At 69.1% G+C, this 56,712-nt stretch carries 50 protein-coding genes (1 of these 50 only partly in view); 21 read left to right on the forward strand and 29 right to left on the reverse strand.

Annotated elements, in window-relative coordinates:
* Positions 1-271: 271 nt before the first annotated feature.
* The 3 genes from A33M_RS14945 to A33M_RS14955 all read right to left on the reverse strand — a co-directional run bounded on the left by A33M_RS14945 (position 272) and on the right by A33M_RS14955 (position 1,410).
* Entirely contained in the window at positions 272-511 is a 240-nt protein-coding gene (locus A33M_RS14945; protein ID WP_008388660.1) for a hypothetical protein, read from the reverse strand.
* A 125-nt stretch (positions 512-636) separates the two neighbouring features.
* Complete coding sequence (locus tag A33M_RS14950) at positions 637-822, reverse strand: hypothetical protein (protein ID WP_008388662.1); 186 nt, start codon at positions 820-822, stop codon at positions 637-639.
* Between the two features lie 162 nt (positions 823-984).
* Positions 985-1,410, reverse strand: a complete 426-nt coding sequence (locus A33M_RS14955) for a carboxymuconolactone decarboxylase family protein (protein WP_008388664.1) — start codon at positions 1,408-1,410, stop codon at positions 985-987.
* Between the two features lie 113 nt (positions 1,411-1,523).
* On the opposite strand from A33M_RS14955, the gene A33M_RS14960 reads away from it, so the two are divergent.
* Positions 1,524-2,438: a LysR family transcriptional regulator gene (locus A33M_RS14960; RefSeq protein WP_008388666.1), complete on the forward strand. Its 915-nt coding sequence runs from the start codon at positions 1,524-1,526 to the stop codon at positions 2,436-2,438.
* A gap of 113 nt (positions 2,439-2,551) precedes the next feature.
* On the opposite strand, the gene recJ is transcribed toward A33M_RS14960, so the two are convergent.
* The 5 genes from recJ to A33M_RS14985 all read right to left on the reverse strand — a co-directional run bounded on the left by recJ (position 2,552) and on the right by A33M_RS14985 (position 9,120).
* Complete coding sequence (recJ, locus tag A33M_RS14965; protein ID WP_085977082.1) at positions 2,552-4,357, reverse strand: single-stranded-DNA-specific exonuclease RecJ; 1,806 nt, start codon at positions 4,355-4,357, stop codon at positions 2,552-2,554.
* A gap of 445 nt (positions 4,358-4,802) precedes the next feature.
* On the reverse strand, positions 4,803-5,831 hold the full coding sequence (gene glpX, locus A33M_RS14970; RefSeq protein WP_008388671.1) for a class II fructose-bisphosphatase: 1,029 nt from the start codon (positions 5,829-5,831) through the stop codon (positions 4,803-4,805).
* Between the two features lie 48 nt (positions 5,832-5,879).
* Positions 5,880-7,205 carry a homoserine dehydrogenase gene (locus A33M_RS14975; protein WP_008388673.1) on the reverse strand — a complete coding sequence of 442 codons (1,326 nt, stop codon included), beginning with the start codon at positions 7,203-7,205 and terminating at the stop codon, positions 5,880-5,882.
* A gap of 270 nt (positions 7,206-7,475) precedes the next feature.
* Positions 7,476-8,693 (reverse strand): LL-diaminopimelate aminotransferase, encoded by a 1,218-nt coding sequence (locus tag A33M_RS14980; RefSeq protein ID WP_008388674.1) that lies wholly within the window; start codon positions 8,691-8,693, stop codon positions 7,476-7,478.
* A 121-nt stretch (positions 8,694-8,814) separates the two neighbouring features.
* A complete protein-coding gene (locus A33M_RS14985) occupies positions 8,815-9,120 on the reverse strand; it encodes a hypothetical protein (RefSeq protein WP_040620819.1) in 306 nt (101 codons plus the stop codon).
* 137 nt (positions 9,121-9,257) lie between these two features.
* Here A33M_RS14985 and phaC point away from each other — a divergent pair, with 137 nt between their 5' ends.
* A complete protein-coding gene (phaC, locus tag A33M_RS14995; RefSeq protein WP_008388676.1) occupies positions 9,258-11,909 on the forward strand; it encodes a class I poly(R)-hydroxyalkanoic acid synthase in 2,652 nt (883 codons plus the stop codon).
* Positions 11,910-12,157: 248 nt separating this feature from the next.
* A complete protein-coding gene (locus A33M_RS15000) occupies positions 12,158-12,880 on the forward strand; it encodes a CBS domain-containing protein (RefSeq protein WP_008388677.1) in 723 nt (240 codons plus the stop codon).
* 276 nt (positions 12,881-13,156) lie between these two features.
* On the opposite strand, the gene A33M_RS15005 is transcribed toward A33M_RS15000, so the two are convergent.
* The 5 genes from A33M_RS15005 to A33M_RS15025 form a co-directional block, all read right to left on the reverse strand.
* Entirely contained in the window at positions 13,157-14,194 is a 1,038-nt protein-coding gene (locus A33M_RS15005; RefSeq protein WP_008388678.1) for a histidine kinase dimerization/phosphoacceptor domain -containing protein, read from the reverse strand.
* 5 nt (positions 14,195-14,199) lie between these two features.
* On the reverse strand, positions 14,200-14,613 hold the full coding sequence (locus tag A33M_RS15010; RefSeq protein ID WP_008388679.1) for a response regulator: 414 nt from the start codon (positions 14,611-14,613) through the stop codon (positions 14,200-14,202).
* On the reverse strand, positions 14,597-16,135 hold the full coding sequence (locus A33M_RS15015) for a sensor histidine kinase (RefSeq protein ID WP_008388680.1): 1,539 nt from the start codon (positions 16,133-16,135) through the stop codon (positions 14,597-14,599). Before A33M_RS15015 ends, A33M_RS15010 begins: the two co-directional genes overlap by 17 nt.
* A gap of 220 nt (positions 16,136-16,355) precedes the next feature.
* Positions 16,356-16,895: a Uma2 family endonuclease gene (locus tag A33M_RS15020; RefSeq protein ID WP_008388681.1), complete on the reverse strand. Its 540-nt coding sequence runs from the start codon at positions 16,893-16,895 to the stop codon at positions 16,356-16,358.
* Between the two features lie 120 nt (positions 16,896-17,015).
* Positions 17,016-17,843 carry a lytic murein transglycosylase gene (locus A33M_RS15025; RefSeq protein ID WP_008388682.1) on the reverse strand — a complete coding sequence of 276 codons (828 nt, stop codon included), beginning with the start codon at positions 17,841-17,843 and terminating at the stop codon, positions 17,016-17,018.
* A gap of 243 nt (positions 17,844-18,086) precedes the next feature.
* Between A33M_RS15025 and A33M_RS15030 the strand changes: the two genes are divergently transcribed.
* From A33M_RS15030 to A33M_RS15040, 3 genes are all read left to right on the forward strand, one after another.
* On the forward strand, positions 18,087-18,830 hold the full coding sequence (locus A33M_RS15030; RefSeq protein WP_040620824.1) for a hypothetical protein: 744 nt from the start codon (positions 18,087-18,089) through the stop codon (positions 18,828-18,830).
* A 166-nt stretch (positions 18,831-18,996) separates the two neighbouring features.
* Entirely contained in the window at positions 18,997-21,186 is a 2,190-nt protein-coding gene (locus A33M_RS15035; protein ID WP_008388684.1) for a tetratricopeptide repeat protein, read from the forward strand.
* A 390-nt stretch (positions 21,187-21,576) separates the two neighbouring features.
* Entirely contained in the window at positions 21,577-23,667 is a 2,091-nt protein-coding gene (locus A33M_RS15040; protein ID WP_008388687.1) for an FAD-dependent oxidoreductase, read from the forward strand.
* Between the two features lie 16 nt (positions 23,668-23,683).
* Here the strand turns inward: A33M_RS15040 and A33M_RS15045 are convergent, their stop codons facing one another.
* From A33M_RS15045 to dnaG, 7 genes are all read right to left on the reverse strand, one after another.
* Complete coding sequence (locus A33M_RS15045; RefSeq protein ID WP_008388689.1) at positions 23,684-24,283, reverse strand: Uma2 family endonuclease; 600 nt, start codon at positions 24,281-24,283, stop codon at positions 23,684-23,686.
* A 253-nt stretch (positions 24,284-24,536) separates the two neighbouring features.
* Positions 24,537-24,731, reverse strand: coding sequence for an integrase (locus tag A33M_RS15050; RefSeq protein ID WP_443213275.1), 195 nt, complete (start codon positions 24,729-24,731; stop codon positions 24,537-24,539).
* A 5-nt stretch (positions 24,732-24,736) separates the two neighbouring features.
* Positions 24,737-24,961: a DUF1902 domain-containing protein gene (locus A33M_RS15055; protein WP_008388693.1), complete on the reverse strand. Its 225-nt coding sequence runs from the start codon at positions 24,959-24,961 to the stop codon at positions 24,737-24,739.
* Between the two features lie 142 nt (positions 24,962-25,103).
* Positions 25,104-25,370, reverse strand: coding sequence for a DUF2442 domain-containing protein (locus tag A33M_RS15060; protein ID WP_008388695.1), 267 nt, complete (start codon positions 25,368-25,370; stop codon positions 25,104-25,106).
* Positions 25,363-25,629, reverse strand: a complete 267-nt coding sequence (locus tag A33M_RS15065) for a DUF4160 domain-containing protein (RefSeq protein WP_008388697.1) — start codon at positions 25,627-25,629, stop codon at positions 25,363-25,365. Before A33M_RS15065 ends, A33M_RS15060 begins: the two co-directional genes overlap by 8 nt.
* A 127-nt stretch (positions 25,630-25,756) precedes the next feature.
* Positions 25,757-27,898, reverse strand: coding sequence for an RNA polymerase sigma factor RpoD (rpoD, locus tag A33M_RS15070; RefSeq protein ID WP_008388698.1), 2,142 nt, complete (start codon positions 27,896-27,898; stop codon positions 25,757-25,759).
* A gap of 374 nt (positions 27,899-28,272) precedes the next feature.
* On the reverse strand, positions 28,273-30,246 hold the full coding sequence (gene dnaG / locus A33M_RS15075) for a DNA primase (RefSeq protein ID WP_008388699.1): 1,974 nt from the start codon (positions 30,244-30,246) through the stop codon (positions 28,273-28,275).
* A 324-nt stretch (positions 30,247-30,570) separates the two neighbouring features.
* Here dnaG and A33M_RS24675 point away from each other — a divergent pair, with 324 nt between their 5' ends.
* Positions 30,571-31,143, forward strand: coding sequence for a BrnA antitoxin family protein (locus A33M_RS24675; RefSeq protein ID WP_083850486.1), 573 nt, complete (start codon positions 30,571-30,573; stop codon positions 31,141-31,143).
* Between the two features lie 157 nt (positions 31,144-31,300).
* On the opposite strand, the gene hemG is transcribed toward A33M_RS24675, so the two are convergent.
* Complete coding sequence (gene hemG, locus A33M_RS15085; protein ID WP_008388703.1) at positions 31,301-31,846, reverse strand: menaquinone-dependent protoporphyrinogen IX dehydrogenase; 546 nt, start codon at positions 31,844-31,846, stop codon at positions 31,301-31,303.
* A 133-nt stretch (positions 31,847-31,979) separates the two neighbouring features.
* Positions 31,980-32,432: a GatB/YqeY domain-containing protein gene (locus tag A33M_RS15090; protein ID WP_008388704.1), complete on the reverse strand. Its 453-nt coding sequence runs from the start codon at positions 32,430-32,432 to the stop codon at positions 31,980-31,982.
* Positions 32,433-32,588: 156 nt separating this feature from the next.
* On the opposite strand from A33M_RS15090, the gene carA reads away from it, so the two are divergent.
* The 5 genes from carA (at position 32,589) to A33M_RS15115 (ending at position 38,027) form a co-directional block, all read left to right on the forward strand.
* Positions 32,589-33,773 carry a glutamine-hydrolyzing carbamoyl-phosphate synthase small subunit gene (gene carA / locus A33M_RS15095; RefSeq protein ID WP_008388705.1) on the forward strand — a complete coding sequence of 395 codons (1,185 nt, stop codon included), beginning with the start codon at positions 32,589-32,591 and terminating at the stop codon, positions 33,771-33,773.
* A 131-nt stretch (positions 33,774-33,904) separates the two neighbouring features.
* Positions 33,905-34,513, forward strand: a complete 609-nt coding sequence (locus A33M_RS15100) for a cupin domain-containing protein (protein ID WP_008388707.1) — start codon at positions 33,905-33,907, stop codon at positions 34,511-34,513.
* Positions 34,514-34,726: 213 nt separating this feature from the next.
* Positions 34,727-35,740, forward strand: coding sequence for a glycosyltransferase family 2 protein (locus A33M_RS15105; protein ID WP_008388708.1), 1,014 nt, complete (start codon positions 34,727-34,729; stop codon positions 35,738-35,740).
* Positions 35,737-37,311: a glycosyltransferase family 39 protein gene (locus tag A33M_RS15110; protein ID WP_008388709.1), complete on the forward strand. Its 1,575-nt coding sequence runs from the start codon at positions 35,737-35,739 to the stop codon at positions 37,309-37,311. The genes A33M_RS15105 and A33M_RS15110 overlap by 4 nt, the downstream gene beginning before the upstream one ends.
* A complete protein-coding gene (locus tag A33M_RS15115) occupies positions 37,308-38,027 on the forward strand; it encodes a class I SAM-dependent methyltransferase (protein ID WP_008388710.1) in 720 nt (239 codons plus the stop codon). The genes A33M_RS15110 and A33M_RS15115 overlap by 4 nt, the downstream gene beginning before the upstream one ends.
* A gap of 346 nt (positions 38,028-38,373) precedes the next feature.
* On the opposite strand, the gene A33M_RS15120 is transcribed toward A33M_RS15115, so the two are convergent.
* Positions 38,374-38,913 carry a VOC family protein gene (locus tag A33M_RS15120; protein WP_040620832.1) on the reverse strand — a complete coding sequence of 180 codons (540 nt, stop codon included), beginning with the start codon at positions 38,911-38,913 and terminating at the stop codon, positions 38,374-38,376.
* Positions 38,914-39,109: 196 nt separating this feature from the next.
* Between A33M_RS15120 and A33M_RS15125 the strand changes: the two genes are divergently transcribed.
* Both A33M_RS15125 and A33M_RS15130 read left to right on the forward strand, forming a co-directional pair.
* Positions 39,110-40,129, forward strand: a complete 1,020-nt coding sequence (locus A33M_RS15125; protein ID WP_008388712.1) for a TRAP transporter substrate-binding protein — start codon at positions 39,110-39,112, stop codon at positions 40,127-40,129.
* A gap of 7 nt (positions 40,130-40,136) precedes the next feature.
* Positions 40,137-42,005, forward strand: a complete 1,869-nt coding sequence (locus A33M_RS15130; protein WP_008388713.1) for a TRAP transporter large permease — start codon at positions 40,137-40,139, stop codon at positions 42,003-42,005.
* A 298-nt stretch (positions 42,006-42,303) separates the two neighbouring features.
* Here the strand turns inward: A33M_RS15130 and A33M_RS15135 are convergent, their stop codons facing one another.
* The 3 genes from A33M_RS15135 to A33M_RS15145 are packed head-to-tail and all read right to left on the reverse strand — an operon-like array spanning position 42,304 to position 45,320.
* Positions 42,304-43,164, reverse strand: coding sequence for a class I fructose-bisphosphate aldolase (locus tag A33M_RS15135; protein ID WP_008388716.1), 861 nt, complete (start codon positions 43,162-43,164; stop codon positions 42,304-42,306).
* A 15-nt stretch (positions 43,165-43,179) separates the two neighbouring features.
* Positions 43,180-43,938 (reverse strand): DeoR/GlpR family DNA-binding transcription regulator, encoded by a 759-nt coding sequence (locus A33M_RS15140; RefSeq protein WP_008388718.1) that lies wholly within the window; start codon positions 43,936-43,938, stop codon positions 43,180-43,182.
* An 11-nt stretch (positions 43,939-43,949) separates the two neighbouring features.
* Positions 43,950-45,320, reverse strand: a complete 1,371-nt coding sequence (locus A33M_RS15145) for a four-carbon acid sugar kinase family protein (protein WP_040620834.1) — start codon at positions 45,318-45,320, stop codon at positions 43,950-43,952.
* Between the two features lie 239 nt (positions 45,321-45,559).
* Here A33M_RS15145 and pdxA point away from each other — a divergent pair, with 239 nt between their 5' ends.
* The 5 genes from pdxA to A33M_RS15170 all read left to right on the forward strand — a co-directional run bounded on the left by pdxA (position 45,560) and on the right by A33M_RS15170 (position 52,185).
* Positions 45,560-46,537: a 4-hydroxythreonine-4-phosphate dehydrogenase PdxA gene (gene pdxA, locus A33M_RS15150; RefSeq protein ID WP_040620869.1), complete on the forward strand. Its 978-nt coding sequence runs from the start codon at positions 45,560-45,562 to the stop codon at positions 46,535-46,537.
* Positions 46,538-46,648: 111 nt separating this feature from the next.
* The gene (locus A33M_RS15155) at positions 46,649-47,767 is read left to right on the forward strand and encodes a metallophosphoesterase family protein (protein WP_008388724.1); all 1,119 of its coding nucleotides are present in this window, start codon (positions 46,649-46,651) and stop codon (positions 47,765-47,767) included.
* A 24-nt stretch (positions 47,768-47,791) separates the two neighbouring features.
* A complete protein-coding gene (locus tag A33M_RS15160; protein ID WP_008388726.1) occupies positions 47,792-50,524 on the forward strand; it encodes an AAA family ATPase in 2,733 nt (910 codons plus the stop codon).
* Positions 50,525-50,656: 132 nt separating this feature from the next.
* Positions 50,657-51,529 (forward strand): lysophospholipid acyltransferase family protein, encoded by an 873-nt coding sequence (locus tag A33M_RS15165; RefSeq protein ID WP_008388728.1) that lies wholly within the window; start codon positions 50,657-50,659, stop codon positions 51,527-51,529.
* A complete protein-coding gene (locus tag A33M_RS15170) occupies positions 51,508-52,185 on the forward strand; it encodes a GNAT family N-acetyltransferase (protein ID WP_008388730.1) in 678 nt (225 codons plus the stop codon). The genes A33M_RS15165 and A33M_RS15170 overlap by 22 nt, the downstream gene beginning before the upstream one ends.
* Positions 52,186-52,258: 73 nt before the next feature.
* On the opposite strand, the gene A33M_RS15175 is transcribed toward A33M_RS15170, so the two are convergent.
* The gene (locus A33M_RS15175) at positions 52,259-53,041 is read right to left on the reverse strand and encodes an SDR family oxidoreductase (protein ID WP_008388733.1); all 783 of its coding nucleotides are present in this window, start codon (positions 53,039-53,041) and stop codon (positions 52,259-52,261) included.
* 409 nt (positions 53,042-53,450) lie between these two features.
* On the opposite strand from A33M_RS15175, the gene A33M_RS15180 reads away from it, so the two are divergent.
* Positions 53,451-54,098, forward strand: a complete 648-nt coding sequence (locus A33M_RS15180) for an outer membrane protein (RefSeq protein ID WP_008388735.1) — start codon at positions 53,451-53,453, stop codon at positions 54,096-54,098.
* A gap of 765 nt (positions 54,099-54,863) precedes the next feature.
* On the opposite strand, the gene A33M_RS15185 is transcribed toward A33M_RS15180, so the two are convergent.
* Positions 54,864-55,076, reverse strand: a complete 213-nt coding sequence (locus A33M_RS15185) for a cold-shock protein (protein ID WP_008388737.1) — start codon at positions 55,074-55,076, stop codon at positions 54,864-54,866.
* A 233-nt stretch (positions 55,077-55,309) separates the two neighbouring features.
* Positions 55,310-56,167: a 23S rRNA (adenine(2030)-N(6))-methyltransferase RlmJ gene (locus A33M_RS15190; RefSeq protein ID WP_008388739.1), complete on the reverse strand. Its 858-nt coding sequence runs from the start codon at positions 56,165-56,167 to the stop codon at positions 55,310-55,312.
* A gap of 383 nt (positions 56,168-56,550) precedes the next feature.
* Between A33M_RS15190 and A33M_RS15195 the strand changes: the two genes are divergently transcribed.
* Positions 56,551-56,712 carry the beginning of a ribonuclease T2 family protein gene (locus A33M_RS15195; protein WP_008388741.1) on the forward strand. The gene runs 873 nt beyond the window's last position, so the window shows 162 of its 1,035 coding nt (coding positions 1-162); it begins with the start codon at positions 56,551-56,553; the stop codon falls past the right edge of the window.

A 56,712-nucleotide genomic window follows, 5' to 3' on the forward strand; every position in this document is an offset into this window, starting at 1 on the left:
ACATCACCGAGGTCGACCGCGGCGCCACCGAGACCGGCTCCGCCTCCTCCCAGGTGCTGTCCTCCGCCCAGGCACTGTCGGGCGAGAGCAATCGTCTCAAGCTCGAGGTCGGCCGCTTCCTCGACACGATCAGAGCCGCCTGACCCTCTCCAGACCGGGACCGGCGCCGACAACCCAGTCCCCCTGCCCGGGCGCGCAAACGCCCGGGCTTTTTTTGGCCGTTTCGGCGCAATGGTGCGTGGTCGCGCGTCCCGCCTGACCGATGCGAGCCTCAGTCCGCGCTCGCGCGATCCTCGCTCAAGCGATCGCCCGCGTGGTCCTGAAGCTGCTCGCTCTGCACGTGGCGACCGTCGAGCCCACGGCTCTCGGGATGGCGGGCCTTGTCTCGGTTCGACAGCACCATCGATTCACCGACCTTGTCCTTGTCGAGGTCGGTGGTGGCGCCGGTGCCGCTGCCCTTGCCCTTGCCCTGTGCGCCGGGGCCGAAATGCTTCCTGTCCGCGTTCGCCATGATGGTCTCCTCGGCTGTCGTGATCGGTTCGCCGGCTCGGCCGGCCGGTGCGACCGCGTGGAATGCGCCGGCCCCGCCTGGCGGATGGTGTGCGGGTGCTCGCGGCCGGTGGACACGAAGCGCCCTCAGCGGTCCTGCTGATAACCCACATTGTGGGTGTTGACGCGCGTGTTGGCGGACTGGCCCTGCTGGTCCGGATCGTTCGGCCGGTTGCGGCCGTGGATCTTGTCGTCCACCGTCGGGGCGTTGTCGTCACCGGGGCCCTTGTGGCTGCGGTTCTCCGGCGGAACGGGCGGCGGCTTGTGCGTCATGATCACCTCCGTGCTGGTGCCGGTCCGAACGAGCCGCGGCGCCGGTGGCGCCGGGCGGATGCGGGCCGGCTTTCGGCTGTCGGGGCCAACGCCTGCCGCCGGCCTCGGTTCACCGATTCTCAGCGGAGGTGCGATGGCGCCGACCGGTGCCCGCTCGCGGTGTCATGCGGCCGGCGCCGCGGTCCGCGCAGCCTCCGCCGCATCGCGGGCGGAAAACACGGTGCAGGCCGCGGCAAGGCCGTTCAGCGCCGCCGGGAAGCCGGCATAGACGGCCATCTGCATGAGAATCTCGACGATCTCGGTGCGGCTCACGCCGACGTTCAGCGCGGCGTTCAGATGCACCTCGAGCTGCGGCCGCGCATTGCCGAGCGCAGCGAGCGCCGCCACGGTCGCGATCTCTCGCGCCCGTAGATCGAGGCCGGGACGGTCGTAGATGTCGCCGAACGGGAACTCGATCAGATAACGAGCGAAATCCGGCGCGATGTCGGCGAGGCTCTTCACCACCTGCGCGCCGACCTCGCCGTCGATGGCGGAGAGATTTTTCAGGCCGCGTTCGTAGCGGGTCTCGGGCTCGGTGCGAATGTCCATCGGATGTCTCCTTCGGTACGGGCTGCCGTGCGGTACGGGCAGGCCGGGATGTCTCGACCCCAGAGGTAGGACGCGCTAATGAATGAGCCAAATTCATATCTCGCACCTTCGTCATGCACCGGATCAATCTGCGCAGCGTCGACCTCAATCTCCTGGTGGTGCTCGACGCACTCCTGTCCCAGCGCAGCGTGACGCGCGCGGCGGCGCGGCTGCATCTCACCCAGCCGGCGGTGAGCCACGCTCTCGCCCGTCTGCGCGCGCTGTTCGACGATCCTCTACTGCTGCGCACGCCGGCCGGGCTGGTGCCGACCGCCACCGCCGACAAGATCGCGCCACGGCTTTCCTCGGTGCTCGCCGAGATCGGCGGCCTGCTGGCGCCCGACGAAACGTTCGATCCGGCGACCGCCAGACGCCACGTCACGGTCGGCATGTCGGATTACGCGGCTTTCGTGGTGCTGCCGGCGCTGGCGGCAAAACTGCGCGAGATCGCGCCCGGCATCGCGCTGGTGGTGAAGCACACGAGCCACGTGCGCGGGCTCGCCGACCTCGAGGCGGGCGAGGCGGAGCTGATCGTCGGCAGCTTTCCGAAGCCGCCGGCGCGCTTTTCCGCGCAACTCCTGTTCGAGGAAGGCTTTGCGTGCGCCGCCCGGAACGGGCATCCGGCATTCTCGAGAACGCTCGGACCGAAGGCCTATCTCGCCTGTGATCATCTGCACGTGTCGCTGTCGGGCGAGCCGTCCGGCGTGGTCGACGCGGTGCTGCGCAAGCGCAAGCATCGCCGCAATGTCGCGCTGACGGTCGGGCACTTTCTGGTGGCGCCGCAAATCCTCGCCGCGACCGATCTGGTGGCGACCGAGCCGACCCGCCTGCTGATCCCGCACGCCGCGCAGCTCGGGCTCGCGGTGCGGCCGCCGCCGTTTGCGATCCCGTCGTTTCCGGTGGTGCAGATGTGGCCGCGGCGGCTCGACGCCGATCCGGCGCTCGCCTTTCTGCGCGACACGGTGGCGGCGGTCGCAAAGCGGCTGTGATACGGTTTCCGAATGATTAGTTCGGACCATCGATGACGGCACGGCCTCCACCTCTCCCCGGCGGGGAGAGGGTAAGAGCCCGAGCCGATCAGCCGGAAACAGTATGAGCGCCTTCAGCGCAGCCCGGTCGGGTCGGGGCTCGCGAGATCGAGGATTCGCAGCTGCACCCGCTCGGCGCCCTGCCAGCGGTCGATCGCGAGGCACCCGGCGACGTGCACTTTTCGCCCACGGCTCTCGAGAATGGCCTTGCCGAGCGGCTGGCCGGCCGAGCGAAAGGCGATCGCATCGACGACCGCGCCGTCCGACGATTTCAGCCGCGCGCGCACGTGCGCCTGCCCCACCTCGTCGGCATAGGCGACGGTGTGCGACGGCAGCGCCAGCACCGGCTCCGGGTTGCCCGCGCCATACGGCCCGGCCTGCGCCAGCGTGTGGCACAGCGCAGGCGTCACCGCGCCGGCCGAGACGGCGGCGTCGATCTTCAGCGACTGGTCGCGCCGGGCGACCTCGACCGAGGGCGCCAGGGTCTCCTCGAGGAAGGCGCGAAACGCCGCGAGCGCACCCTTCTTCAGCGTGACGCCGGCCGCCATCGCGTGGCCACCGCCCTTGATCAGCAAACCCTCGTGCACGGCTCGAACCACCGCGCGGCCGAGATCGACGCCGGCGATCGAGCGGCCCGAGCCGGTGCCGGTGCCGCCGGGCTCGAGGGCGATCGCAAAGGCCGGGCGGCCGAACCGCTCCTTGAGGCGCGCCGCGACCAGCCCGACCACGCCGGGATGCCAGCCGGCGGCGGCGACCACCACCACCGCCCCCTTCTCCTCGAGGCCGAGCGCCGCCATCGCCTCCGCCTCGGCTTCCGCGACTGCCGCCTGCTCGATCGCCTGCCGCTCGCGGTTGAGCCGATCCAGCTCCTGCGCGATTTGCTGCGCCTCCGTCGGGTCGTCGAGCGTGAGCAGGCGCGCGCCGAGATCGGCCCGCCCGATCCGCCCGCCCGCATTTATGCGCGGGCCGAGGAGAAAACCCAGATGCCACGCCTCGGGTGGGCCGTTGAGCCGCGCCACGTCCGTCAGCGCGGTGAGGCCCGGCCGCTCGCGCCGGCGCATGCCGAGCAAGCCTTTGGCGACGAAGGCACGGTTGAGGCCGATCAGCGGCACCACGTCGGCAACGGTGCCGAGCGCGACCAGATCGACGTACGCCAGCAGATCCGGCGCGGGCCGCTCGGCGCTCCAAAACCCGCGGCGGCGCAGCTCGCGCACCAGCGCGACGGCGGTCATGAACACGAGCCCGACGCCGCACAGATGGCCGAGCTTCGACAGATCGTCCTGCCGGTTCGGGTTCACCAGCGCGACCGCCGAAGGAAGCGTCTCCTCGGCCTGGTGGTGATCGATCACCACGACGTCGACCCCGAGCTTTTGCGCCTCCGCGAGCGGCGCGAAACTGCCGGTGCCGCAATCGACCGTGACGATCAGCGTGTTTTTTCGCGCGGCGAGCGCGCGGATCGCCTCGACGTTCGGGCCGTAGCCTTCGAAAATGCGGTCGGGAATGTAGATTTCCGGGTCGAGCCCGGCGTGCCGCAGCACCAGCGTCATCAGCGCGCTGGCGGTCGCGCCGTCGACGTCGTAGTCGCCGAACACGGCGACCCTCTCGGCCTTCTGCACCGCATCGGCGAGCCGCGCCGCCGCCGCCGCCATGGCGGTCAGCACGTCGGGGTCCGGCATCAGCCGCTTGATGGTCGGGTCGAGATGCTCGGGCACCTGGTCGGGTTCGACGCCGCGCGCGGCCAGCACGCGGGCGAGCAGCTCGGGGGTCTCGTGGCGCTGCACGATGGCGAGCGCGCGCTGCGAGGCACGCTCGTCCAGCCGGTCGCGCCACACGCGGCCGGTGACCGATTTGTCGACGCCGAGGAAGGCGGAAGGGGTCATGCGAAGAACCGGCGCGGCGGCAGCGAGCCGCGAGGGCGGTGGCACCCACCGTCACCTCTCCCCGCTTGCGCTGTGGCAAGCACACGAGAGCAAGATGCCAAGTGTTTCAATACCAAGTGCTTCAGTAAGAGCGCGGGATCGCCGAGCCCTCCGCCGTCATCGCCGGGCCGGCCGCAGGCCGCGACCCGGCGATCCATCGAACCGAATACAAGAAAGTCTTTTGCTTTGGATGGATGCGCGGGTCGGAGCCCGCGCATGACGGATGCATGCGTTCGAGGAGATGTGTGCATCCGATCGCCCGCGCGCGGGGAGAGGTCGGAGCCAGCGCCGTCGGCGCGGGCTCCGGCCGAGGGGGCGTCGCCGATCGGACCGAAGCGCCGTTGCCCCTCATCCCGACCTTCTCCCCGCAAGCGGGGAGAAGGAGAACGAACGCCCTGCCCCGTCCTCACCCCATCTGGAACTTCTGGAAATGCCGGTGCTCGGCGCGGATCCAGCGCACCGTGCCGGTGGTCGAGCGCATCACCACCGTCTCGGTCTCGATGATGCCGGGGCGGAAGCGGACGCCGCGCAACAGCGAGCCCGACACCACGCCGGTCGCGGCAAACACGCAGTCGCCCTGCACGAGGTCCTCGAGCTGGTACTTCTTCTTCGGGTCCTTGATGCCCATGCGGCGGGCGCGCTCGCGCTTCTCCTCGGTGTCGAGGATCAGCCGGCCCTGGAACTGGCCGCCGATGCAGGACAGCGCCGAGGCCGCCAGCACGCCCTCCGGGGCGCCGCCGACACCGATATAGATGTCGACGCCGGTCGCCTCGGGATCGGCCGTGTGGATCACGCCGGCGACGTCGCCGTCGGTGATCAGCTGCACCGAGGCGCCGGTGCGCCGCACCGCGGCGATCAGGTCGGCGTGGCGCGGGCGATCGAGAATGAGCGCGGTGATCTCTTCCGGCTTCACGCCCTTGGCGAGCGCCAGCGAGCGGATGTTCTGCTCGGGCGGGGCATCGAGGTCGACCACGCCGCGGGAGTAGCCCGGGCCGATCGCGATCTTGTCCATGTAGACGTCGGGGGCGTTGAGCAGCGCGCCGCCCTCGGCCATCGCCATGGTGGCGATCGCGCCGGGCATCGCCTTGGCGCACAGCGTGGTGCCCTCCAGCGGGTCGACCGCGATGTCGACCTTCGGCCCCTTGCCGTTTCCGATATGTTCGCCAATGAAGAGCATCGGCGCCTCGTCGCGCTCGCCCTCGCCGATCACCACCGTGCCGGAGATCGGCAGACGGTTCAGCTCGCGCCGCATCGCATCGACCGCCGCCTGATCGGCGGCCTTCTCGTTGCCGCGACCCCGCCACTGGGCGGCCGCCACCGCGGCGCGCTCGGTGACGCGCACGATCTCGATCGAGAGCACGCGGTCGAGAGTCTCGCGTTGTCTGGTCGCGGTGGCCGCGGTTCGATCGCTCTTCGCGATCTCACTGATGCTCACGTTGCCGTTCCTTTCATTGCGACCGGGCTCCCCGCGGGATTTGCCCGGTCAGTTCTTCTCGATCCGGATCACCTGAGGGTTACCCGTGATCACGCCTCTGTTTTTGATTTCGCGCAACGCTTTGCGAACGGCATCCTCGGTCGTCGCATAGGTGATCAGGATGACCGGAGCGGGGGGTGGGGCCTGCGGGTCGTCGCCGCCGTGGGGGGCGCCGTTGCGCCGCCGCTGGACGATCGACTCGAGGGAGATCTTCTCCTCGGCGAGGTGCTTGGCGATGGTGGCGAAGGTGCCCGGCCGGTCGACCGCCGAGAGGCGGATGTAGTAGCCGCCCTCGTGGCGCTGCATCGGCGCGCGGCGGCTGCCGGCGAGCGTCGCGGTCGGGCGGCCGAGCGGCTTCACCCGCACGCCGCGGGCGACGTCGACCACGTCGGCGACCACCGCCGAGGCGGTCGCCGCCCCGCCCGCCCCCGGCCCGACCAGGGTGATCGGGGTGAATCCTTCCGGATCGACGGTGACGGCGTTGGTCACGCCCATCACCCGGGCGAGCGGCGAATCGAGATGCACCATGGTCGGATGCACGCGCTGCTCGATGCCCTGGTCGGTGCGCACCGCAACGCCCAAGAGCTTGATGCGGTAGCCGAGCTCGGCCGCCGCCTCGAGGTCCTCCGGCTCCAGCGACGAGATGCCCTCGACGAACACCGCGTCGCCGTCGACCTGCACGCCGAAGGCGAGGCTGGCGAGAATCGCGATCTTCTGGGCGGTGTCGTTGCCCTCGACGTCGAAGGTCGGGTCGGCCTCGGCATAACCGAGCCGCTGGGCCTCCTGCAGGGCGTCGGCGAAGGAGAGCTTGGCCTGCTCCATCCGGGTGAGGATGTAGTTGCAGGTGCCGTTGAGGATCCCGTACACGCGCTCGAAGGTGCTGCCGGCGAATCCTTCGCGCACCGTCTTGACGATCGGGATGGCGCCGCCGACGGCGGCCTCGAAATTGAGCGCCACGCCCTTGGTCTCGGCGAGCGCGGCGAGCGCCACGCCGTGCTTGGCGAGCAGGGCCTTGTTGGCCGTGACGACCGATTTACCGGCGCCGAGCGCCGCCTCGATCGACGACTTTGCCGGATCGCCCGAGCCGCCCATCAGCTCGACGAACACGTCGATCTCCGGGTCGGTCGCGAGCTTGGTCGGGCTGTCGACGAAGCGCACCGGCCCCAAGCCCAGCGCATCGAGCTCGCTCTTCGCCTTGGCGGTGACCGCGACGAGCTCGATCGGACGGCCGCAGCGGCCGATCGTCGCCTCGGGCTCCTGCTTCTGGAGGAGGCGCGCGGTGGCGCCGCCGACGGTGCCGAGACCAGCGAGACCTACTTTGAGCGGCGCGACCATGTTCGACGTTCCAGTGACGGTAAGGTGCAACGGGCGGAAACGGGACGGCCCCCGCGGACGGTGCGGCGGGCCGCACCGGTCGGGGCCTCGACAGTCCGGAGCGCATTCCCGAGCGGAAGACTGCCGGACGAATGCGACGAGCCCCGGGCACCCCCGCTCCTCCGACACGCGGACGGATCGAGGGCTTGCTCACCGAGGCTCACCGAGCGGCTCCTGATGGTGGTCCGAGACGGTTCTGTTCGAACGGTCTCGTGCGGCGGGGAGCCCCGGTCAGCGCGACTGCGCCAGGGGCACCACGTTGTGCAACTTTTCAGGCCCGCTTTCAAGAAAGCGACGGAGGTTGCGGGCAGCCTGGCGAATCCGCTGCTCGTTCTCCACCAGCGCGATGCGCACGAAGCCGTCGCCGTGCTCGCCGAAGCCGAGCCCCGGCGCGACCGCCACCTCGGCCTTCTCCACCAGCATGGTGGCGAACTCGATCGAGCCCAGCGTGTCGAACGGCTTCGGGATCGGGCACCAGGCGAACATCGACGCCTTGGGCGGCGGGACGTCCCAGCCGGCGCGGCCGAAGCTCTCCACCAGCACCTCGCGGCGGCGCTTGTAGGTCTCGCGCATCTCGTGGATGCAGTCCTCCGGCCCGTTGAGCGCGGCGGTGGCGGCGACCTGCACCGGCGTGAAGGCGCCGTAGTCGAGATAGGACTTCACCCGCGCGAGCGCGGCGATCAGGCGCTCGTTGCCGACCGCGAAGCCCATGCGCCAGCCCGGCATCGAGAAGGTCTTGGACATCGAGGTGAACTCGACCGCGACGTCCATCGCGCCCTGAACCTGGAGGATCGAGGGCGGCGGGTTGTCGTCGAAATAGACCTCGGCATAAGCGAGGTCGGACAGCACGATCAGGTCGTGCTTCTTCGCGAACGCCACCACGTCCTTGTAGAAGTCGAGGTCGGCGACCTCGGCGGTCGGGTTCGAGGGGTAGCAGACCACCAGCGCGATCGGCTTGGGGATCGAGTGCATCACCGCCCGCTCGAGCGCATGGAAGAGGTCCGGCCCCGGCGCGCACGGCACCGAGCGGATCACGCCGCCCGCCATCAGGAAGCCGAAGGCGTGGATCGGGTAGCTCGGGTTCGGCACCAGCACCACGTCGCCCGGCGCGGTGATCGCCTGCGCCATGTTGGCAAACCCCTCCTTCGAGCCGAGGGTCGCCACCACCTGGGTGTCGGGGTTCAGCTTCACCTGGAAGCGGCGCTCGTAATAGGCGGCCTGCGCGCGGCGGAGCCCGGCGATGCCCTTGGAGGCGGAATAGCGGTCGGTGCGGGGACGGCCGACCGTCTCCTTCAGCTTCTCGACCACGTGGGCGGGAGCCGGCAGGTCCGGATTGCCCATGCCGAGATCGATGATGTCGGCGCCGGCGTTGCGGGCCGCCGCCTTGGCGCGATTCACCTGCTCGAAAACATAGGGTGGGAGGCGCCGGATCCGGTGAAATTCTTCCATGATGTCAAAAGCTCCGCTGCGACGATCGATCTCGATCGGCTCGTCCGCGGCGTTGTATCACGAGGATGGCCGGATCGGGAAACTCGAGGAATGCGCCGGGACCAAGTGAGGTCGGCCGGCGCTAGTCTGCGGCCGCGCCGGCCCGCCGGGCCGTCTCGGCCTTGGCGGCCGCCATCTCGGCCGCGAGCTTCTTGCGCTCCTCGTCCGTCATGACGGCGTCGCGTGCCTGCGGGAGATCGTTGACCGCCGGATACGAGGCGGTCTCGGCCGGCCGGGCCGGAACCCCCTCCGGCAGGCCACCGACCTGCTGCGGCATCTCGGACAGCACGGAGGAGCACCCCGCGAGCGCCAGCCCCAGCACGCCCGCCGCCAGCGCAGCGAGCGCGACCCGATGTCCACGACGATATCCGGCCTGGGTTCTAGACATCGTCGAGGGTCACCAACATCTCGAGAGGGTCGACGCAACACACGCCTTGGCGGTAGGCTTGGCGGTCGGTCGCCCTACCGAGATAATATGACGAAACCAAGGAGCGACGCCCGATGGAAACGACCGAGGGAACGCCCATGACGTCCGAATCCGCTCCTGCGACCGCTGCCGAGAGGCGGCCCGACGAGATCCTGCCGGAGGAGATGTCGCCGGAGGAGACGCTATCCGACGAGACGCTGCCGGAGGAGACGCTGCCGGAGCACGCGTCGGCAGAGCCGTCGCCGGCAGACGAGACGCTGCCCGAGAACGAGTTCGTGGTCGCCCACGCCGCGGCGTCGGCCGACGAGCCCGGGTTTTCGGCCGACCACTCGCCCGAGCCGCTGCCCGAGCCCGAGCCGGCGACCGCCTGGGCCGGCAACGGCGCCACCCCGCCGCCCGGCGCGGAAGCCATGGCAGACGCGGAAGCCGCGGCGGATGCGGAAGCCGTGGCGGAGCCCGCGCCGCCGCCCGGCGAGCCGCGCCCGGAGCCCGCCGCGGCGGCCGACCAGGTCGCCGGCGAGGATGCCGCGCCGCCGGACACGATGGTGCGCGCCGAGCCGCCCCTCGACGCCCCCACCGGTGCGGCCGGACACGATGTGGCCGGACACGAAACGGCTTCCGGCGAAGCCGCCAAGGAAGCAGCCGGCGACGCCGGCCGCGAGACCGTGCTCGCCGAGCGCGTCGCCGCGCCGATCCCGCCGATCCCGCCGATGGCCCCCGCCGAGGCGGTGCCGGCCGCCACGCCGGCCGAGCAGGCCGCCGCCGAGCTGAAGGCCGCGCAGACCAAGGGCAAGCCCTCGAAGGCCGAAGCCCCGAAAGCCGAAGCTCCGAAGGCCGCGCCCGCCAAGGCAGAGCCCGCCAAGGCCGAAGCTCCGAAGCGTGAGCCGTCCGAAGCACCGGCCAAAAAGGCCGAAAAAGCCGGGGCGGCGAAACCCGCCGCCGCCGCCGGCGACGGCCAGGCCGAGACGCCGCACGTCGACATCGAGAAGCTCGCCACCAATGTCGCTCGCATGATGGAGCAAGGCGGGCGGGCGCTCGCCGCGTACCTGAAGCCGCGCGAGGAAGGAAAGATCCACGACGAGCCGCCGCAGCAGGTGGTCGACGTGGTGACCACCTTCGGCAAGGTGATGGACTATTGGCTGCGCGACACCCGTCGCACCATCGAGCTGCAGACCAATATCGGCCACGCTTATCTCGATCTGTGGTCCAACACGATGCGCCGGATGGCCGGCGAGCCCTCGCCGCCGCTGGTGACGCCCGACCCGCGCGACCGCCGCTTCTCCGACCCGGAATGGACGTCGAACCAGTATTTCGACTTCCTCAAGCAGGCGTATCTGCTCACCAGCAAGCTCGCCAATCACATGGTGGAGGACGCCGACGGGCTCGACCCGATCACCCGGCGCAAGGCGGATTTTTACGTCAAGCAGTTCATCAACGCGCTCGCCCCGTCGAACTTCGTTCTGACGAACCCGGAGCTGTTGCGCCTGACGCTGCAGTCGAACGCCGAGAACCTCGTGCGCGGCATGAAGATGCTGGCCGAGGACATCGAGGCGGGGCACGGCGAGCTGAAGATCCGCCAGTCCGACAACTCGCAGTTCGAGGTCGGCCGCAATCTGGCGATCACGCCGGGCAAGGTCGTCTATCAGAACGAGCTGATGCAGCTGATCCAGTACACGCCGACCACCGAGCGCGTGCTGAAGCTGCCGCTGCTGATCGTGCCGCCGTGGATCAACAAATATTACATCCTCGACCTCAACCCGCAGAAGTCGTTCATCAAGTACTGCGTCGACAACGGCGTCACGGTGTTCACGATCTCCTGGGTCAATCCGGACGAGCACCTCGCCAAGAAGGGGTTCGGCGACTACATGAAGCAGGGGCCGCTGGAGGCGCTGGAGATCGTCTCGAAGATCACCGGCGAGAAGAACGTCCACACGCTCGGCTACTGCGTCGGCGGCACCATGCTCGCGGTGACGATGGCCTATCTCTCGGCGCGGAGCACGGCCGAGCAGATCCGCTCGGCCACCATGTTCACCGCCCAGGTCGATTTCGAGCGCGGCGGGGACCTGAAGCTGTTCACCTCCGACGAGCACCAGATCGAGGCGATCGAGCGGCGGATGTCGGAGATCGGCTATCTCGAGGGCGAGAAGATGGCCATGATCTTCAACTTCCTGCGCTCGAACGATCTGGTGTGGCCCTACATCATCTCCAACTATCTGAAGGGCGAGCAGCCGTTCCCGTTCGACCTGCTCTACTGGAACTCCGATTCCACGCGGATGCCGGCGGCGAACCACTCCTACTATCTGCGCAACTGTTATCTCGACAACACCCTGAGCAAGGGGGAGATGGAGATCGAGGGCTACACGCTGCACCTCGAGGACATCGCGGTGCCGATCTACACGGTGGCGACCCGCGAGGACCACATCGCGCCGGCCGACTCCGTGCTGGTGGGGGCGCAGATGTTCGGTGGCCCGGTCGAGCTGGTGGTCGCCGGCTCCGGCCACATCGCCGGCATCATCAATCCGCCGGCCGGCAAGAAGTATCAGTACTGGACCGGCCCGCGCCCCGAGGGCGACAGCGCCGAAGCGTGGATCGCGAAAGCGACCGAGCATCCGGGCTCGTGGTGGCCGCACTGGCTCGAATGGCTGCGCGCCTTCGACCCGAGCGAGGTGCCGGCCCGCGTGCCGGGCAGCCACCCGGACTTCCCGGCGCTCGAGGACGCCCCCGGCGCCTACGTCAAGGTGCGCGCCTGACCCGCGTCGGCGCTCGCGCCGGCGCTTTCGTCGGCCGGCGACGACCGGCCTTCCGGCCCGGAGGCGGCATCCGCGGATGCCGCCTCGTGCGTTTGCCGATCACGTTTGCCGATCACGTTCCCGCCGGCGACCCTGCTTTTTGCGCCCGGTCAATGCACCTGCCCGCGCGGCGCGGAGGGTGAATTCGGCTCTCCCCGCCCCGGCCTCCGCCGGTCGCCACGCTCATCGGAGAGCCGGGAGTTACGAGCATGAAAGCCTCCGACATCATGACGACCGATGTCGTCACGGCGGCTCCCACGGATACCGTGCACGACGTCGCCAAGAAGCTTCTGGAGCACCGCATCGGCGGGCTGCCGGTGGTCGACGAGCGCTCGCACGTGGTCGGCATGATCGGCGAGAACGACCTTCTGCGCCGCGCCGAGACCGGCACCGACCACACCCGCTCCGGCTGGCTGCAGTTCCTGCTCGGGCACGAGGTGCTCGCCGCCGAGTTCGTCAAGGAGCACGGCCGCCGGGTGTCCGACGTGATGTCGGTGGAGGTCGCCACCGCGACCCCCGACACGCCGGTCGGCGAGATCGCCCGCCTGCTGGAGCGCCACCGCGTCACTCGCGTGCCGATCGTCGATGCCAGCTACCGGCTGGTCGGCATCGTCACCTGCGCCGACCTCGTGCGCATGCTGGCCGCCGAGACCGAGCCCGCGCCGGGCGAGCTCGCGCCGGACGAGCCCGCGGCGCGCGCCGGCAACGACGCCGAGCTGCGCAAGGCGATCCTGAAGCGGCTCGAGGCCGAGCCGTGGATCTCGATCGGCTCGGTCGACGTGACGGTGGTCGACGGCACCGCGGACGTCTGGGGCATGGTCGACTCGGTCTGCGAGAAGCGCGCCGCCCGCGTCGCCGTCGAGACGACGCCCGGCGTCAAGGCCGTGCACGACGACAGCCTGGCGATCCGTCCGGCGGTCATCGGCGCCTGATCGTCTCGGTCTCCGGCCGGGCGCGGCAACGTTCTCCTCCGTCACCCCGCCCGGCCGTCGGAGGGCGCAGAAGAAGCAACAAAAAGCCGGTCCCGGAGGCGTTTTTCCGGGACCGGCCGCATTCTTTCCGTGCTCTTCCGGGAGCCGCACAGGCCGCGTCCGTCGAAAAAAGCGAATGCCGACCTTTTTGCGAACGCCGGCAGACCGGCGCGGCCGTGCCGAGCGTCGCCCCGTCACGCCACCCGCTGTCGCCCCGCTGGCGTCACCCCACTGGCATCACGCCGCGAATTCGAGGCTCACGCGGCAGCCCTTGCCGCACCCGTAGGTCACCTCGGTGCCGAGATTGCGCGCCATCGCGCCGACGATGCGGGTGCCCATGCCGGTGCCCTGGGCCGGCCCCTCACCCATCCAGCCGATGCCGTCGTCGGCCACCTCGAGCCGCACCCGCCCGTCGCCCGCCGTATGGAAGCCGACCCGGATCTCGCCGGCCGCGGCGTTCGGATAGGCGTATTTGAAGGCGTTGGTGACGAGCTCGGTCACCACCACCCCGATCGACACCACCTTGTCGGTCGGCACCCGGAGCGGATCGGCCGACAGCTTGATGGTCGAGGCGAGGCCGGACGCCTTCATGGTCGCCTCGAGATCGGCGAGCAGGCTCGCGAGATATTCCGAGACCTCGACCGAGCGGACGTCGTCGGAGGTGTAGAGCCGGCGATGCACCCCGGCGATCGCCAGGATGCGCGCCTGGGTTTCGCGCAGCGCGTCCTGGGCGGCCGGATCGGCGATCGCCTTGAGCTGCATGTGGACGAGCGCCGACACCAACGCGAGGCTGTTGGCGACCCGGTGATTGACCTCGTGCAGCAGAACCTCGGCGCGGTCGCGCGCCTCGCGCACCTCGCGCTCGGCCCGGTCGCGCTCGCGGGCGAGCCGCGCCTTCTCGATCGCCTGGTCGATCGCGGTGACCAGAAGCTCGAGGAACTCCTCGCCGACCCCCTTGGAGACGTAGTCGGCCGCCCCCGCCTTGAGCGCCGCCACCGCGACCGCCGGCTCGCCGGAGGCGGTGACGTAGACCACCGGCGGCGGGTCGGTCCGCTGCCGCAGCGCCTGCAGGAAATCGAGCCCGGTGCCGGTCGGCAGGAAATGGTCGAGCACGATCGCCTCGATGCCCCCGGCATCGAGCCGCGCGAACCCTTCCTCGCTGGTCGCGGCGCGCTCGACCGCATAGCCGCGGCGGCCGAGCGCCCGCTGCAGCAGGCGAGCGAGCCCCGGATCGTCGTCGATGTGCAGGATCGCGACCGGAGGACGTGTCGACATGGGCGTCAGTCGGCCTCGGGGACCTGCATCACCGCGAAGAACAGACCGAGCTGACGGATCGCGTTGGCGAAGTTCTCGTAGTTGACGGGTTTCGTGATGTAGACGTTGGCGCCGAGATCGTAGCAGCGCTGAATTTCGCGGGCGTCGTCGGTGGTGGTCAGCACCACCACCGGCGAGCGCTTGGTGTGCTGGTTCAGCTTCAGCTTCTCGAGGATGTCGATGCCGGTCATGTCCGGCAGATTGAGGTCGAGCAGAATCAGCAGCTGACGCCCCGACGACACCTCGCCCGACCCGTCCGGCCCGAGCAGGAAGGCGAGCGCCTCGGTGCCGTTGGCGAACGGCAGAATCTCGTTGCTGACCCCGGCGCGCCGGATGTTCTTCTCGATGAGGCGGGCGTGCCCCTCATCGTCCTCGATCATCACGATCTGGACCGGCCTGGCGTTTCGGTTCACGGTTCTCTGCTCCGATGAGCTTGCGCAGGTTGCGCGGGAGGACGATTCGCATGGTCGTGCCCTCGTCGAGCGCGGAGACCAGCGTGATCTCGCCGCCGAGGTTCCGGACCATGGCACGGACATGGGCGAGGCCGATGCCCTCGCCCGGCTGATCCTGGGCCCCCGAGCGGCGGAACAGGTCGAACACCCGCTCGTGGTCCTGGGGCGCGATGCCCCGCCCGTTGTCCGACACCTCGACGACGACCCGCTGGGCCGGCTCCTGGCGGGTGCGGAGCGTGATCTCCAGCGGCCGCACCGGATGGCGGTACTTCACCGCATTGTCGAGGAGGTTGCCGAAAATCTGCTCGAGCGCCAGCCGGTCGGACACCATCGGCGGCGCCACGCCCTCGATCGTCACCTCGCCGCCCGCCTCCGCCACCTGGTGCTGGACGTTGGCGACCGCCGTCTCGAGCAGCTGGCGCAGATCGATCGGCTCCGGCTTCAGGGTCCGCCGGCCTTCCCGCGAAAGCTTGAGGATGGCGTTGATCAGCCCGTCCATCTTGCGGGTGGAGGAGCGGATGAAGCCGATCGCCTCCGGCGCGTCCTCCACCGCCGCGACCTTGGCGTCGGCGGTGGCGACGTCGTCGCCGCCCTCCACCGTCTCCATGTAGTCGCGAATGGTGGCGAGGCTGGTCTCCAGCTCGCTGGTGAAGCCCATGATGTTGACGAGCGGCGCCCGCAGATCGTGGGTGACGATGTAGGCGAAGCGCTGGATCTCCTCGTTGGCGCGGCCGAGCTCGGCGGTGCGCTCGGCGACCCGCTCCTCGAGGCCGGCATTGAGCACCTCGACCTCGCGCTGGGCGGTGACGAGCTGGCGCGTGTAGGCGACGATCGCCCAGGCGGCGCCGGCCACCACCACCACGATCACCAGCGCACCGAGAAGGGTCGTCCAGAACAGCGCCGTGATGGTCTTCTGCTGGTCGGAGACGTGGGTGTAGATGCGCTGCTCGGTCGCGTCGATCAGCTGATCGAACAGGTCGCGGGCCTCGTCCATCAGCTCCCGGCCGCGCCCGGTGCGCACCATCGCCAGCGCCTCGTCGCGCCGGCCGGCGCGGTACAGCGCGACCGTCTGCTGCATCTCGGCGACCTTGGCGGCGACCAACTCGGCCAGCTGGTCGAACGGCCGGCCGCGGTCGGGATCGCCGGCGAGCATGCGGCGGATGTCGACGACCCGAGTGGCGATCCGGCCGGTCGCCTCGTCGTAGGGCGCGAGATAGTCCTCGTCGCCGGTCAGCATGTAGCCGCGCTGGCCGGTCTCGGCGTCCTGCATCAGGCTGCGCAGGTCCACCAGGGCGGCGCGCTGCTGGCGCACCTGGATCGACAGCTCGGTGTAGGTCTGGGTCTCGCCGACCAGCCACACCGTCGTCGCCACGATGGCGAGAAGCGCCGCGAGGCCGACGATGAACGCCGCGGCAGTGGTCCGGATCAGGGCGATTTTCGATAGCGGCATTACGCGGGTACGGGTGCGGCAGGGGTTCTCATGCGCCACATATGATCGAGTTTTGCGCGATCGTACAGCCCACCCCCGCGGCTGTTCACCGGCACGGGCGCACCTCCGGGCCGACAAAGGCGGCCGAGCGGTAACCCGCGGCCGGCCGTTGCGCGGTTCGCGCAGGCGCCATGGTCCGTCCGCTTTCGGTGGCGGAAGAGGCGCCGTTGCCCGCAGAACGTCAGGCGGGCGGCAGGTCGGCGAGCCGGAGCGAGAGATCGTCGGCGAAATCGAGCCGCAACGGCTCGTCGGGGCCGACCGTTCGCTGCTCGGCGAAGCCGTCGATCCCCGGCCGCGCATGGACGTGGGTGACCAGCCGCTCGGCCTCGATCACCCACACCGCGCGCACGCCGGCGGCCGCGTAAATCCGGCTTTTTCGATGAAGATCGTAAGCGAGGCTCGAATCGGCGACCTCGACGGCGAGCAGCGCGGTCGCCGGCGACAGTGCGGCGAGCCCGTCGGCGCGGCGGTAGAACACGAAATCGGGCTCGACGAAGCTGTCCGGGGAGAGACGGAAGGTCGTTTCCGGGGCGATGGCGATCTCCGGCGGCAGATGGGCGGCCCAGAACATGTTCAGGCTCACCTTCAGCGTCTCGTGACGGATGCCCTTCGGTGACATCGGCACGACCTCCCCGCCGATCAGCTCGAACCGCTCGTCCTCCGGGATCACGCCCGCCGCCACCATCGCCTCGATCTCGGCGACGCTGAAGCGTCGCCGCATCAGGCCTTCGGCGGCCTGGGTCGTCCGAAGCAGATCCGGGGGACGCAGTTCCGGGGGCCGGGGGATCTCGTTCATGCCGGGCAGGGTATCACGGAGGCGGCGCAACCGGAACGCGGGCATTCACCCGCCGAGGCGCTGGGCGAACAAGACCATGGTCTTGCGGTAGATCTCCGAGCGGTTCCACTCGCGCATCACCTGGAAATTCGCGGTGCCCTCGCCATAGGGCGCGCCGGCCTGCCAGCCGTTGGTGCGCAGCAGATTCGCGGTCGAGGCGAGCACGTCCGGCACGCTGTGGCGCAGATCGACGTGGCCGTTGCCGTCGTAGTCGACGCCGTACTTGATGTAGGAGGACGGCAGGAACTGGGTCTGGCCGATCTCGCCGGCATAGGCGCCGACCAGGTCGCGCAGCGGCAGGTCGCCGCGCTGGACGATCATCAGCGCCGCCAACAGCTCGCCCTGAAAGAGCTCGGTGCGACGGCAGTCGTGAGCGAGCGTGGCGAGGGTGCGGACCACCGGCCGCTTGCCCATGTCGCCGGTGCCGTTGTCGCTCTCGAGCGTCCAGATCGCCATCAAAAGCTCCTTCGGCACGCCGTACTGCCGCTCGATGCGGGACAGCAGCGCGGCGTGACGGGCCATCAGCTTGCGGGCGCGGTTGATGCGGGCCGGCACCACGCGGGTCCGGGCGTACTCCTCGAAGCTCTTGCGAAAGGTGCCGCGCTGGCGGCGGTCGAAGGCGAGCACCGCCTGGTCCTCGGAGAGCCCCGAAAAGGCCGCATCGATCACCCCGCGCGAAATCCCGGCGGCCTGCGCCTCGCGCGCCATCGCACCGAGGAAGCGGCCGAAGTCGCCGCCGCATTGCGCCGCCGAGGCGGGCGCCGCGCCGAGCGCCGGCAGCGCGAGAAAACCGAGAAGCGCGCAGATGCGCGCCGCCACCTTCGATGCGATCATGTGGAGAATCCCCGTGTCTCGACCACGTTTCGGACGGATCGTGACGCACCATGGCATGCGGGTACGGCAGGGAAAAGGCGCGGCACAACCCATCGAAACCCAGTTGCCGAAACCAAGCACCGCCAACGCTGGACCAGGAAAGCACTTACCAGTCTGGACCGCTTCGGCTACGGTATTCACGAGGCTCACGTTTCAGGCAGTCGATTTTGCTCCCTTGGCCGACCGCAACCGTTTCCGAGACCAATGAGATTCGACAACCCTTCGCTGCAGGACGGGCTCCTCGAGTGGCGTAAACTCCCGGGCACAAAGGAGCGCTCGGAAGCAGACAACCTTTGGTTCGAGGACCGTGTGAGCACGAAACGACGTCTCGCATTCGAACAGGAGGCACACGAAGCGTCCAATCAGAGCGAACTGCGAAGGGCCCAAGCCGACTATTGGAGCGAATTCGTCCGCGTCGACGAAGGTGTCCCGCACACGTTCGCCGCACAACTCGAGCCGGCGGACCTCGGGCCGATCGACGAAACACAGAAGATCGTGCGCCTCGAATCTTTGACGCGCCCACTGAACGATCACGGAATCTCGTTCGGCGACCTCTTGCGAGCTCACGCAAAAGGCGAGCACGGGGTGATCGACGCATTTCTGGCCGTCTGGAACACCGCCGGTGTGCGTGACGGGCGGCCGGCGTTCGGCGCCTTCGAGGACGAGGTGATCGACGATTTGAAATCCGACGAATGGCCTCGGCGGCTCCGTGACCGGCTCGGCCTCGCCCACTACGATTGCCGGTACGGCCCCATTCCCGTCGCCCTTATGGAGTACACGGTGGCCGAGGTGAGAGCCGCCGCTGCCAAGGCTTCCGTGGCCTGCGCCTTCACGGCCCCACGGTTCTCGACAGCGGCCCGTGGCCGTATTTCTTCCCAGCACCACCGGAGCTTTCCTGCGGGCGCACGATGGCCCTCTACGAGGTTCAGGACGACAAGGAACTGTTAGCGGAAGTCCTTCATTTTCGGATAGACTACGCACGTCGTCACCTCGCGAAGCTCGGCGAGATCCGCGAACCTCCTCGGGCATACGACCTCCGGAGCCTTCGCAACCGTCACCTGCTCGCCTTGCACATCGCCGCAGGACGGGACGATTTCGGAGAAGACATTCCGGAATGAGCGCCCTGAGGAAGGACATGCCCCCCGATCGCCATCCCTGGCTGGTGCGGTTCGAGCACGCGCCGGAGGAGGCCCTCGGCGACCTGCTCGCGGGCTATGCCGACATCCATCCCTACGAGCGGGCGGATGCGCCCGACGCCGCGCGCATGCTGTTCGGCCCGCTCGATCCGGACAATCCGGCGCGGAGCCTCTTGGGGCCAGCACTCCTGTCGTGGCTGGAGAAGCGGCGGAAGGACCCGCTGCCGGCCGCGCGCCCCAAGCTGCAGCGCCGGATCCGGGAGATCGACGAGGCTTTCGAGATCGTCGCGCTGCTGGAGGTGGCCGACGCGGCGATCGCGCTGCGCCGGCGCCTCCATGTCTGGACCGATTGGACCGCGCGGCTCGTGCTGTCGCCGGCGCGGGACGGTCGCGCCGCGTTGTGGCGCACGCTGGCCCTGACCCAGCCTCTGGTCGCCGCGCACGCGCCGGATCTCGACGCCGACGGTCTCGCACCGCTGTGGCAGCAGATCTGCCGCGAGGCCGGTGCCCGCGTGCCGCAGCACTATCTGTCGATCGGCCTGCTCGGCCTGCGGCGGCTGCCGAGGGGCAACGCGGGCTCGGAGCTGCCATGGGTGGCCGGGCTCGCCCAGTGGGCGCTCGCCCGGAATCCGTCCGACGCCGAGTTCGAGGCCGAGTGGCTCGGGCTCAAGCCGCTCTATCCGCGCGCGCCGGAGCGGTGGCGGAAGCTCGTCTCGACCCTGCTGTCGACCCGCGAGTTCCGGGACCACGAGATCGAGCCGCCGGGCTGGTGGCGAGTCGATCCGGACTTCAAGTCGCTGGTGCAGAAGCGTTATGTCGCCTCGGGAGTTCCGCTGCGCTCTCCGATGCCGGAGGACTGCAGCCGCGTCATCGACCGGCTCGACGAGCCGTTCGAAAAAATCGAGCCGCTGATCGACGACCTGTTCCGGCGGCACCGCCACTATCTCCATGCGACCGGCCATTCCCACTATTTCGTGCGGGCCGTTCACATGCTCGGCAGCGAGCTGATCGGGCGGGGCGAGGACGCCCGCGATGCGCGCGCCGAGAAGGCGCAGGCTTTGGCCCGCGAAGGGCTCACATGGGAGCCTTACAACCGTCACCTGTGGGCACTGTGGCGCGACGCGCTGGTGGCCGGCGGCACGCCCGAGGCCGCCGAGCTGATCGGATGGGAGATGATCCGAAGGGACCCAGGGAATATGAATGCTCGGAACCAGCTCGCAACGCTGCTCGTCAACGAGCTCGGCCGGCTCGACGACGCCGAGGCGCTGCTCGGGGACACGATCGAGACGTTCCCCGACGACGACGTCGCGCGAAACGAGCTGGCCGAGCTGCTGATCTTCGAGGATCGCATCGACGAGGCCACGACGATCGTCGACACGGCGTTCGACGACGGGATCATAAGTGAAGCTACATTTTCCCTGCGGGCACGGCTGCTGTCGCATGCGGGACGACACGACGATGCGTTGCGCGTCCTCGAAGAGGGGCTCGCGCTGGATCCGATGTCGTCCTCGCTCGAACGACAAAAGCTGAGCTTAATCAAGGGCGCATCGATATCACTAAAAAGCGGAGCGTTCCGAACGCTTGCGCCTCGTGGATCGGAACGCTCCCTGCCCGCCCCGACGTTCGACCCGGAGCTTACCGGCGTAATGCGGCTCGGATCCGTTCGACGGCTGCGCTTCAGCTTGGAGGTGGCATCCGCGCAACAGCCAGCGAGCGCACTGGATGAGCTTCGTCAAATCCTCAGTGAAGACCCGACCTTCGCCTATGCCGAGCTGCTGGCGGCGCGCCATCGCCTCTGGGAGGCCGACGCGAGCACGCTGCCTCCGTTCGCCGCCGCCTTCGAGGCCGCGCTCGCAGCCGAAGACCGTGTCACGCTCGAGGCGCTCGCGACGAGGCAGCCGAAGCTCGAAGCGCTGATGCTGGTCGCCAAGGCTCTGATCGGAGACGCTGCGGCGGCGGAGGAGGTCGCACAATGGCTCCGCCGGTCGGAGCCGGCGCTCGAAGAGCCGGCCATCGCCGGTCTTCGAAACGCCCTCGGCTCGGTATTGCGCCTGATCGACGGCGGTCATTCCCCGCAGGATGCATTCTCCGAGATGCGAGAGCGCGCACTTCGCGCGGTGCGCGATGCCAACGAGGCAGCCCTCGGGGACATGTTTCTCGCCGCATGATTCGGTAGGAAGTGCTTTCGGCCCTCTTCTTCGTTCGCTCGATCATTTTCTATCTGCTCGATGCTCGGCTTTTCCGGCCTATTCGATCGGCCGAGCGCTCCTGAGCTTCGTCTCGTCGAGTGGCGCTCTCGACTTGCTCTGCCCAAACGGCGTACGGCAGGGAAAAGGCGGCGGCCGTCGCATCGAGCCTCCGCAATACGGCATGGCCGCCCGGCGCCCGGCGGGACGCAGGAGAGCCGAGCGTTGCGTGACGGCGCCCGCACCGCATGCCAAAATCACATGACATACCGATCGACCTGCTTGTGTGTGCATTCCCTGCCTGCCCGCTCGTCGCTCCTTCCAGACCCCGGCAGACGCCACCCTGCACATGACGCCCTGGAGGCGATGCCGATGAGCGTGGAAGAGGCGCCTTGCGCCTGCGTGGTCGTTGCGATGCGGACGGCTCTGCGTCGCCGGTGGCGGGCCGCGGAGAATGCGGGTCGCCCGCTTCGCCGCACGCTCGCGCAAGCGACCCGGCTGATCACCCAGATCACCAACGGACGCGGATCGCAAAAGACGCTGGACGGGCTCGAGCGGCTGTGCCCCGAGCTCGCGCTGCTCGACGCGGAGGCGGCCGACGCGCTGTCCGGCTCGCTCGCCCGGGCGCACGACGAGTGGCTGTGCCATGCGGTCGACGGCACCTGCTCGGCGGGCGTCTGCTTCCTGCCGAACGTCGCGCCCTGCCGCGCCGCCTGCCCGGCCGACATCGACATTCCGGGCTTTCTCGCCCATATCGGCGCCGGCGATTATGGCGAGGCCCTGCGGCTGATCGGCGAGGACAACCCGCTGCCGCACTCGTGCGGCCTGGTCTGCCCCGCGCCGTGCGAAAGCGCATGCGTGCGCGGCGCGACCGGCTCCGCGCTGTTCATCCGCCCGCTCAAGGCGGTGGTCGCCGAGCAGTGCTGCACCGTGCCCTCCCCCCGTCGCTCGCCGTCCGGCAAGCGGGTCGCGGTGGTGGGCTCGGGCCCCTCCGGCCTGACGATCGCCTATTATCTCGCGATGCGCGGCCACCGGGTCGAGGTGTTCGAGGCCCGCGAAAAGGCCGGCGGGATGATGCGCTACGGCATCCCGTCCTACCGGCTGCCGGCGCACGTGCTGGACGCCGAGATCGCCCACATCACGCGCGCCGGCGTGACGATCCACACGGGGGCGGAGATCCGCTCGCTCGGGGCGTTGCGCGAAAAAGGCTTCGAGGCGACCTATCTCGCGCTCGGCCTGCAGCTCTCCAGGCGGGCCGGCATTCTCGGCGAGGAGCTGCCGTTCGTGCACGGCGCGCTCGACTTTCTGGCGAGCGTCGCGGCCGGCAAGAACCCGCGGGTCGGCCCGCGCGTGGTGGTGATCGGCGGCGGCAACTCGGCGGTCGACGCGGCGATGACCGCGCTGCGCCAGGGCGCCCGCCACGTCTCGATGGTCTATCGCGGCCGCCGCAAGGAGATGCGGGCGAGCCCGCACGAGATCGCGCTCGCGGTCGCCGAGGGCGTCGAGATCCTCGAACTGTGGACGCCCGACCGGGTGCTGCCCGACAACCGCGTTATCTTCACCCGCTCGCCCAAGGCGACCGAGGCCGAGCGCCGAGGCGGCGAGGCCTTGACGCTGAAGGTCGACCACGTGCTCGCCGCGGTCGGCCAGCAGGCGGCGCTCGACTGCCTCGCCGGCAGCCGGGTGGAGGTGAAGGGCGGCTTCATCGTCGCCGACCCGGTGACCGGCGCGACCGCCGAGCCCGGCGTCTATGCCGGCGGCGACATCGCCCACGGCGCATCGACCGTGGTGGCGGCGGTGCAGGCCGGCAAGGCCGCCGCCGACGCGATCCACGAATATCTCACCGGCGAGACCGCGGCGCCGCAGGCCGAGGCCGTGCCGGCGCCGCTGGTCGAGGTCGACGCGATCCAGCGCAGCGTGCGGCTGCGGCCGACCATGCCGGAGCGCAACGCCCGCGAGCGGACCGCCGGCTATCACACGATCGAGCTCGGCCTCGGCGAGGCCGACGCCAAGCGCGAGGCGAGCCGCTGCCTGCGCTGCGACGTGTGCATCGGCTGCGGCCTGTGCGAGCTGGTGTGCAGCGAGGTCGGCGCCGAGGCGCTGCGGATGGACGAGGCGGCCGGCGGCCGCATGGTGTTCACCGACTTCACCCGGCCGGCGACGAGCTGCATCGGCTGCGGCGCCTGCGCCGCGGTGTGCCCGACCGGCGCCATCAAGGTGGAGAGCGACACCTCGACCCGCACGACCAGCATCACCGGCACGGTGGTGTGCCGCCAGCCGATGCTGACCTGCGAATCGTGCGGCGAGTACTACGTCACCGCGGCGCAGTTCGACCGGGTGCGCGACACCCTGCCGAACGGCGAAAACATGCGGCACCTGTGCCCCGACTGCAGCCGTCGCGAGCACGTCGCCGCGCTCCAGCGCGCCGACGAGGGCCGGCTGCTGGCACTGATGGGGCGGTGAGGAGAGGCAGGCGCCGTCAGCGCAGATCGAGCTCGGCGAGGCGGACTTCGAGCGAGGCGGCGACGAGCGGCACGAGCCGTTCGTCGGACGCTCGTTCGACGATCGAGCGATACCCCTCCGGCGTCGGCTCGCGATGGACGTGGGCGACCAGCCGCACGGCGTCGATCACCCACAACTCGGCGATGCCGAAGCCGGCATAGAGCGACGCCTTCAGGCCGAGATCGTAGCCGAGGCTCGAATCGGCGATCTCCACCACCAGCCTCGCCGTGCCGGCCGACAAACCCTTGATTCCGCTCGCCCTGGGATAAAAGACGAAATCCGGCTCGAGATAGGTGTCCGCGGTGAGCCGGAAGGTCGTCTCCGTGACCAGCATCAGGTCGTCCGGCAGCCGCCGCGCCCAGTGAACATTCAAGGCCGCCTTCAGCATCTCGTGCCGGTTGCCCTTGGACGCCATCGGCACGACCTCCCCACCGATCAGCTCGATGCGCTCGTCCTCGGCGATGATCCCCTTGGCCGTCATCTCCTCGATCTCGGCCACGGTGAAGCGCCGCCGCAGCAACCCCTCGGCGGCGGTGGTGGTGAGCGGCAGCCCGGGCGGACGAAAAGTTCCGTTCATGCGAGCCAGGGTAGCACGGCGGGCGGTGGGGAAGGAACCGGCCTCGATCTGCACGACCTCCGAGGCGAACCGACCTCCGGATGATCGGCGGGCGAGAGGTCGAGCGCGCTGTCCCGTAGGGTGGGCAGCGCGAAGCGCACCCACCGGCAGTCCGTCGCCCACCGACGCGCGCACCGCGTGGGCACGGCGCTTTCGCGCTTCTGCCCACCCTACTTCGACCTGTCACCGAAATCCCGGCGGTCGCGAGTGTCGCTCACGCGAAGAATGCCTTGACGACCAGCGCGACGACGCCGCCGAGAATGGTGCCGGTCATCCATTTCAGCACCAGAAGATCGGCATCGATCCGGGCGAACCGCGCCTCGTAATTCGCGACGGCCTCGGCTGCCCGGCGCGCTTTGTCCTCCGGCGCACCGGCCGCGACGAAGGCGTCGTAAACTTCCGAAATCATCGTGGTCACGGCAATGCTCCCGAGGCCCGTTCCGACCTACATGATCTGCACGACAGCGAGGCGGGATCGACGTCGGGCGAGAGGTCGAGCGCCATGGCGGAGATTTTCGCCATCAGTCCGTCGAGCGTCGGCGCGTCGGCGGCCGCCGGGATGTCGTCGCAGTGGCCGCTCCACACCGACGCCTCTGCGTCCCACACCGCAGAAATCGTGAAGATCACGGGCTTGGACATTTTCGACCCGCTTTCCCGTAGGGTGGGAAGCGCGAAGCGTGCCCACCGGCAGTCCGTCACCCCACCGACCGCGCACCGCGTGGCACGGCGCTTTCGCGCCTCTGCCCACCCTGCTTCGACTGAGCCAGGGCGTCGCTCGTCGTCACTCTGCCGCCGTCCGGGTCAGTTCTCCGGCCGCTGCCATGCGGTCGTGCAGCGCAATCGGGTCGAGATCGAAACCGTTCGGCCAGGAAAGCGCGCCCAGCTCGACGAACACGCGGGCGAAGAACGCCGGCTCCTTGAGGGGGCGCACCATCTCCCCGTCGCGCGCGACGGTCGACGAGAAGTCGTGCACGCCAGAGGAGCCGTCCGAAAAGCCGACGTGAAGCTTGAAACCACCGACCGCCTTCACCGAGACGACGTCAATCATCGGCGGGTCCTGGAATGCGGAAGCAGCGGCCGTCGGTTTGCGCATGTCGCCAGTTCTCCATCAACTCGGCTTGCCTGATCCGAACCCAGGACGTCACCAGCCTCGCCTGGCGTCGCGGCAGCCTGCCGCGAATGACCTCGCCGTCCGCGATCCGTACCAACGCTTTCATCTCGCCGTAGACCGCATGGACGTGCGGTGGATCGTGATCTTCGAAGAACATCTGAATGATGATGCCGTTGAAGATCGCGATGATCGGCATGACGGCCCGTCAGCGTAAGGCGGAATAGCGAAGCGCATTCCGCCATCCTCTTCGCCACCTCATCACGGCTGCGGAATACGTTGCGCTATTCCGCCCTACGCTGGTCCGCCCGACGAGCGCGGCGCCGTCAGTTGTCCAAGAAGCTCCGCAGCTTCCGGCTGCGCGACGGGTGCTTCAGCTTGCGCAGGGCCTTCGCCTCGATCTGGCGGATGCGCTCGCGGGTGACCGAAAACTGCTGGCCGACCTCCTCGAGGGTGTGGTCGGTGTTCATGCCGATGCCGAAGCGCATGCGCAGCACGCGCTCTTCGCGCGGCGTCAACGAGGCGAGCACGCGGGTCGTCGTCTCGCGGAGATTCGATTGGATCGCCGCGTCGATCGGCAGGATGGCGTTCTTGTCCTCGATGAAATCGCCGAGATGCGAATCCTCCTCGTCGCCGATCGGCGTCTCCAGCGAAATCGGCTCCTTGGCGATCTTGAGGACTTTTCTCACCTTCTCCAGCGGCATGCCGAGCTTCTCGGCCAGCTCTTCCGGGGTCGGCTCGCGGCCGATCTCGTGCAGCATCTGGCGCGAGGTGCGGACGATCTTGTTGATCGTCTCGATCATGTGGACGGGAATGCGGATGGTGCGCGCCTGATCGGCGATCGAGCGGGTGATCGCCTGCCGGATCCACCACGTGGCGTAGGTCGAGAACTTGTAGCCGCGGCGGTACTCGAACTTGTCGACCGCTTTCATCAGGCCGATATTGCCCTCCTGGATGAGATCCAGGAACTGCAGGCCGCGATTGGTGTATTTCTTGGCGATCGAGATCACCAGGCGAAGGTTCGCCTCGACCATCTCCTTCTTCGCCTGACGCGCCTCGCGCTCGCCCTTCTGCACCATGTGGACGATGCGGCGGAACTCGAGAATCTCGAGGCCGGTCTCGGCGGCGAGCGCCTGGATGTCGCCGCGGATTTCCTTGATCAGATCCTTTTCACGCGCGACGAAATTCTTCCACCCCCGCGCGGAAAGCTTGGAGACGCGGTTGAGCCAGCGCGGATCGAGCTCGGAGCCGAGATAGTTGCGCAAGAAATCCTCGCGCTGCACGGCGTGGCTCTCGGCGAGCCGCATCAGCCGGCCCTCGTAGCCGACCAGGCGCTTGTTGATGTCGTAGAGCTGCTCGACCAGCGAATCGATGCGGGCCTGATTGAGCCGCAGCGACTTCACCTCGGCGATCAGCTCCTCTTTCAGCTTCTTGTACTTGCGCTCCTGAGCGGGAGAGAGCGACTCGTTCTTGAGCTTCGATTCGACGTTCTGGTCCTGCAGCCGGCGCAGCTTCTTGTAGGTGTCGGCGACGATGTCGAAGGTTTCCAGCACCTTCGGCTTCAGCTCGGCCTCGATCGCGGCGAGCGACATGGAGTTCTCCATGTCCTCCTCGTCGATCTCGCCTTCCGGCATCGCGGCTTCGCCGTCCTCCTCGCCGCCGCTGCGGGCGGCGCCACGCGCCGGCTTGGCGGCGGCGGGTGCGGGCTTGGCGACGGGGGCAGCGGGGGCGACCGGCGGGGCCTCGACCGGCTCGTCGCCGTCGGTCTCGGCATCGGTCTCGCCGTCCTCGCTGGCGCCGGCGGAGGCGCCGCCGCCCTTCGACTCGGGCCCGGCATAGGTCGCCTCGAGGTCGATGATGTCGCGCAGGAAGACCTTTCCGGCGTTCAGCTCGTCGCGCCAGATGATGATCGCCTGGAAGGTGAGCGGGCTCTCGCACAGGCCGGCGATCATCGCCTCGCGGCCGGCCTCGATCCGCTTGGCGATGGCGATCTCGCCCTCGCGCGACAGGAGCTCCACCGAGCCCATCTCGCGCAGATACATGCGGACGGGATCGTCGGTGCGCTCGCCGGGCTCGGAGCGCTCGGTCTTGGCGGGGGTGGCGCGGGTGACCTCGATCAGCTCGCCGTCCGACTCGTCGTCGTCGTCGTGCGCGTCCTCACCGGCCTCTTCCTCGCCGTGCTCCTCCTGCTCGACGACATTGATGCCCATCTCGTTGAGCATCGCAAAGATGTCCTCGATCTGGTCGGAGGTCACCTCCTCGGAGGGCAGCACGGCGTTGATCTGGTCGTGGGTGACGTAACCGCGCTTCTTGGCGAGGCGAATCATCTTGCGGACGGCGGCGTCCGACAGGTCGAGCAGCGGCAGCGGCGTGTCGGGAGTCTCGGGGGTCTGCGTCTCGGTGCCCTCGGCCGCCTTGTCCTTCACGACCTTGTCCTTGCCGGCCGTTTTCGTCTTGATGGTCGCCATGAGTTCTCCTGGAGCCGCGCTCTCGCCCACGCCGCACGGTGCCGCCGGCCAAAAAAGGGCAGCGTCGCCGCCGCCCGTCCGTCCCGATCCGGCCGCTCGCCGTCCCGTCCCCGCTCTCGCCCCCGGACCCGCCCGGTCGCTCGCGCGGACGGTACCGGCCTGAAACAAACACCCCGACCGCTTCGCCGTGCGGGTCGCCACCCGCCCGAGACGCCCCCGGCGCCCCGCCTCCCGCCCCGCGGTCCAGGGCGGGCTCGGCCGCAATTCTCGAATCCCGGCGCGGTTATCGCGCGCACTCGTTCGTTTTTCGTTTCGCGCCGCTTTTTTCGTTCCGCGCGTCGCGCCTCGCCTTCGTCGCGGACGGATCCGCCGGCCTAGATGCCGCGCGCCGGCCGACCCGACAGCGTCCCGAACCCCTCGATCGAGGCCTCGGTGCCTTCGATCGCCGCCAGCCGGTCCTGAACGTCGCGCAGCCACGCATAATTGCGCTCGCTCGGCTCGTCCCCCAGCGCGCGCTCGGCCTCTTTCAGCTCCCTATTTAGCGTTCGGTTCTTGTGATGCAAGGTTAGAACATGGCGCCACCATGGCCGCACGTCTTCCGGAGCGGCGTCGGCGCGCGCCTCCCAGTCGGCCGTGTGGGTGATCGCCGCCTCGATCCGCTCGAGCACGGGGCCGAGATCGCGCGCGCGGATCGCCGCCCGCAGGCTCTCGGAATCGAGGTCGTGGCCGAGCGAGACGGCGTCGAGGATCGCCCGGCGCAGCCGGTCGGCATCGGGGTGGGCAAGATCGAGCGCCGCGAACGCCTCGGCATCGCGGTCGAGCAGCCAGGGGTGGTTGAGAACCGCAATCACCAGCAGCGCCTCACGCGGCGGCAGCATCGCCCGCACGCCGCGCACCAGCGGGCTGGTGGAGAGCCGCGGGCTGTGCCCGACGAACCGCTCCGCCGGCCGCGCAGCCCCCGCTCCCCGCGCAAAGCCGTTGCGCGCAAAATTTTTCTGGCCGGAAAAGCGCCCCTTTCCGCCGAACGCGTCACGCGCGCCGAACCCGTTCCGCGCCCCGAAACCGCCCGGCGGGCCAGACGGCGCGGTCAGCCCGCGCAAACGGGCGGTCAAATCCTCCCGGTAGTATTTCCTCACCCCCTCGTGGGCGATCTCGCCGAGCAGGGTCGATATGCGCGCCTCGAGGCCGGCGCGACGTTCCGGCGTGTCGAAGGTGCCGGCCTCGGTCTCGCGCATCCACAAAACTTCGGCGAGCGGCTGGGCACTGGCGAGAACGTCCGCCATCGCCGCCGGGCCGCTGGCGCGGATCAGGTCGTCGGGGTCGTGGCCCTGCGGCAGGGTGGCGAAATAGAGGCTCTTGCCCGGTTGCAAGAGCGGCAATGCGAGATCGACCGCGCGAAACGCGGCGCGCCGGCCGGCCGAATCACCGTCGAAGCACAGCAAGGGCTCGTCGGCGATCTTCCACATCACCGCGAGCTGGTCGGGCGTCAGCGAGGTGCCGAGCGGCGCCACCGTGCCAGGGAAGCCGGCGGTGACCATCGCGATGACGTCGACATAGCCCTCGACCCCGATCAGCTGCGCGCCTTTGTGAACCGCCTCGCGCGCCGCCGCCCCGTTGTAGAGCAGCCCGCCCTTGTGGAAGAGCGACGTCTCCGGCGAGTTGAGGTATTTGGCCGACACGTCCTTGTCGAGCGCCCGCCCGCCGAACGCGACGATCCTCCCGCGCAAATCGCCGATCGGGAAGATCACGCGGTCGCGGAAGCGGTCGTACGGCACCGGGATGTCGTCGCCGGCGACCAGCAGCCCCGCCTCCACCATGTCCTCGACCGAGACGCCCTGCCCGCCCAGATGCTCCTTCAGCGCGAAACGGTCGGGCGGCGCATACCCGATGCGGAATTTCACCTGGGTGGCGGGGTCCAGCCCCCGGTCGGCGAGATAGCCGCGGGCGCGGGCGCCGGCCCGCGTGGCGAGCGTCGCCTCGAAGAATTGTGCCGCGAGCTCCACCACCTCGAGCAGCGTGCGACCGTGCTTCGCCTGCCGCGCCGCCTCGGGCGAGGATTTGGGCATCGGCATGCCGGCCTGCTGGGCCAGACGCTCGACCGCCTCCGGGAACGACAAGCCCTCGGTCGCCATCACGAAGTCGAAGATGGTGCCGTTCTTGCCGGACGAGAAGTCGAACCACATCCCCTTCGAATCGTTGACGAAAAACGAGGGGGTCTTCTCCTTGTTGAAGGGCGAGAGGCCCTTCCACTCGCGCCCCGCCTTCTTCAGCTTGACGCGCCGACCCACCACCTCCGAGACCGGCAGGCGGGCGCGCAGATCGTCCAGGAACTCGGGCGGGAATCGCATGGTGATTCGCGAGCCTATGGGACCGGTGCCGCGAATGTAAGGCGACCGTGACGCATTGCGGCCGCCCGGAGGCGGCGGGCGGCGTTGTCCCGGATATCCACAGGGAAGTGGCGAGTAGGATGGGCAAAGCGAAGCGTGCCCATCTGCGAGTGGCGAGTGGCGAGTGGCGAGTGGCGAGTCACCTCCCTGGACAGGCGCCACATACAGATGTATATACACTATAGCAACCAATGCGACAACCCGCACGTTTCAAACGGACGTTGATCGCGTTATATTTTCTATGAAGAAATTTTTATCATGAGGTGCGTTTTCGGATGAATTGTCATGCTCGAGGATTCGTTTGAAAATTTGGTCGGACGGATCGACGACTTCGATTGGAACCCTGGAAAAGCCGAAAAGAACAGACGAAAACACGGGATAGACTTCGAGGACGCGATCGGGATTTTCTATGGACCGACTTTTCTTCACCGGTCGGACCGAAACGAGGAGGCGCGATGGAAAGCGATCGGGAAACGGAAGGCCGCGTTCTCGCCGTGGTGTTCACGTGGCGAAATGCGTCCGTCCGTGTCATCTCGGCACGCTGCGCGCGAAGAGATGAGCGACGAGCCTATCATCAAGCGAAAATGGGGAGATCGTCGAAAGGGACGGACTGACTGGGCCGCCGTCGACGCTCTCACCGACGAAGAGATTGGCGAGGCCGTGCGCAACGACCCCGATGCAGTGCCGCTCGACGTCGACTGGTCGAAGGCCGTTCTCGCGGAGCCGCCGAAAAAGACCGCGATCTCGATCCGGCTCGACGACGACGTGCTCGACTTCTTCAAGTCGGAAGGACCGGGCTATCAGCGGCGGATCAATGCGGTGTTGCGGTCGTTCATGGACCAGAAGAAGCGGGCATAGCAGGCGAGGAACAGGCGAGGAGCGGCCCTATTCGCTCTCCTTTCTCGCCACTCGCTATTCGCCACTCGCAACTCCCTCTTCGCCGAACGGTGGGCACGCTCCGCCCACCCCACTCGGTACTCGCACTCGCTACTCCCTATTCGCCACTCGCCACTCGCTACTCGCCCTTCTCCGCCCCCGAAATCTCCGCGAGCTTGGCGGCGAAGGCGTCGACCCGGTCCCACTGGGTGTACTCCACCACCGTGCTCGGGTCGGTCGGGCCGCCGGTGATCAGCATGATGAAGCGGATGGCGAGCTTGTCGAGAAAGCCGTAGCGCGGATAGTCGAGCCGGCCGGCAAAGGCGGCGGCGACCGCCGGCTTCAGCTCGTTCACCGCGATCAGCTTGCGCAGATAGACATTGCCCTCGGCAGTGTCCTTGCCCGGCTTTCGCGCGGTGAGGTTGACCGAGGCGAGCGCCAGCGGCGGCGGCCGGTCGAGCGAGCGAAACATCTCGACGAACTGCAGCCCCTCCGGAAGGTGCTTGCCGTAGCGGATCGACAGCACCGCGACCACCAGCTTCGCCGCGGCCAGCTTCTCGGCGCTCGGCGGATCGGCGGCGAGGTCGACCGGCGTCGCGGCGATGCCGCGCGCGGCCAGCCGGCCGGCGATGTGGGCGGCGATCTTGCGGGACTGCCCGTCTCGGGACGCGTAATAAATCTGCATCGGCACTCTCGAAATATCGGGCTGCGCATCCGGGCCCCCGCCCGCCGGAGGAGGCCCCGAAACCGCCCGCTGAAAATCGTCCGCCGTCCCCGTCCGAAAGCCCGGAACGGGCCGGATAGCCGACGGTCGTATGCTACTTTAGCAGGGTCTTCACCAGTCCGCTCGCCTTGGCGACGTCGAGTTTTCCCGCATGGCGCTCTTTCAGCGCGGCCATGACCTTACCCATGTCCTTCATGCCGGAGGCGCCGAGATCGGCGATCACCGCCTTGGCGGCGGCTTCGGTTTCGGCCTCCGACAGCGGCTGCGGCAGATAGCCGGCGATCACCGCGATCTCCTCGCGCTCCTGCGCGGCGAGCTCGGGCCGGCCGCCCTTCTCGTAGAGCTCGACCGATTCCTGGCGCTGCTTGATCATCTTCTGCAGGACGGCCATGACCTCGTCGTCGCCGAGCGGCCCCTTGCCGGCGCCGCGCGCCTCGATGTCGGCGTTCTTCAGGGTGGAGTTGACCAGCCGCAACGTCCCGACCCGGCGCGCATCGTGCGCCTTCATGGCCTCCTTCAGGGCCGCATTGATGTCGTCGCGCAGCATCGTCCGTCCTCGTGCACATGCGGCCCGCGAGGCCGAGACCTCGGGCCGCCCACCCTTGCTTCGGCGCTCTTTATACGCAAATAAGGCGGGACGGCCAGCGCCCGCCGGCATCCCCGATCCGGCACCCCGCGGCCGACCACCTCAGCGGAACGCACCATGTCCTCGACCGAAACTTTTTGGGCGGAGCCCAAGCCCACCGCCCTGCTCGTGCTCGCCGACGGCACCGTGATCGAGGGGTTCGGCCTCGGCGCCGAGGGCCGCGCGGTCGCCGAGGTGTGCTTCAACACCGCCATGACGGGTTACGAGGAGATCCTCACGGACCCGTCCTATGCCGGCCAGATCATCACCTTCACGTTCCCCCACATCGGCAATGTCGGGACCAACGAGGAGGACATCGAGAGCGTCAACATGGCGGCGACGCCGGGCGCCTGCGGGGTGATCCTGCACGCGGCGATCACCCGCCCGTCGAATTTTCGCGCGACGCGTCACCTCGATGCATGGCTGAAGGCGCGCAACATCATCGGGCTCGGCGGCATCGACACCCGCGCGCTGACCGGCCTGATCCGCGCCAAGGGCATGCCGAACGCGGTGATCGCCCATGCGCGCGACGGCAAGTTCGACCTCGATGCCCTGAAGAAGGAGGCCGCCGCCTGGCCGGGCCTGGTCGGGATGGATCTGGTGCCGCAAGTCACCTCCGGCCAGCGCTTCACCTGGACCGAGACCGAATGGGTGTGGGGCCAGGGTTATGGCCGCCAGGAGAACCCGGACCTGAACGTGGTCGCGATCGATTACGGCATCAAGCGCAACATTCTGCGGCTCTTGGCCGGGATCGGCGCCAACGTCACCGTGGTGCCGGCCACCACCGCCGCCGAGGACATTTTGGCGCTGAAGCCCGACGGCGTGTTTCTCTCCAACGGCCCGGGTGACCCGGCGGCCACCGGAAAGTATGCCGTGCCGGTGATCGAGGCGCTGATCGAGAAGGACATCCCGACCTTCGGCATCTGCCTCGGGCACCAGATGCTCGGGCTCGCGGTCGGCGGCACCACCAAGAAGATGCACCAGGGCCACCACGGCGCGAACCATCCGGTGAAGGACCTCGAGACCGGCAAGGTCGAGATCACCTCGATGAACCACGGCTTTGCGGTCGACCGCGACAGCCTTCCGGGCAACGTCAAGGAGACCCACGTGTCGCTGTTCGACGGCTCGAACTGCGGGCTGGCGATGACCGACCGGCCGGTGTTTTCCGTGCAGTACCACCCCGAGGCCTCGCCCGGCCCGCGCGACAGCCACTATCTTTTCCGGCGTTTCGCCGGGCTGATGCGCGACCGAAAGAGCGCCTGAGGCGGGGCACGCGTCCTGGGCGGTGGTATCTCGCGGGGCCAATTGAACCGACCGGCTTAAGCCGGATTTAAGCCCTGAACCGCACATTGGCACCACGCGCGCCGGGGTCGCCCGGCGGCCAGGATGGACTCATGCAGGCACGAAACACCCGAGCCGCCCCGGAGACCCACAAATTCTCCGACGACGGATCGATCCCCAACAACCCGATCCTGTCCTTCGTGGTCTTCCGCAACGCGATCGACCTGCGCGGCTCGCCGGACCACGAGGCGGTGATCGAGAAGACCTTTCTCCGCCACGGCTGGGTCGGCACCTGGCGCAACGGCGTCTATCCTTACGTGCATTATCATTCCCGCATCCACGAGGTGATGGGCATCGCCCGCGGCCGCGCGCGGGTGCAGTTCGGCGGCGAGCACGGCGCCGAGATCGACCTCAAGGTCGGCGACGTCGTCGTGCTGCCGGCCGGCACCGGCCACCAGCGGCTGTGGCAGACGCCCGACCTCGTGGTGGTCGGCGCCTACCCGCCGAGCGGCCGCTTCGATCTCTGCCGCGGCACCCCGGCCGAGCACGACCGTGCCGTCGCGGCGATCCGCGAGGTGCCGCTGCCGACCACCTGTCCGGTGCGCGGCAAGGCCGGGCCGCTGGTGAAGCTGTGGACCGCCGAGGCGGAGGCCGCGGCACACCTGTCGACGGCCGAGGCCACGTCGCAAGGCGAGCCGGGGCGCGACGAGGACGCCGCCTGAGCGGGCGCCCAAAAGCCCGCTCCGCTCTCTCCGTCGACCAATTCCACGCACGCGGAAAAACCGTATCCTGCCGCGCGGCGCGCGGCCCGGCGCCGCGGCGAAAGCAAATCTCGCGCCCGCCCTGCGCTTGATTCTCGCTCCCGAGTGTGGCCTGACACGTCCGCCGGCCACCGGGTGGCCGGAGCGAAGACGGGGGTATCGAGGGTGTCGGCGGTGTCGGATCGGTGGGAGACGGAGCGGCCGCTCCTCTCGGTCGTGCTGCCGGCCTACAACGAGGCCGGCAATGTCGGCCCGATGGCCGAGCGGCTCGCCGAGATTCTGGCGCCGATCGGCTCCTACGAGATCGTGTTCGTCGACGACTGCTCGAAGGACGCCACCCTCGCCACCCTGCGCCGGCTGGCCGCCGACGACCCGCACGTCCGTTACGTCTCCTTCACCCGCAATTTCGGCCACCAGTCGGCCCTGCGGGCGGGCCTGCGCCACGCGCGCGGCGACGGCGTGGTGCTGATGGACTGCGACTTCGAGCACCCGCCCGAGCTGATCCCCGAGATGATCGCGGCGTGGCGCGGCGGGGCAAAGATCGCCGCCGGGCAGCGCGAATCCTCGCCCGAGATCTCGTTTCGCAAGCGGTTCACCTCGAACCTCTATTATCGCGTGCTCGACGCCATCGGCGACGTGCGCATCGAGCCCGGCAGCGCCGACTTTCTGCTGCTCGACCGGCAGGTGGTCGACATCCTCAACGGCTTCGACGACCACGACGTCTTTCTGCGCGGGCTGGTGCGGTGGCTCGGCTTCCCGCTGGTGAAGGTGCCGTACCACCAGGGCGTGCGCAGCGAGGGCCAGTCGAGCTACACGCTGCGGCGGATGATCGACCTCGCGATCAGCGGCATCATCGCCCACAGCGTGCGGCCGTTGCGCATCGCCATCCATCTCGCGCTGATCTTCGCCTTCATCGGGCTGTTGCTGCTCGTCTACTCGGTCGTCAGCTTCCTGTGGATCGGCCACACGGTGGCCGGCTGGACCTCCACCATGTCGGCGATCGCCATTCTCGGCGCCGGCCAGTTCCTGGTGCTCGGCATCATCGGCGAGTATGTCGGGCGGGTGTTGCGCGAAACCCGCAAATGGCCGTCCTTCCTGATCGCCGAGACGGAGGCGGACACGCCGGCCGCCCACCCGGAGACCCTGCCGAGCAGCCTTGCGGCCCGCCGGCACGCCAACGAGCCATGAGCACCACGATTCCGACGAGCCGCCGCACCGCGAGCCCCTCGCGGGCGATCGGCGCCTTTCTCGACCATGCCGACGACGGCCGCGCGACCGCGCTGCTGCTCGCGCTGTTCGTCGTCGCCTGGACCGCGTTCCAGGTGATCTCCTATGCCTCGCTCGACCTCCATCCCGATCTCGTCGAGGTTTTTGCCTGGAGCCGGCATCCGAGCCCCGGCTACTACAAGCATCCGCCGCTCGGCGCGCTGATGGCGGCCGGCTGGTTCTCGATCTTCCCGATCGCCGACTGGGCGTTCCATCTCCTGGCGATGGTCAATGCGGCGCTGGCGCTGTTCATCGTCGACCGCATCGCCCGCCGATCCGTGTCCGGCGACAAGCGCGTGCTGGTGCTGCTCTTCCTGCTGCTGACGCCGTTCTATCAGTTCCACGGCCAGCGCTTCGGCTCCAACCAGACGCTGCTCGCCACCTGGCCGCTGGTCGTGCTGTGCTTCCTGCGCGCCTTCGAGACCCGCACCGTGATGTGGTCGATCGCGGCGGGCGCCGCCTGCGCGCTCGCCATGCTCGGCAAGTACTACTCGATCTATCTGATCGTCAGCCTACCGCTCGCGGTGCTGCTGCACCCGGCGCGCTGGGACTATCTGAAGTCGCGCTCGCCCTGGATCTCGGTCGCCGCCGGGCTCGCGGTCTTGTCGCCGCATCTGTGGTGGCTGGTCGCGACCGGCTTCCAGCCATTCGACTACGCCTATGCCGTGCACGGCGGCGCGACGCTCGGCGCCATTCTCTCCAAGGCCGTGTCGTACCTCGCCGGCGGCATCGGCTACGTGGCGGTGCCGCTGATCGTCTGGCTCCTGGTGGTGCGACCGAGCCTCGCCACCATCCGAAAGACCTTTCGGCCGGACGAGCCCGACCGCCGCCTGCTGGTGAACCTGTTGGCGCTGCCGCTGCTGATCCCGGCGATCACCGCCCCCTTCGTCGGGGTCGAGCTGACGCCCTTGTGGACCATGCAGGCCTGGTTCCTGCTGCCGATCGTGCTGCTGGCGCCGCCCGAGGCGATCGTCGCCCGCAAGGACGCCGTGCGCGTCACCGCCGTGGTCGCCGTCCTCACGCTGGTCGTGCTGCTCGCCTCGCCGGTGATCGCGCTGGTGCGCCACCTGCAGGGCAACAAGGAAGGCCGCGCCTACTACACGCCGCTCACCGAAGCGGTCGACCGCGAATGGCGGGCGGTGACGGCGCGAAAGCTCTCGGTGGTGATGGGCGACGCCGATCTCGGCGCGGCGATCGGCTTCTACCATCCCGACCACCCCGATTCGGTGCCCGGCTTCACCCTCGACCCGACCCCGTGGATCGAGCCGACACGGCTGGTGATCGACGGCTTCGTCGCGGTCTGCCGCATCGACGACGGATTCTGCCGCGCCGGCCTGACCGCGATCGCCGGCGCCGAGCCGCGTGCGCCGGTGGTGGTGCGCGAGGTGTCGGTCACCAGGACCTTCCTCGGCTTCACCACGCCGCCGGCCGCCTATCGCGTGCTGATCGTGCCGCCGCGGGCGGGCACCACCGAGGAGCGAGGCACGCCATGACCGCCATCCGCGACTGGGTCGCCTTCTGGGACAACCCGCATTCGATCTATGTGAACGCGCGTCATGCCGACGTGCACTATCGCGACATCGCGACCGCGATCGTCGGCTACCTGCCGGGACCGAACGCGCGCGTGCTCGATTTCGGCTGCGGCGAGGCCTTGCACGCCGATCTGGTGGCGGCAAAGGCCGGATCGCTGGTGCTGAGCGACGCCGCGCCGCGCGTGCGCGAGCACCTCGCCAGCCGCTTCGCGGCCGTGCCGAACATCGCCGTGGCGAGCCCCGAGGAGCTGCGGGGGCGGCCGGCCGCCGCGTTCGACCTGATCGTCGCCAACTCGGTGGTGCAGTATCTCGACCGCCAGAACCTCGACGGCCTGCTCGCCGAGTGGCGCCGCCTGCTCGCCCCCGGCGGCACGCTGATCGTCGCCGACGTGATCCCGCCGGACGTCGGCGCGGTGAGCGACCTTCTCGCGCTGCTGCGCTATGCCGGGAAGAACGGCTTTCTCGTCGCGGCCTTGGTCGGCGTCGCCCGCACGGCGGTCTCGCCCTACCGAAAGCTGCGCTCGACGCTCGGCATCGCCCGCTACACCGAGCCCGAGTTCTTCGCGATTCTGGACCATGCCGGCTTCACGGCGCAAAAGCTCGCGAAGAACATGGAGCACAACCCCGCCCGCCTGAGCTTTTCCGCACGGGCGAAGGAGACGGCGGCGGGGCGGTGATCGGGCTGACCCGTCGGGGCACGGCCGACGCTCCGGACGAGGCGGGGCTCCCTCTCCCCGCACGCGGACTACGGGATGCACACATCCTCGAATACGGCGAGTTCTCAATGGGAATCGTGAACGCTTCCAAGAACTCCTCCGTCATCGCCGGGCTTCGACCCGGCGATCCATCAACCTGAACAAATAGTCCTTTTGATCTTGATGGATGCGCGGGTCGGAGCCCGCGCATGACGGATGAACGCATCCGGGGCGATGTGTGCATGCTCTAGCCCGCACGCGGGGAGAGGTGAAGACATCGGGTCGATGGCCCGATCCACGCTCGGATGGACCTCGTCCCGGCCCGACCCTACATCTTCGACAGATCGGGGAACGGGCGGATCGGGTCGCGGCCGTCCCAGCCCTCCGACGCCTTGCGGATCGTCTCGAACAGCCGCCCCTTCGGCCCCGACACCTCGGACAGCTCGATCACCGTGCCGGGGTGGATCTCGCAGTCGAAATAGACGTAGCGGCCGTTCGCGCCGACCTCGCCGCCCATGCCGACCGTCATGCCCGCCGCCTTCGCCGCCGCCATGTGCGCGTCGAACGTCGTCGTCCAATAGGCGAAGTGCTGCACGCCGATGCGGCCGGCCTTCAGAAAATCGAGATACATCGAGGGCGCGTCGTTGCGCTGCTGCACCAGCTCCATCTGCACGAAGCCGGAATTGGCGAGCGCCACCGAGCGCTCGATCGGCGACGGCTTCCCTTTGTAGTAGAAGTTCTGGTCGACGATCTTCTCGGCATAGAACCACGGCCCGATGCCGAGCTTCTCCGCCCAGTCGCGCATCGCGGTCTCGATGTCGTCGACCACGTAGCCGATCTGGCGCACTTCCCCGAACAGCCTGCTCATCGTCCTGCGGGCCCCCTTCGTCCCGTTCCGTCGCGGCGCCCAGCGGGTGCGCCGAAGGCGCGCATCCTGCCCCCGCCGGGGCGTCCGCTCATCCGTTTCTCTACGAATAGAACATCGGTAGACACACTCCATACCAAAAAGTATGTTACGAAACCATCCTAGAACCCACGCAGAACCGATCTGGGAGTGACTCTGGATGCCCGACCTCAGCCGACGCCGCCTCCTCGCCACCGCCGCTCTGGCGGTGCCCGCAGTACTCGCGATGCCGCACGTGCGCGCGAAGGCGCGCTCCAAGTTCGTCTACAAGTACGGCAACAATCTCCCGCTCACGCATCCGCTGAACGTGCGCGCCGCCGAGGCGGCCGCCAAGATCAAGACGGAGACCGAGGGCGCGCTCGACATCCGCATCTTCCCGAACAATCAGCTCGGTGGCGACACCGACATGCTCAATCAGGTGCGTTCCGGCGCGCTCGACTTCTTCACGCCGTCGGCGCTCGTCATCGCCACGCTGGTTCCCGCCGCGCCGATCAATGCGGTCGGCTTCGCCTTCCCGAGCTACGAGCGGGTATGGGCGGCGATGGACGGCGATCTCGGCGGCTTCATCGGCGAGGAGATCGAGAAGTCCGGCCTGCACATGATGCGCAAGGTGTGGGACAACGGCTTCCGTCAGCTCACCACCTCCGGCAAGCCCGTGGTGACGCCCGACGATCTCGCCGGCATCAAAATCCGCGTGCCGGTGAGCCAGCTCTCGATCAGCCTGTTCCAGGCCCTCGGCGCCGCGCCGACCTCGATGCAGTTCTCCGAGGTGTACACCGCGCTGCAGACGAAAATCGTCGACGCCCAGGAAAATCCGCTGCCGATCATCCAGACCGCGAAGCTCTTCGAGGTCCAGAAATACGGCATGCTGACCAATCACATCTGGGACGGCTATCTGTTCGTCGCCTCCGGAAAAACCTGGTACCGGCTGCCGAAGGACATCCAGGCGATCGCCGAGAAGACGCTGAACGACTGCGGCATGGAGCAGCGCGACGACATCGCCAAGCTGAATGCCTCCGTCCAGGCCGACCTCGAGGCCAAGGGCATGGTGTTCAGCAAGCCCGACCCGGCGCCCTTCCGCGAAGCGCTCGCGAAGGCCGGTTTCTATGTTCAGTGGAGGGAGAAGTTCGGTGACGCCGCTTGGACCCGCCTCGAAAAATACGTCGGCAAGCTCGGCTGACGCGATCATGACCAGCCCGTCGGACCAGACGTCCGGCGGGCTCGCCGCCCTGAAGGCCGCCTGCGGCCGCCTCGAACGCGCGATCGCGTTCGCCACGGAAGTTCCCGGGGCGATCCTGGTGGTGGTCGAGGTGATCGTGCTGTTCACCGGCGTCGCCTTCCGCTACGGGCTGCACAGCCCGCTGGTGTGGTCGGACGAGCTCGCCTCCATCCTGTTTCTGTGGCTGTGCATGCTGGGCGCGGTGGTCGCCCAGCACAAAGGCGGCCACATGCGCCTCACTGTCGTCGCATCGCTGCTGCCGCAGCCGTGGCGCGACCGCATCGAGACGTTCTCCGCGACCGCGGTGATTCTGTTTCTCGCACTGCTGCTCGAGCCCGCCTGGGAGCACGCCGTCGATCAGATGATGATCACGACACCGGCGCTGCAGGTGCCCGATACCGTGCGCTCCGCCGCAATCCTCACCGGCCTCACGCTGATGCTGATCGTCGCGCTCCTGCAGCTCGTGCAGCGGGCGAAGCTCTTGGATCTCGCCTTCTCGGTCGGCATCGTCGTCGCCTGCGGCGTTCTCCTGCAGGTGTTTCTCCCGCAGCTCGAGGACATGGAGAACTGGAATCTCCTGGTGTTCTTCGGCTTCGGCGTGCTGGTGCTGGTGCTCGGCGGCGCGCCGATCGCCTTCGCCTTCGGACTGTCGACCGTCGTCTATCTCGAATTCATGACCTACATGCCGATGAGCATCGTGATCAGCCGCATGGACGAGGGCATGTCGACCTTCGTGCTGCTGTCGATCCCGCTGTTCGTGCTGCTCGGCCTGTTGATCGAGATGACCGGGCTCGCCGCGGTGCTGGTGAAGCTTCTCAGCTCGCTGGTCGGCCACTTCAAGGGCGGCCTCTCCTACGTGCTGATCGGCGCGATGTATCTCGTCTCCGGCATCTCCGGCTCGAAGGCCGCCGACATGGCGGCGATCGCCCCGGTGCTGCTGCCGGAGATGCAGCGGCGCGGCAAGGAGCCGGGTGAGCTGATCGGCCTTCTGTCCTCCTCCGCGGCGATGGCCGAGACCATTCCGCCGTCGATCGTGCTGATCACGGTCGGCTCGGTCACCGGCGTGTCGATCGCCGCGCTGTTCACCGGCGGCCTGTTGCCGGCGGCGGTCGGCGCGGTCGGCCTGGTGCTGGTCGCCTGGTTCCGCTCGCGGCGTGAGGACGTGTCGGAGGCCGTCAAGGCGTCGGGCAAGGAGGTGCTGAAGACGTTCGTCGCGTCGGTCCCAGCGCTCGCGCTCCTGGTGCTGATCCGCTGGGCGGTGGTGTCGGGCGTCGCGACGGCGACCGAGGTCTCCACCATCGGCGTCGTCTACACCGTGCTGGTCGGCATCCTGCTCTACCGTCACTTCCCGCTGAAGCGGGTGTGGCCGATGCTGTGCGACACGCTCGCGCTGTCGGGCGCGATCATGATCATTCTCGGCACCGCGACGGCGATGGCCTGGGCGCTCACCCAGTCCGGCTTCTCGCAGCAGCTCGCGCACGGCATGGCGCACATGCCGGGCGGGGCGACCGGCTTCGTCGCGCTGTCGATCGTGGTGTTCGCCATTCTCGGCTGCGTGCTGGAGGGTATCCCGGCGATCGTGGTGTTCGCCCCCTTGCTGTTCCCGATCGCGCACGAGCTCGGCATCGAGCCGATCCACTACGCGATCATGATGGTGCTCTCGATGAGCCTCGGCCTGTTCACGCCGCCGCTCGGCATCGGCTTCTATCAGGCCTGTGCGATCGGCCGGGTGGAGCCGGACAAGGCGATGCGGGCGATCTGGCCCTACATGGCCGCGCTCCTGATCGCCGCGATCATCGTCGCCGCGGTGCCCTGGCTCGCGACGCCGCATTTTTGAACATTTTCTGAAGGCTTCTGAAACGACGAGAGGCCCGTGCTCACCCGCACGGGCCTCTTTTTTGTTCGAGCGACGGCGTTTCCGACTGATCAGGATCGTCCAACGCACGGCGCCCGCGCTCCTTCTCCCCGCTTGCGGGGAGAGGGTCGGGGTGAGGGGCGGAGTTGTTGTTCGTGAGAAAGGCGCCCCCTCACCCGGAGTCCTCGCTCACGCTCGGACTCCGGCCTCTCCCCGTCTACGGGGAAAGGTGAACGGGGCGCCAGGATGACGTGTTTACAGCTCGGAACGCACGAGTGCGTCACGCCGCGGCGGGCGACGCCGAAAAGCCGGCGCACGCGATCGCCTCGTCGACCGACACCCGGTCGTGGATGACTGCGCGGCACGCCTTCATCACCGCGAGCGGGTCCTTCGCCTGGAAGATCGTGCGGCCGAAGAAGATGCCGGCGGCACCCCCGTCCATGATCTGTGAGACCAGCTCGACAGTTCCACGATCGGTACCGTTGTGTGGGCCGCCGGCGAGCATTACCGGAACCGGCAGCGCCGCAGTGATGCGTTTCAGCGCCGCGACCGAGCCCGGCCAGTCGGTCTTGATCACGTCGGCGCCCATCTCGACGCCGATGCGTGAATGGAAGCGCACGAACTCGCCGTCGTGGATCTCCTTCGGCAGTGCGCCGCGCGCGCCCATGGTCTCGATCACATGCACCATGCCGGCCTTGCGCGCAAAAGCATTCACCTCGGAGTTCTGCTGGAACGCGCGCGTTTCTTCGGCCGGATCGTTGTGGCCGACGAACAAATAGGTGATCACGCCCTCGGCGCCGAGCGCGACCGCATCCTCCACGCTCGCGACGAGACGGGTGAAACCGTCGGCATAAGCGAGCGGCGTGCCCTCGCGCCACATGGTCGTCTGGTCGAGCCGCAGCACCAGCGCCGGCCCGCCATTGGCGACCAGCCGCGGCCCGTACTGCAGCGCCGAGCCGAGCGGCAAAATCACCGCATCGACGCCGGCCTCCGCCATCTGATCGAGCGTCTCTTCCGGTCGCTCCATGCCGGCGCAGGCGCCGAGCTGGAGCGCGTGATCGAAGGCGATGCAGAAGCCGCGGTGCGTTCGCCGATCGACGATGCGCGAGAGACGAACCTGCTTGCCCAACACCTGCTGCATGACGTTTCTTTCCGGCTAGACGAGGTCGAAGGCGATGCCCGCCTGGCGCAAGCGCTGCGCCGCGGCGGCATCGAGATCACGACCGATGAACACGCGGGCGAACTCGGCGAGCTCGGCGAAGTGATTGAGCGCGCGGGTCTTGAACTTTGCGGCGGCGAGCAGCAGCACCGAGCGCTCGGCCGATCCCATCAGCGCGCGCTTCATCCGCACCACCTCCTGATCCTGGTGATAGAGCGAGGTGCCGATCGCCGACGAGGCCGAGAGAAACGCCAAGTCGGCCCGCAGCTTGCTCAACGACTGCTCGCACACGAGGCCGTAAAACCCCTGCAGCGTGTCGTTGTAGGTGCCGCCGGTGAGGATGAGCTGCACGTTCGCGCGCCCCCGCAGGCGATCGCATGCTGCGAGCGAGTTGGTGATCACGGTGACGTGCTCGATGTCCTCGAGCTCGTCGCAGATCGGCAGCGTGGTGGTCGAGTCGTCGATCATGATCACGTTGCCGGGCTCGATCAGCGCGCGTGCGGCCTGCGCCAAGGCCTTCTTCTCGGCCTGCCCCATCTGCAGGCGGTAGTGAAAATTGCTCTCGAACAGCAGCGAGCTTTCGGCGGTGGCGCCGCCGCGCTCCTTGCGCAGCAGACCGCGGCTCTCGAGGAAATCGAGATCGCGATGCACCGTCATGCGGCTGACGCCGAGCCGCTCGGCCAGCTCGTCGAGCTGCACCGTCTTCTCGTTCTGAACGAGCTTGACGATCTCGTGGCGGCGCTCGTCCGGGGTCATGGTCGGCTCTCTCATCGTCCTGCGAGCACGCGGCCGAAGAAATCCGGACCGCCGACCTGCCCGCCCTTCAACGACATCTCGACGCCGTCGATCGCGGCGTCAGTGGAATGAATCCGGCACAGCGGCGCGCCGGGCACCAAGGGTCCGGCGACCGCGAGCGCCTCGACACCCATCGCGTCGACGGTGTGGCTCGACGAATCGCCGCCCGCCAGCACCGCGCGCGAGACGCCGGTTTTTGCGATCAGGCAGCGCATCACACGGCCCATTGCGTTACCGAGAATGCGCGAGCTGTCGAGCGCGGTGAGGCCACGCTTCTCGAGCGCGGCGCGGGTCGGCCCGAGCCGCGGATCGGCGGGGCCTCGCGCGGAATGCAGCACCACCCCGGTGCTCTTCGACAAGGCATCGGCGAGCATTTCGGCGGTCCGCGCCTCGATCTCCTCGCCGCCCTCCACCATCGCCACCGTGTCGGCAGCGATCACGAAGAATCCGTTCGCCTCCGCCCAGGCGATCTGAGACTCGGTGATCGGCGAGCAGCTGCCGCACACCGCGACGATCTTCTCTGCCGGACCGCGCGGGGTCGGCGGTGCAACGATCGGCAGGACGCCGGCGTTCGTCAGATGATCGACCAGCGCATATTCGACACCCGACGAGCCGACCAGAAAGGCCGGCCCACGCGCGGCGTGCGCGGCGATCAGCGCACCGGTCGCGCGCGTGGTCGCGGCGTCGAACGTATCGAGAATCACGAGGTCGTTGTCGGCGAGCACCGCCTGCAACGCCGCGTCGGCATCGGGCGCGAGCATGCGGCGGAAATCGAAGCCGGCGATCCTTCGTTGCGGCGCCTGCTCCGCAAGATGGAGCCGCAGATCGGCCTCGCGCATCGGCGTCACCGGATGCTTGCTCATCGTCGGGTGGCGATCGATGCGGAAGATCTCGTGGGTGTCGCCGACGCTGCCGGCCGCGAACAGATTGGCGAAGACGACGAAGCGCTGATGCCGCACCACGCCGACCACGACCAGCACTTTTCCGCCGAACACGGCTTGGCCGATCTCGGCGGCGCGGCCGATATTGCCCACCTCCGGCGCGGAGTCGAACGTGGAGCAGGTCTTGTAGTGACAGAGCGGCGCGAGCGCCCGCAGCTTCGCGAAAACCTGCGGCAGATGCGCGTCCATCCAGTCCGGCGAACGGCTGCGGCTGGTGCCGGCGACGCCGACCGCGCGCAGGTTCGGCCAGCGCGTCGCGAGGTCGTCCGGGCTCGGCGGCTCGAGAAACAGCATCGCCGGCACGCCGGCCGTCGCGAGGGCCTCGAGCGAGTCGGTCGAGCCGGTGAAGTCGTCGCCGTAGAAGCTCAGGAGCGGGCCGGAGCCGCCCGGGCGGAAAGCCATTCTCGATCCTCGCGGGCCGCCGGCCGACATGGGCGGCGGACTGTATCGCGGCCGCTCGACGTTTCGGATTGCGCTATCGGACGACCCGGTTCGTACCATAAAACATGAGTGGTTCTAACGCAATTCATGTGATATCGGGGGTGACACGGACGGCGGAGGCGCGTTTCGAGCCGCGCGACCCGCCGCGCACCCTCGACACGCGAAGACGCCAGCGAATACGTCACATGAAGACCATTGGCATGAACACCATCGGACTGACCATGGGGGATCCGGCCGGCATCGGCCCGGAGGTGATCTGCAAGGCGCTCGGCGCGCTGCCGGCCGACGAGCGCAAGGCGACCGTGGTGATCGGCGACCCGTTGTTCATGGAGCGCGCCCGCGGACTCGTCCGCGCGAATTTTTCGTTCGTGCCGTACGGAGACACCGTGCCGGAGGGCGCCGTGCCGCTGCTCGCGATCGACGCGCCGAACCGCGATGCCATCGTGCCCGGAAAGCTCTCGGCGGATGCCGGAGAGGCCGGCTGCCGCTGCGTGAAGAAGGCGGTGGAGATGGCGCTCGCCGGCGAGATCGACGTGATCTGCACCGCCTCGCTCAACAAGACCGCGGTGCGGATGGCGGGCTATGATCTCAACGGCCACGCGGGCCTGCTCGCGCTCTACACCGGCGTGAAGAAGAACTATGCCGTGCTCGCCTGCCCCCAATTCGCGGTGATCCACGTCTCCACCCACGTCTCGCTCGCGCAGGCGGTGGAGCTGTGCCGCACCGAGCGCATCCTCGAGACGATCCGCGTCGCGCAGCGCCACGTGCTCACCACCGGCGTGGCCAAGCCGCGGGTGGCGATCGCGGGCCTCAACCCGCATGCCGGCGAGGGCGGGCTCTACGGCACCGAGGACGACGACTTCGTGGCGCCGGCGGTGGCGGCCGCGCGGGCCGAGGGCATCGACGCGCACGGGCCGATCCCCGGCGACGTGGTGTTTCAGCAGGCGATCGACGGCAAATTCGAGATCGTGGTGGCGCAGTTCCACGACCAGGGGCACATCGCGGCCAAGCTGGTCGGCGGCCACGACACCGTGAACATCACCGCCGGCCTGCCGATCCTGCGCACCTCGGTCGATCACGGCACGGCGTTCGACATCGCCTGGAAGGGCGTCGCCGATCCGTCCAACATGAAGGCGGCGATCGCCATGGCCCGCCGGATGAAGCCGGTGGCCGGCTGAGACTGAGGCCGCACGCGGTGGCGGCGCTACGAACAAACCGCGAATCCGCTACACTCCGTTTCGATTCGCGCGAGGCGCCAGCGCCTCCGCCGCACCGGAACGGACAACGTCATGCGTCTCGTCCACACCGCCGACTGGCAGATCGGCAAGCCGTTTCTCCGCTTCGGCGACAAGGCCGAGGCGCTGCGCGCGGCGCGGCTCGACGCGATCGAGGCGATCGGCAGGCTCGCGGTCGCCGAGGGCGCGGGGCACGTGCTGGTCGCCGGCGACGTCTACGACAGCGAGACGCCGTCGAACGTCACGCTGCGCGCGCCGATCGAGCGCATGCGCGGCTTTCCGGGCGTCACCTGGCATCTGCTGCCGGGCAATCACGATCCCCATCGCCCGGCCGGCATCTGGGAGCGGTTCTCCGCGCTCGGCCCGCCCGCCAATATTCTCGTGCATCTCACCGCCGAGCCGGTCGATCTCGGGCCGGAGGCGGTGCTGCTCACCGCCCCGCTGACCAGCAAGGCCGAGACGCGCGACCTCACCGCCCGCTTCGACGACACCGAGACGCCAGCCGGAAAAATCCGGGTCGGCCTCGCGCACGGCGCGGTCACCCGCTTCGGCGTAAAGGGCGACGAGGGCGAGGCCGGCAACCAGATCGATCCCACCCGCGCGGAGCGTGCGAACCTCGATTATCTGGCGCTCGGCGACTGGCACCGCACCTGCGAGATCGGCGCTAAGACGTGGTATTCGGGAACGCCCGAGCCCGACCGGTTCGACAGCCAGACGGTCGGCACCGCGCTTCTGGTCGACATCCCGCAGGCGGGCGCCGCGCCGACCGTGACGCCACGCACCGTCGGCACCTATCGCTGGGCGAGCGAAAGCGTCGAGATCGGCGAGGCCGAGGCATTGGCGGCGCACGAGGCGGCGCTGCGCCAAACGCACGACCCGCTGTCGCGGCTGGTGCTGAAGTTTTGCGTGCGCGGCGCGCTGTCGATGGTCGGCCGGCAAGCGCTCGCGGAGTGGCTGGAGCGACTGGAGGCCGCCGTCTTTTACCTGGCCGCCGACCTCGCGGTGCGGGTGCGGCCGGAGGCGAACGACCTCGAGGCGATCGATTTCGACGGCGTGCTGCGGCGGGTGGCGGAGACGCTGAAGGCGCGGGCCGCCGACGAGACGCTGACGCTCGACGAGCGGACGATCGCCGAGGACGCGCTGATGGCGCTCTATCTCGAGGCGACCGCATGAGGACGACACCGTGAGGACCGCGCCATGATCATCACCCGCCTCGCGGTCGAGGGCGTCGGCCGGTTCCGCAGTCGCCACGTCGTGCAAGGGCTCGGGCCCGGCCTCAACCTCCTGTGCGCGCCGAACGAGGCCGGCAAGTCGACGCTGTTCCGCGCGCTGCAGGCCGCCCTGTTCGCCCGCCACGGCAGCAAGACCGAGGAGCTGCGCCGCCTCGGCTGCCTCGATGCCGAGGTGCCGGCCTCGATCGAGGTCGGGTTCCGGCGCGGCGAGGCCGAGTATCTGGTGCGCAAGTCGTTCCTGCGCGGCACGGGCGCAAAACTGTCGCGGGACGGCAGCGTGGTGGCGGAAGGCCGCGCGGCGGACGAGAAGATCTGGGAGCTGCTCGACCTCGCACCCGGCGCGTCGATCGCCGAGCCGTCCACCTTCGGCCTCTTGTGGGTGCCGCAGGCGAAGTCTTTCGATGCGTACGAGCCGAGTCCGGAGGCCAAAGCCTTGCTCGGCCGGGTGATCGAGGCAGAGGTCGGCCAGGTGCTCGGCGGCGAGCGCGGCGAGCGGGTCTTGCGCAGCGTCTGCGAAAGGCTCGCGCGCGAGGCGACGGCGACCGGCCAGCCGAAGGCCGGCGGCCCGTGGCGCACGGCGATCGAGCGGCGCGACGCCGCGAAGGCGGAGCTCGCCGCGCTGCAAGCCACCATGGCGACCCTCGAGGCCGACCGCGCCGCGCTCGCCGGCCTTTTGCGCCAGCGCGAGGCACTGTCCGACACGTCTGCGCTCGCGGCGATGCGGGCCGACCTCGCCACCGCGGCGGCCGAGCGCGACGCCGCCGCGCGCGCCGACCATGCCGCCCAGCAGGCCGAGACCGAGCAGGCCCAGCGCGAGCTGACCGCCGAGCGTGCCCGCAAGCGCCACGAAGAGCTGGTCGGGCTCGACCAGCGCATCGCCAGGCGCCGCGAGCAGATCGCCGCGCTCGACCGGCAACTCGCCGAGCAGACGAACGTGCTGGACGCGCAGGCCACGGTTCTGTCGACCAAAGAGCAGGCGCTCGCCAATCTCGCGGCCAAGCTCTCGGAGGCCGAGCGAGCGGCGGACCGGGCGCGCCGGCGCGAGGCGTCGGCGCGCGACGCCGAGCACGTCGAGGAACTCTCGGTGCGGCTCACGAAGGCGAGGCGCCTGCGCGACGACATCGCCCGGGTGAAGCAGGCGATCGAGCGCACGACCGTCCCGATGGAGGCGGTGAAGGCGATCGAGACGGCGCGGCGGGCGCTGGAGGCGGCGGAAGCGCGGCGCGAGGCGAAGGCGCCGCGGGTGATCGTGCGGCCCCGCCCGGCGGGTGCGGGAAAAATCCTCTGCGACGGCGCGCCGGTGACGGAGGGCCGCGAGGTCGCGGCGACGGCGCCGCTTCTCATCACGGTCGCCGATCTCGCCGAGATCGAGATAAAACCCGCCGCCTCGCCGGACGACGACGCGGCGGTCGAGATCGCGCGCGAAAATCTCGCGAAGGCGCTGCGGACCGCGGGGGTCGCCTCGCTCGCCGAGGCGCAGGAGTGCCGCGCAAAAGCCGCCGACCTCGAGGCGGAGCGGCGCGGGCTTCTGGCCGAGCTTTCCGCCACCGCGCCAGCGGTCGGCAAGGAGGACGGCATCGCCGCGCTCGAGCGACAGCTCGCCACCGCAAAAGCCGCGCTCGACGCCCTCACCGCCGACACGGACCGTGCTCCGGACCACGCCTCCGGCGACACGCCGGGCGAGACGAAAAAAATCGCCCTGCCCGACCGCGAGACGCTGGCGCGCGAGCGGATCGCCGCCGAGGCGGCCTGCGACCTCGCCCGCCACGCGCACCGCACCGCCCAGGAGATGGTCTCGACCGCCCGCGAGCAGGTCGCCGCGACCCGGTTCATGTGCAAGGGCACAGAGGCCCAGATCGCCGAAGCGAACCGCGCGCTCAGGGACGGCCTCGTCCTTTGCCCGGACGCGGAGCGTGCCGACCGGCTGACCGCGCTCGCCGCCGCAGCCGGCGAGGCCCGCGTTTTGTTCGAGGCCGCCCGCGAAAAAGCGGCGGCGCTCCGCGCAGCGGTGCCGACGGCAGAGGTGCGCGCCGCCACCGAGGCGCGGGTGAAGCGGCTGACCGGCGCGATCGAGACCAATGAGCGCCGGCTCGGCGAGGTCGAGCGGGACATCGCGGCGCTACAGGGACGCATCGCCACCCGCGGCGGCGAAGGCTTGGGCGAGCGCGAGGCGGAGGCGGTCGACGCGCTGGCGCTCGCCGAAAGCGAGCTCGCCCGCACCGACCGGCGGGTCGCCGCGCTGAAGCTGTTGAAGACCACCATCGAGGAGAGCCGGCAGGCAGCCGCCGACCAGTTTCTCGCGCCCGTCAAGACCGCGATGCGGCCCTATCTGCACGCGCTGTTCCCCGGCGCCGACGCCGCGCTCGATCCCCGCTTCGGCATCGACGGCATCTCGCGCGGCGCTGCCGCCGCAATCGAGCCGTTCGTCTCGCTGTCGGACGGCACCCGCGAGCAGGTCGCGATCATCGTGCGGCTGGCCCTCGGCCGCCTGCTCGCCGAGCGCGGAAACCCGGTGCCGGTGGTGCTCGACGATGCGCTGGTCTTCTCCGACGACGACCGCATCGAGCGGATGTTCGACGTGCTCACCCGCGCCGCCGAGAAGCAGCAGGTGATCGTGCTGACCTGCCGCAGTCGCGCCTTTCTCACCTGCGGCGGCCGGCCGCTCTCGATCGTTCCCGAGGATCTTTCGTCCGGCTAGCCGGCGGCACGTCGTGCCGTCACGCAACAGTCACGGCAGTTGCATCGGCGCGCCACAGGAATCGACGACTGGTGGTAGGATCGCCGTGTCCGCTGCAACGGGCCGCGGATGCCGATCCGGAAACTCCCGTCCATGCCGTCGCTGCAGGCCGTCCCCGACTTCTGGCACCCCGCCGCCGCGCGGGAGCTGCTGCGCTGGCCGCTGCCCTATCGCGGATTTGCCGACCGCTGCCTGTTGCGGGCGATCGCGCTCGCCGGCCGCGGCCGGGTGCTCGGCATCGGCGGGCTGCAAAACATCCGCGCCGGCTACGACCCGTTCATCCTGGCGCTCAACCATTCGACCCGCACCGAGGCGGTGCTGGTGCCGGCGCTCCTGATGCTGCACCGGGGCGGCCGGATGATCCATTTCATGGCCGACTGGAATTTCAGCCTGATCCCCGGCGTCGGCTTCGTCTATCGCCGGGCGCAAATCCTCACGGTCACCGCAAAGCCCGCCAAGCCTGCGTTCCTGAACCGGCTGCGCCCGCTCTATCGCGGCCCGGTGCCGGTGCTCGACGTCGCCCGCGACTGCCTCGCCCGCGGCCGTGCGGTCGGCGTGTTTCCCGAAGGCACGGTGAACCGCGACCCGCACCGCCTGCTCGCCGGCCGGCGCAGCGCCGCCCTGCTCTCGCTCGAGACCGGCGCGCCGGTGGTGCCGGTCGGCATCCGCTTCCCCACCGTCGTCGACCGGCAAATCCGCGACCGCGACCCGATGGAGGTTTTGATCGGCGCGCCGCTGGTGCCGCCGCGCACCACCGACCGGGTGTCGCCTGCCGCCGTCAAGGCGTGGCACGCGGTGGTGATGGGCGAAATCGCCCGGCTGTCCGGCAAGCGCTGGCCGCCGGCCGATTGTTCGCCCGACGACTCGTTGCCCCGCGCCTCGTCGCCCGACGAGGCGAGCCCGAAACCATCCCCGTACGCTCCGTGTCCCCAGGGAGGATCCCGATGCGACTGGACGAGCGCGTGAGCGCCGAGCGCGTGATCGACGAGGACGGCCGCCGCCGCGCCATCGCGGTGCTCGGCGCCACCTATCAGCGCGAGAAGCGCTGGGTCGCCGACCCCGAGGCCCAGTTCCCCGAAAGCGACCTCGCCCGCACCGACCTGTCGTGGTTCCTGGTCGAGGTGAAGAGCCGGCCGATGGGCGTGCGGGTGCGGCCCGCCGGCGTGGTGCGCGTGCTCTACGATCCGCCGCTCGCGGCCTACGCCTCGTACGGGCTCGCGCCGATCGATCCCTCGCTCGACATCGCGGCGATGATCGCGGCGAGCCGGATCGCCGAGATCGGCCGCTTCGCCGTGGTGCCGCGCTATCGCCGCCGGCTGATGGTCGCCGCCGCGCTGATGCGCGCCGCCGCCGCCGAGACGGTCGAGCGCGGCTACACCCACTACGTCACCGACGTGTTCGAGAACGACCCGCACAGCCCGTACGGCTTCCACACCCGCGTGATGGGTTTTTTGCCGATCGCCACCCACGAGGTCGGCGAGCTGCACCACCAGGGCCGCCGCATCACCATGGTGCTCGACCTCAAGGCCGCCTATCAGCGCCTGCGGGCGCGCGGCAACTGGATGTTCCGCTATCTCACCGGCCAGTGGCCGGAGGCGCTTCACCGCCGCCTGGTGGCGTGATTTTTTCGCACCGACCGCCGGCGGCCCGAGCGCCGGCCGGGCCGCGCGGTGCGGCACGGCGCAGTGAAAAAAATCACTCCTCGACGCCGACCGCGTCGGGGGTTTGCCAGGCGAGCCGCTGGCCGCCGTCGACCGCGATGGTCTCGCCCGTCACGCTGCGGGCTTTGGCCAGATAGAGCACCGCATCGGCGATCTCCTCCGGCGACGGCCCGCGGGCGAGCGGCACCGCCTTGACCTGCCGGGCGAAGGCATCGGCCCCCTGGCGCGGCCCCGGAAGCGTCGGGCCGGGCGCCACCGCGTTGACCCGCACGGCGGGGGCGAGCGCCTGGGCGAGCGTCGTCGTGGCCATGTGCAGCGCGCTCTTGCTCAGGCCGTAGGAGAGGAATTTGGGCGTCGGCTTGTAGACCCGCTGGTCGAGCAGATTGACGATCGACGGATCGGCCCCCTCGCCCGCCGGCGCCTGCGCGGCAAAGGCCTCGGCGAGAAACACCGGTGCCCGCAGGTTCACCGCCATGTGGCGGTCGAACACGGTGCGGTCGAGCCGGCCGATCTCGTCGGGCTCGAACTCGGACGCGTTGTTGACCAGGAGCGTCAGCGGCCCGACCGCCGCCACCGCCGCCGGCACCAGCCGCTCGACCGCCGCGTGGTCGGCGAGATCGGCGACCACCGTCTCGGCCCGGCCGCCCGCTGCGACGATCTCCGCGCACAGCGCGTCCGCCTGCTCGCGCGAGGCGCGCGCATGCACGGCCACGGCAAAGCCTGCGCGTGCAAGAGCGCCGACGATCGCCCGGCCGATCCGTTGGGCGCCACCGGTGACCAGCGCGGCCGGCGCCGCGACGACAGCTTGGTTCGACATCTGGGCCGCTCGTGAGAGATCGCGGGAAGGAGACGGCGGGCGCGGGCACCGCGCTACGGCACCATGGCGGCTTCGCGGGCCGCCGGCAACACCCTGCCCCGGCAACCGATCGCCAGCGGACACCACGGTGCGTAAACACCGGCGCCCTGCCCCATTCGTAAACATCCGCGGCGCGGGCGGCCGAGCGTTAACGACCCCTTATCCTTGACGTCCGGTCACTGCCGACCCGCCCCGGGCAGGTAAGGAAAGGTTTACTCGAATGCGGGGATAACCGGAAACACGAAATTATCCATTTTTCGCCTTTCGCCAGTCCTGCGGGCATCACGATCGTGGACGACAAGCATCGGCGCTGTCGTCGCGATCCCCGGGGGACGGTGGACGGATCGAGGCGTGCAGAGGGGAGCCGACAATGAAGAAGACGACGCTCGCGGGATGGATCGCGGCAACGGCGGCGATGGTCGCCACGGCCCCGACGAGCACCGTGCTCGGCGCCGATCTCGGCTATGGCGGCTACCGCGGCTATCCGCCGGCGTCCGCGGCGCCTCCCTACGCGGTGCCGATGAACTGGACCGGCCCCTATGCCGGCATCAATCTCGGCTATCGCTGGGGCTCGTCGGCGCTCACCACCGATCCGAGCGGTTTCGCCGGCGGCCTGCAGGGCGGCTACAACTATCAGAGCGGCCAGTTCGTCATCGGCCTCGAGACCGACATCCAGCTCTCCAACGCCGACGACACCTTCGCGGCCTACAAGTTCTCGAATCCGTGGTTCGGCACGCTGCGTGGCCGGGTCGGCTGGGCGATGAACAACATCCTGCTCTACGGCACCGGTGGCTTCGCCTATGGCGGGCTCGATCTCGACGCCTTCGGCATGTCGGAGAGCAAGACGCTGACCGGCTGGGCGTTGGGCGGCGGCATCGAGGTGGCGCTCGCGCCGCAATGGAGCGCGCGCGCGGAATACCTCTACACCGACCTCGGCGAGAAGAACTACGCGCTGGCCGGCGTCGATGCCGGGCTCGAGTCGAGCATCATCCGCTTCGGCCTGAACTACCGGTTCTGATCGCGCTCGGCCGATCGAGGCCCGAGACCAACGAGCCGCCGGCGACCCCGGCGGCTTTTTTTTCGTCTTCGCCTCGCGTTCGGATGTCGGTGCGGCACGATGGCGGGTGCCCTCCTCCGGCACCGACGAACTGATCACGTGCCGCGGATTTCGCCGCATGTCGGCGCGCCGACCGATGGGCCGAGCGATATGACGAAGACGCGCGCCCTGTCATCATTCCTATAAGACATTCGGGCTATTGAATGTGCGGTAGCGACCCTTGCCGCCGATCGTTCGGCAGACGTTTGCTCCGGTACGACGCGCCGGGGCGACGACCAGGACACGACGCCGGGTACGGCGACGGGGGATGCCACGAGGGCACCGCAGCAGCACCGCGTGGGCAGCGCCACGTGACGACACCGGAGCGGCAACACCGAGTGCCGCCAGGAGCGCCCGAAGGTCTGCCCGAAGCTGTGCCGGCGTCGACGCGAGCGTCGACGCGCAAGTCGATACGGGGCGCCGCGCAACGCGCCGCCGGAGGCGAGCACCGAACGACGAACACCGAACGACGAGCACCGTGCGTCCACCCCGCGGCGAGCGGCGTGAACGTCCGGACGTCACGACGGATTTTTCGCTGGAACGGCGGCGTCTCGACCGGGGCTCTCACCAATGTGGGCGCACCGGCCGCCCCATTCGCCGCAGGTCGCGCCTCACGGATCGCGCATCACACCCTCCTGCCGGTGCCGGGCGAAAACTGCCGCGGCATCGACGCGCCCTCCCGAAAACTCACGAGACGATCAGATTGACCGCCTTGGGGCCTTTGCCCTTCTTGTCCGGCTCGACATCGAAACTGATGCGTTGGCCTTCGTTGAGCGACTTCAACCCGGCCCGCTCGACCGCCGTGATGTGCACGAACACGTCCCGTCCGCCGTCGTCCGGCTTGATGAACCCGTAACCGCGCTCGCTGTTGAAGAACTTGACCGTACCCGCCATTGCCATCGGGACACTCCTATCCCATGCTGCTCGTCGTCGGCCCTCGTGGCGCGACGTGGCTTCGCAGTCCCCTCCCCGAGACCGTGTTCACCCGACCAACTCCCCCGAGATCGCCGGCCGCGCGCGATGCGCGTTCGTGTCCCGCGGTCGCGCCGAGCGGAGAGCGCGAAAGCCCTTATAACGTTAACATAAAGGTTGCGGGCCAGAAAGAGGAAGCACGGTGCGTTGCATCCCTCGCGTCAGTCTTTTGCGATCCAGTCGAGACGCGCCGCCGCACCGGGGCCGCGCGCGAGCAGCGGAACGAGCCAGTCGAGCAGCGGCGTAAGCTCGTCGGCGAGCCGCCACGGCGGATTGATCAGCACGAGGCCGGAGGTCGTGAGTCCGTCCGCTTCGCCGCCGACCGAGATCTCCAATCTCATCACCTTCGGAATGCAGGCATCGGCGAGCGTTTGCAGAAACGCCTCGCTCTCACGGCGATTTTTCACCGGGTGCCAGATCATGTAGACGCCGCTCGGCCATTTGCGAACCGCTCCCGCGACGGCCTTCGACAGCCGGGCAAACTCGTCGGGCTTCTCGAACGGCGGATCGATCAGCACCAGGCCACGCCGCTCCTTCGGCGGCAGATAGGCCTTGAGCGCCAGCCAGCCGTCGATCGCGATGCGCTTGGCCCGTGCGTCACGCCCGAGCGCACGGGCGAGCGCGCCGGCGGCGCCCGGCTCGAGCTCGCAGGCGACGAGACGATCCTGCGGCCGCATCAGACGAGCCGCGATCAGCGGTGATCCGGGATAACGAGACGGAATGCCGTTCTGCGATCCGCCCCCACCGCACGCCGCCAGCGCATCGAGATAAGGTGCGAGCAGCGCGGCAATGGTCTGCGGCATGTCTTTCACGGCGAGCACGCGGCCGATGCCGTCGCGCCATTCGCCGGTGCGGCTCGCCTCGGGGCCGGCGAGATCGTAGAGGCCGGCGCCGGCGTGGGTGTCGAGCACGCGAAACGCCGCCGGCTTCTCGGCGAGATGCATCAGCACGCGGGCGAGCACCGCGTGCTTGAGAACGTCGGCGAAATTGCCGGCGTGAAAGGCGTGGCGATAGTTCATCTGCGAAACGGTCTTCGTCTGCTCGGGCGTGGATCTTCTCGGAGGCGTGGATCGGTCCGCCGCCGCCCCCGGCGGGTTCCGGGCGGCACGACGACGGCCGGTGGACGGCGGCGCCTCTCATCGCACGGCAAACGTTTGCTGCCCACCGCATCGGCGCCGCGTTTTTTTTCGCACGAGACGTCGTGACGCCGCCTCGGGACGAGCCGCTCACCCGTGATGCCGGCCGGCCGCCCGGCGCGCGCCGGGGGGGGTCGACCGGGCGACGCGATTGTTCTTGTAATGTTCTGCACGCTGCGGTACGCTTCCCAAATACCGTCACAGGAGCCGATCGGCGCGGAACGTCGCGCGAGGGTGGTGGTCGATCGGTGGTCGGGGGGCGCGAGATGTTTTTCGAGCGTGGGGGAATCTTCGAGCGCGCGGGGACGCTGCTCGCTCTCTGTCTTCTTCTGGTGCCGGTGCTGGTCGGCGCGCCGGCGGCGGCGCAGGACCGCCGGCAAAACACGCCCGGCGCGTTCGACTTCTACGTCCTCGCGCTGTCGTGGTCG

Source organism: Rhodovulum sp. PH10 (assembly GCF_000293785.1).
GTDB lineage: Bacteria > Pseudomonadota > Alphaproteobacteria > Rhizobiales > Xanthobacteraceae > Rhodoplanes.

Bases quoted from the DNA above. Each gene is read 5' to 3' on its own strand.
- A33M_RS15155 (WP_008388724.1), top strand. From the start codon at position 46,649: ATGCGTCTCGTCCACACCGCCGACTGGCAGATCGGCAAGCCGTTTCTC.
- A33M_RS15160 (WP_008388726.1), top strand. From the start codon at position 47,792: ATGATCATCACCCGCCTCGCGGTCGAGGGCGTCGGCCGGTTCCGCAGT.
- A33M_RS15040 (WP_008388687.1), top strand. From the start codon at position 21,577: ATGAGCGTGGAAGAGGCGCCTTGCGCCTGCGTGGTCGTTGCGATGCGG.
- A33M_RS15030 (WP_040620824.1), top strand. From the start codon at position 18,087: ATGAGATTCGACAACCCTTCGCTGCAGGACGGGCTCCTCGAGTGGCGT.
- A33M_RS14980 (WP_008388674.1), bottom strand. From the start codon at position 8,693: ATGGAAGAATTTCACCGGATCCGGCGCCTCCCACCCTATGTTTTCGAG.
- A33M_RS15165 (WP_008388728.1), top strand. From the start codon at position 50,657: ATGCCGTCGCTGCAGGCCGTCCCCGACTTCTGGCACCCCGCCGCCGCG.
- hemG (WP_008388703.1), bottom strand. From the start codon at position 31,846: ATGCAGATTTATTACGCGTCCCGAGACGGGCAGTCCCGCAAGATCGCC.
- A33M_RS15020 (WP_008388681.1), bottom strand. From the start codon at position 16,895: ATGCGGCGACGCTTCAGCGTCGCCGAGATCGAGGCGATGGTGGCGGCG.
- rpoD (WP_008388698.1), bottom strand. From the start codon at position 27,898: ATGGCGACCATCAAGACGAAAACGGCCGGCAAGGACAAGGTCGTGAAG.
- A33M_RS15120 (WP_040620832.1), bottom strand. From the start codon at position 38,913: ATGAGCAGGCTGTTCGGGGAAGTGCGCCAGATCGGCTACGTGGTCGAC.
- A33M_RS15005 (WP_008388678.1), bottom strand. From the start codon at position 14,194: ATGTCGACACGTCCTCCGGTCGCGATCCTGCACATCGACGACGATCCG.
- A33M_RS24675 (WP_083850486.1), top strand. From the start codon at position 30,571: ATGCTCGAGGATTCGTTTGAAAATTTGGTCGGACGGATCGACGACTTC.
- A33M_RS15130 (WP_008388713.1), top strand. From the start codon at position 40,137: ATGACCAGCCCGTCGGACCAGACGTCCGGCGGGCTCGCCGCCCTGAAG.
- A33M_RS15175 (WP_008388733.1), bottom strand. From the start codon at position 53,041: ATGTCGAACCAAGCTGTCGTCGCGGCGCCGGCCGCGCTGGTCACCGGT.
- A33M_RS14950 (WP_008388662.1), bottom strand. From the start codon at position 822: ATGACGCACAAGCCGCCGCCCGTTCCGCCGGAGAACCGCAGCCACAAG.
- recJ (WP_085977082.1), bottom strand. From the start codon at position 4,357: ATGACCCCTTCCGCCTTCCTCGGCGTCGACAAATCGGTCACCGGCCGC.
- dnaG (WP_008388699.1), bottom strand. From the start codon at position 30,246: ATGCGATTCCCGCCCGAGTTCCTGGACGATCTGCGCGCCCGCCTGCCG.
- carA (WP_008388705.1), top strand. From the start codon at position 32,589: ATGTCCTCGACCGAAACTTTTTGGGCGGAGCCCAAGCCCACCGCCCTG.
- A33M_RS15055 (WP_008388693.1), bottom strand. From the start codon at position 24,961: ATGTCCAAGCCCGTGATCTTCACGATTTCTGCGGTGTGGGACGCAGAG.
- phaC (WP_008388676.1), top strand. From the start codon at position 9,258: ATGACGTCCGAATCCGCTCCTGCGACCGCTGCCGAGAGGCGGCCCGAC.
- A33M_RS15135 (WP_008388716.1), bottom strand. From the start codon at position 43,164: ATGCAGCAGGTGTTGGGCAAGCAGGTTCGTCTCTCGCGCATCGTCGAT.
- A33M_RS14945 (WP_008388660.1), bottom strand. From the start codon at position 511: ATGGCGAACGCGGACAGGAAGCATTTCGGCCCCGGCGCACAGGGCAAG.
- A33M_RS15090 (WP_008388704.1), bottom strand. From the start codon at position 32,432: ATGCTGCGCGACGACATCAATGCGGCCCTGAAGGAGGCCATGAAGGCG.
- A33M_RS14975 (WP_008388673.1), bottom strand. From the start codon at position 7,205: ATGGTCGCGCCGCTCAAAGTAGGTCTCGCTGGTCTCGGCACCGTCGGC.
- A33M_RS15145 (WP_040620834.1), bottom strand. From the start codon at position 45,320: ATGGCTTTCCGCCCGGGCGGCTCCGGCCCGCTCCTGAGCTTCTACGGC.
- A33M_RS15115 (WP_008388710.1), top strand. From the start codon at position 37,308: ATGACCGCCATCCGCGACTGGGTCGCCTTCTGGGACAACCCGCATTCG.
- A33M_RS14985 (WP_040620819.1), bottom strand. From the start codon at position 9,120: ATGTCTAGAACCCAGGCCGGATATCGTCGTGGACATCGGGTCGCGCTC.
- A33M_RS14955 (WP_008388664.1), bottom strand. From the start codon at position 1,410: ATGGACATTCGCACCGAGCCCGAGACCCGCTACGAACGCGGCCTGAAA.
- A33M_RS15025 (WP_008388682.1), bottom strand. From the start codon at position 17,843: ATGATCGCATCGAAGGTGGCGGCGCGCATCTGCGCGCTTCTCGGTTTT.
- A33M_RS15060 (WP_008388695.1), bottom strand. From the start codon at position 25,370: ATGATTGACGTCGTCTCGGTGAAGGCGGTCGGTGGTTTCAAGCTTCAC.
- A33M_RS15045 (WP_008388689.1), bottom strand. From the start codon at position 24,283: ATGAACGGAACTTTTCGTCCGCCCGGGCTGCCGCTCACCACCACCGCC.
- A33M_RS15015 (WP_008388680.1), bottom strand. From the start codon at position 16,135: ATGCCGCTATCGAAAATCGCCCTGATCCGGACCACTGCCGCGGCGTTC.
- pdxA (WP_040620869.1), top strand. From the start codon at position 45,560: ATGAACACCATCGGACTGACCATGGGGGATCCGGCCGGCATCGGCCCG.
- A33M_RS14960 (WP_008388666.1), top strand. From the start codon at position 1,524: ATGCACCGGATCAATCTGCGCAGCGTCGACCTCAATCTCCTGGTGGTG.
- A33M_RS15100 (WP_008388707.1), top strand. From the start codon at position 33,905: ATGCAGGCACGAAACACCCGAGCCGCCCCGGAGACCCACAAATTCTCC.
- A33M_RS15140 (WP_008388718.1), bottom strand. From the start codon at position 43,938: ATGACCCCGGACGAGCGCCGCCACGAGATCGTCAAGCTCGTTCAGAAC.
- A33M_RS15180 (WP_008388735.1), top strand. From the start codon at position 53,451: ATGAAGAAGACGACGCTCGCGGGATGGATCGCGGCAACGGCGGCGATG.
- A33M_RS15125 (WP_008388712.1), top strand. From the start codon at position 39,110: ATGCCCGACCTCAGCCGACGCCGCCTCCTCGCCACCGCCGCTCTGGCG.
- A33M_RS15035 (WP_008388684.1), top strand. From the start codon at position 18,997: ATGAGCGCCCTGAGGAAGGACATGCCCCCCGATCGCCATCCCTGGCTG.
- A33M_RS15065 (WP_008388697.1), bottom strand. From the start codon at position 25,629: ATGCCGATCATCGCGATCTTCAACGGCATCATCATTCAGATGTTCTTC.
- A33M_RS15170 (WP_008388730.1), top strand. From the start codon at position 51,508: ATGCGACTGGACGAGCGCGTGAGCGCCGAGCGCGTGATCGACGAGGAC.
- A33M_RS15050 (WP_443213275.1), bottom strand. From the start codon at position 24,731: ATGATTTCGGAAGTTTACGACGCCTTCGTCGCGGCCGGTGCGCCGGAG.
- A33M_RS15190 (WP_008388739.1), bottom strand. From the start codon at position 56,167: ATGAACTATCGCCACGCCTTTCACGCCGGCAATTTCGCCGACGTTCTC.
- A33M_RS15185 (WP_008388737.1), bottom strand. From the start codon at position 55,076: ATGGCAATGGCGGGTACGGTCAAGTTCTTCAACAGCGAGCGCGGTTAC.
- A33M_RS15110 (WP_008388709.1), top strand. From the start codon at position 35,737: ATGAGCACCACGATTCCGACGAGCCGCCGCACCGCGAGCCCCTCGCGG.
- A33M_RS15010 (WP_008388679.1), bottom strand. From the start codon at position 14,613: ATGATCGAGGACGATGAGGGGCACGCCCGCCTCATCGAGAAGAACATC.
- A33M_RS15000 (WP_008388677.1), top strand. From the start codon at position 12,158: ATGAAAGCCTCCGACATCATGACGACCGATGTCGTCACGGCGGCTCCC.